Source organism: Acinetobacter sp. WCHAc060006 (assembly GCF_004209135.1).
GTDB classification, from domain to species: Bacteria; Pseudomonadota; Gammaproteobacteria; order Pseudomonadales; family Moraxellaceae; genus Acinetobacter; species Acinetobacter cumulans.
In genome coordinates this window covers 288,358-346,028 of the sequence record NZ_SGSS01000001.1, presented here as the reverse complement: position 1 = coordinate 346,028, position 57,671 = coordinate 288,358, and the positions used below count along the sequence as shown (strand labels likewise).

At 40.3% G+C, this 57,671-nt stretch carries 49 protein-coding genes and 1 pseudogene (2 of these 50 only partly in view); 16 read left to right on the top strand and 34 right to left on the bottom strand.

Going from position 1 to position 57,671, the window contains the following annotated elements; translation table 11 throughout:
• The 3 genes from mhpA to EXE29_RS01560 all read right to left on the bottom strand — a co-directional run.
• Nucleotides 1-680, bottom strand: the 5' portion of a protein-coding gene (gene mhpA, locus EXE29_RS01570) for a bifunctional 3-(3-hydroxy-phenyl)propionate/3-hydroxycinnamic acid hydroxylase MhpA (protein ID WP_120363748.1). The gene continues 1,066 nt to the left of window position 1, outside the view; the window shows 680 of its 1,746 coding nt (coding positions 1-680); it begins with the start codon at nucleotides 678-680; the stop codon falls past the left edge of the window.
• Between the two features lie 86 nt (nucleotides 681-766).
• Nucleotides 767-1,747, bottom strand: a complete 981-nt coding sequence (locus EXE29_RS01565) for a VOC family protein (protein ID WP_120363747.1) — start codon at nucleotides 1,745-1,747, stop codon at nucleotides 767-769.
• Between the two features lies 1 nt (nucleotide 1,748).
• Nucleotides 1,749-2,630 (bottom strand): alpha/beta fold hydrolase, encoded by an 882-nt coding sequence (locus tag EXE29_RS01560; protein WP_120363746.1) that lies wholly within the window; start codon nucleotides 2,628-2,630, stop codon nucleotides 1,749-1,751.
• 156 nt (nucleotides 2,631-2,786) lie between these two features.
• On the opposite strand from EXE29_RS01560, the gene EXE29_RS01555 reads away from it, so the two are divergent.
• The 4 genes from EXE29_RS01555 (at nucleotide 2,787) to EXE29_RS01540 (ending at nucleotide 6,847) form a co-directional block, all read left to right on the top strand.
• A complete protein-coding gene (locus EXE29_RS01555; protein WP_120363745.1) occupies nucleotides 2,787-3,743 on the top strand; it encodes a fumarylacetoacetate hydrolase family protein in 957 nt (318 codons plus the stop codon).
• 98 nt (nucleotides 3,744-3,841) lie between these two features.
• Nucleotides 3,842-4,327, top strand: a complete 486-nt coding sequence (locus EXE29_RS01550) for an SRPBCC family protein (protein ID WP_106984328.1) — start codon at nucleotides 3,842-3,844, stop codon at nucleotides 4,325-4,327.
• 102 nt (nucleotides 4,328-4,429) lie between these two features.
• Complete coding sequence (locus EXE29_RS01545; protein WP_410159303.1) at nucleotides 4,430-5,641, top strand: OmpP1/FadL family transporter; 1,212 nt, start codon at nucleotides 4,430-4,432, stop codon at nucleotides 5,639-5,641.
• 123 nt (nucleotides 5,642-5,764) lie between these two features.
• Nucleotides 5,765-6,847 (top strand): amidohydrolase family protein, encoded by a 1,083-nt coding sequence (locus EXE29_RS01540; RefSeq protein ID WP_120363743.1) that lies wholly within the window; start codon nucleotides 5,765-5,767, stop codon nucleotides 6,845-6,847.
• 144 nt (nucleotides 6,848-6,991) lie between these two features.
• Here the strand turns inward: EXE29_RS01540 and EXE29_RS01535 are convergent, their stop codons facing one another.
• The gene (locus tag EXE29_RS01535; protein ID WP_106984430.1) at nucleotides 6,992-7,978 is read right to left on the bottom strand and encodes a GlxA family transcriptional regulator; all 987 of its coding nucleotides are present in this window, start codon (nucleotides 7,976-7,978) and stop codon (nucleotides 6,992-6,994) included.
• 101 nt (nucleotides 7,979-8,079) lie between these two features.
• On the opposite strand from EXE29_RS01535, the pseudogene EXE29_RS01530 reads away from it, so the two are divergent.
• A pseudogene (locus EXE29_RS01530) lies at nucleotides 8,080-9,866 on the top strand (acyl-CoA dehydrogenase).
• 105 nt (nucleotides 9,867-9,971) lie between these two features.
• Here EXE29_RS01530 and EXE29_RS01525 read toward each other — a convergent pair.
• From EXE29_RS01525 to EXE29_RS01450, 16 genes are all read right to left on the bottom strand, one after another.
• Nucleotides 9,972-11,420, bottom strand: coding sequence for an NAD-dependent succinate-semialdehyde dehydrogenase (locus tag EXE29_RS01525; protein WP_120363742.1), 1,449 nt, complete (start codon nucleotides 11,418-11,420; stop codon nucleotides 9,972-9,974).
• A 196-nt stretch (nucleotides 11,421-11,616) separates the two neighbouring features.
• Complete coding sequence (locus EXE29_RS01520; protein ID WP_120363772.1) at nucleotides 11,617-13,785, bottom strand: TonB-dependent receptor; 2,169 nt, start codon at nucleotides 13,783-13,785, stop codon at nucleotides 11,617-11,619.
• Between the two features lie 322 nt (nucleotides 13,786-14,107).
• Nucleotides 14,108-15,499, bottom strand: coding sequence for a siroheme synthase CysG (cysG, locus tag EXE29_RS01515; protein ID WP_106984334.1), 1,392 nt, complete (start codon nucleotides 15,497-15,499; stop codon nucleotides 14,108-14,110).
• Nucleotides 15,500-15,533: 34 nt separating this feature from the next.
• Nucleotides 15,534-16,169, bottom strand: a complete 636-nt coding sequence (locus EXE29_RS01510; RefSeq protein ID WP_106984335.1) for an ATP-binding cassette domain-containing protein — start codon at nucleotides 16,167-16,169, stop codon at nucleotides 15,534-15,536.
• A gap of 1 nt (nucleotide 16,170) precedes the next feature.
• Nucleotides 16,171-16,854: a molybdate ABC transporter permease subunit gene (modB, locus tag EXE29_RS01505; RefSeq protein ID WP_106984336.1), complete on the bottom strand. Its 684-nt coding sequence runs from the start codon at nucleotides 16,852-16,854 to the stop codon at nucleotides 16,171-16,173.
• A gap of 16 nt (nucleotides 16,855-16,870) precedes the next feature.
• Nucleotides 16,871-17,626, bottom strand: coding sequence for a molybdate ABC transporter substrate-binding protein (gene modA / locus EXE29_RS01500; RefSeq protein ID WP_106984337.1), 756 nt, complete (start codon nucleotides 17,624-17,626; stop codon nucleotides 16,871-16,873).
• Between the two features lie 56 nt (nucleotides 17,627-17,682).
• Nucleotides 17,683-18,924 carry a molybdopterin molybdotransferase MoeA gene (locus EXE29_RS01495; RefSeq protein ID WP_120363741.1) on the bottom strand — a complete coding sequence of 414 codons (1,242 nt, stop codon included), beginning with the start codon at nucleotides 18,922-18,924 and terminating at the stop codon, nucleotides 17,683-17,685.
• Nucleotides 18,921-19,844 (bottom strand): bifunctional molybdenum cofactor biosynthesis protein MoaC/MoaB, encoded by a 924-nt coding sequence (moaCB, locus tag EXE29_RS01490; protein ID WP_106984339.1) that lies wholly within the window; start codon nucleotides 19,842-19,844, stop codon nucleotides 18,921-18,923. The genes EXE29_RS01495 and moaCB overlap by 4 nt, the downstream gene beginning before the upstream one ends.
• A gap of 49 nt (nucleotides 19,845-19,893) precedes the next feature.
• A complete protein-coding gene (locus EXE29_RS01485) occupies nucleotides 19,894-20,466 on the bottom strand; it encodes a molybdenum cofactor biosynthesis protein MoaE (protein ID WP_117007338.1) in 573 nt (190 codons plus the stop codon).
• A gap of 5 nt (nucleotides 20,467-20,471) precedes the next feature.
• The gene (locus EXE29_RS01480; RefSeq protein WP_117007339.1) at nucleotides 20,472-20,723 is read right to left on the bottom strand and encodes a MoaD/ThiS family protein; all 252 of its coding nucleotides are present in this window, start codon (nucleotides 20,721-20,723) and stop codon (nucleotides 20,472-20,474) included.
• 4 nt (nucleotides 20,724-20,727) lie between these two features.
• On the bottom strand, nucleotides 20,728-21,753 hold the full coding sequence (gene moaA, locus EXE29_RS01475; RefSeq protein WP_120363740.1) for a GTP 3',8-cyclase MoaA: 1,026 nt from the start codon (nucleotides 21,751-21,753) through the stop codon (nucleotides 20,728-20,730).
• A gap of 333 nt (nucleotides 21,754-22,086) precedes the next feature.
• Complete coding sequence (mobA, locus tag EXE29_RS01470) at nucleotides 22,087-22,713, bottom strand: molybdenum cofactor guanylyltransferase (protein WP_106984343.1); 627 nt, start codon at nucleotides 22,711-22,713, stop codon at nucleotides 22,087-22,089.
• Entirely contained in the window at nucleotides 22,710-25,490 is a 2,781-nt protein-coding gene (locus tag EXE29_RS01465; RefSeq protein ID WP_120363739.1) for a nitrate reductase, read from the bottom strand. The genes mobA and EXE29_RS01465 overlap by 4 nt, the downstream gene beginning before the upstream one ends.
• Nucleotides 25,491-25,677: 187 nt before the next feature.
• Nucleotides 25,678-27,288, bottom strand: coding sequence for a nitrite reductase small subunit NirD (nirD, locus tag EXE29_RS01460; RefSeq protein WP_120363738.1), 1,611 nt, complete (start codon nucleotides 27,286-27,288; stop codon nucleotides 25,678-25,680).
• 80 nt (nucleotides 27,289-27,368) lie between these two features.
• Nucleotides 27,369-29,915: a nitrite reductase large subunit NirB gene (gene nirB / locus EXE29_RS01455; protein ID WP_117007343.1), complete on the bottom strand. Its 2,547-nt coding sequence runs from the start codon at nucleotides 29,913-29,915 to the stop codon at nucleotides 27,369-27,371.
• A 66-nt stretch (nucleotides 29,916-29,981) separates the two neighbouring features.
• The gene (locus tag EXE29_RS01450) at nucleotides 29,982-31,331 is read right to left on the bottom strand and encodes an MFS transporter (RefSeq protein ID WP_120363737.1); all 1,350 of its coding nucleotides are present in this window, start codon (nucleotides 31,329-31,331) and stop codon (nucleotides 29,982-29,984) included.
• Between the two features lie 443 nt (nucleotides 31,332-31,774).
• On the opposite strand from EXE29_RS01450, the gene EXE29_RS01445 reads away from it, so the two are divergent.
• From EXE29_RS01445 to EXE29_RS01435, 3 genes are all read left to right on the top strand, one after another.
• On the top strand, nucleotides 31,775-32,362 hold the full coding sequence (locus EXE29_RS01445; RefSeq protein ID WP_106984347.1) for an ANTAR domain-containing response regulator: 588 nt from the start codon (nucleotides 31,775-31,777) through the stop codon (nucleotides 32,360-32,362).
• Nucleotides 32,363-32,371: 9 nt separating this feature from the next.
• Nucleotides 32,372-33,364 (top strand): ABC transporter substrate-binding protein, encoded by a 993-nt coding sequence (locus tag EXE29_RS01440; RefSeq protein ID WP_120363736.1) that lies wholly within the window; start codon nucleotides 32,372-32,374, stop codon nucleotides 33,362-33,364.
• Between the two features lie 210 nt (nucleotides 33,365-33,574).
• Nucleotides 33,575-34,498 carry a LysR family transcriptional regulator gene (locus EXE29_RS01435; RefSeq protein ID WP_120363735.1) on the top strand — a complete coding sequence of 308 codons (924 nt, stop codon included), beginning with the start codon at nucleotides 33,575-33,577 and terminating at the stop codon, nucleotides 34,496-34,498.
• A 110-nt stretch (nucleotides 34,499-34,608) separates the two neighbouring features.
• Here EXE29_RS01435 and hpxO read toward each other — a convergent pair whose 3' ends face one another.
• Nucleotides 34,609-35,766 (bottom strand): FAD-dependent urate hydroxylase HpxO, encoded by a 1,158-nt coding sequence (gene hpxO, locus EXE29_RS01430; RefSeq protein WP_120363734.1) that lies wholly within the window; start codon nucleotides 35,764-35,766, stop codon nucleotides 34,609-34,611.
• Between the two features lie 207 nt (nucleotides 35,767-35,973).
• Between hpxO and alc the strand changes: the two genes are divergently transcribed.
• Both alc and EXE29_RS01420 read left to right on the top strand, forming a co-directional pair.
• Entirely contained in the window at nucleotides 35,974-36,981 is a 1,008-nt protein-coding gene (alc, locus tag EXE29_RS01425; RefSeq protein WP_106984351.1) for an allantoicase, read from the top strand.
• A 6-nt stretch (nucleotides 36,982-36,987) separates the two neighbouring features.
• Complete coding sequence (locus EXE29_RS01420; RefSeq protein WP_228198696.1) at nucleotides 36,988-37,503, top strand: ureidoglycolate lyase; 516 nt, start codon at nucleotides 36,988-36,990, stop codon at nucleotides 37,501-37,503.
• Between the two features lie 214 nt (nucleotides 37,504-37,717).
• Here the strand turns inward: EXE29_RS01420 and EXE29_RS01415 are convergent, their stop codons facing one another.
• The 5 genes from EXE29_RS01415 to EXE29_RS01395 form a co-directional block, all read right to left on the bottom strand.
• Nucleotides 37,718-39,079: a nucleobase:cation symporter-2 family protein gene (locus EXE29_RS01415; protein ID WP_120363733.1), complete on the bottom strand. Its 1,362-nt coding sequence runs from the start codon at nucleotides 39,077-39,079 to the stop codon at nucleotides 37,718-37,720.
• Between the two features lie 47 nt (nucleotides 39,080-39,126).
• A complete protein-coding gene (gene uraH / locus EXE29_RS01410) occupies nucleotides 39,127-39,447 on the bottom strand; it encodes a hydroxyisourate hydrolase (RefSeq protein WP_106984354.1) in 321 nt (106 codons plus the stop codon).
• Nucleotides 39,444-39,947 (bottom strand): 2-oxo-4-hydroxy-4-carboxy-5-ureidoimidazoline decarboxylase, encoded by a 504-nt coding sequence (uraD, locus tag EXE29_RS01405; RefSeq protein WP_106984355.1) that lies wholly within the window; start codon nucleotides 39,945-39,947, stop codon nucleotides 39,444-39,446. Before uraD ends, uraH begins: the two co-directional genes overlap by 4 nt.
• 139 nt (nucleotides 39,948-40,086) lie before the next feature.
• Nucleotides 40,087-41,052 (bottom strand): allantoinase PuuE, encoded by a 966-nt coding sequence (puuE, locus tag EXE29_RS01400; RefSeq protein WP_120363732.1) that lies wholly within the window; start codon nucleotides 41,050-41,052, stop codon nucleotides 40,087-40,089.
• 231 nt (nucleotides 41,053-41,283) lie between these two features.
• Nucleotides 41,284-42,186, bottom strand: coding sequence for a LysR family transcriptional regulator (locus tag EXE29_RS01395; RefSeq protein WP_106984357.1), 903 nt, complete (start codon nucleotides 42,184-42,186; stop codon nucleotides 41,284-41,286).
• A gap of 104 nt (nucleotides 42,187-42,290) precedes the next feature.
• Between EXE29_RS01395 and EXE29_RS01390 the strand changes: the two genes are divergently transcribed.
• The 3 genes from EXE29_RS01390 (at nucleotide 42,291) to yddG (ending at nucleotide 44,559) form a co-directional block, all read left to right on the top strand.
• Nucleotides 42,291-42,719, top strand: a complete 429-nt coding sequence (locus EXE29_RS01390) for a CidA/LrgA family protein (RefSeq protein WP_120363731.1) — start codon at nucleotides 42,291-42,293, stop codon at nucleotides 42,717-42,719.
• Nucleotides 42,720-42,729: 10 nt separating this feature from the next.
• Nucleotides 42,730-43,422 carry an LrgB family protein gene (locus EXE29_RS01385; protein ID WP_120363730.1) on the top strand — a complete coding sequence of 231 codons (693 nt, stop codon included), beginning with the start codon at nucleotides 42,730-42,732 and terminating at the stop codon, nucleotides 43,420-43,422.
• Between the two features lie 204 nt (nucleotides 43,423-43,626).
• Nucleotides 43,627-44,559, top strand: a complete 933-nt coding sequence (gene yddG, locus EXE29_RS01380; RefSeq protein WP_117007355.1) for an aromatic amino acid DMT transporter YddG — start codon at nucleotides 43,627-43,629, stop codon at nucleotides 44,557-44,559.
• A gap of 83 nt (nucleotides 44,560-44,642) precedes the next feature.
• Here yddG and EXE29_RS01375 read toward each other — a convergent pair whose 3' ends face one another.
• The gene (locus tag EXE29_RS01375) at nucleotides 44,643-46,340 is read right to left on the bottom strand and encodes an NAD-dependent malic enzyme (RefSeq protein ID WP_120363729.1); all 1,698 of its coding nucleotides are present in this window, start codon (nucleotides 46,338-46,340) and stop codon (nucleotides 44,643-44,645) included.
• Between the two features lie 648 nt (nucleotides 46,341-46,988).
• Here EXE29_RS01375 and EXE29_RS01370 point away from each other — a divergent pair.
• The gene (locus EXE29_RS01370) at nucleotides 46,989-47,426 is read left to right on the top strand and encodes a DUF2147 domain-containing protein (protein WP_106984432.1); all 438 of its coding nucleotides are present in this window, start codon (nucleotides 46,989-46,991) and stop codon (nucleotides 47,424-47,426) included.
• 95 nt (nucleotides 47,427-47,521) lie between these two features.
• Here the strand turns inward: EXE29_RS01370 and EXE29_RS01365 are convergent, their stop codons facing one another.
• Genes EXE29_RS01365 through EXE29_RS01355 form a run of 3 tightly spaced genes read right to left on the bottom strand, consistent with a single transcriptional unit; the run spans nucleotide 47,522 to nucleotide 51,200 of the window.
• Entirely contained in the window at nucleotides 47,522-49,015 is a 1,494-nt protein-coding gene (locus tag EXE29_RS01365) for an NADPH cytochrome P450 oxidoreductase family protein (RefSeq protein WP_120363728.1), read from the bottom strand.
• 10 nt (nucleotides 49,016-49,025) lie between these two features.
• Nucleotides 49,026-49,616 carry a PepSY-associated TM helix domain-containing protein gene (locus EXE29_RS01360; protein ID WP_120363727.1) on the bottom strand — a complete coding sequence of 197 codons (591 nt, stop codon included), beginning with the start codon at nucleotides 49,614-49,616 and terminating at the stop codon, nucleotides 49,026-49,028.
• A 27-nt stretch (nucleotides 49,617-49,643) separates the two neighbouring features.
• Nucleotides 49,644-51,200 carry a DUF2271 domain-containing protein gene (locus tag EXE29_RS01355; RefSeq protein WP_120363726.1) on the bottom strand — a complete coding sequence of 519 codons (1,557 nt, stop codon included), beginning with the start codon at nucleotides 51,198-51,200 and terminating at the stop codon, nucleotides 49,644-49,646.
• Between the two features lie 105 nt (nucleotides 51,201-51,305).
• Here EXE29_RS01355 and EXE29_RS01350 point away from each other — a divergent pair, with 105 nt between their 5' ends.
• Nucleotides 51,306-52,199 (top strand): DUF4198 domain-containing protein, encoded by an 894-nt coding sequence (locus EXE29_RS01350; RefSeq protein ID WP_120363725.1) that lies wholly within the window; start codon nucleotides 51,306-51,308, stop codon nucleotides 52,197-52,199.
• Nucleotides 52,200-52,387: 188 nt separating this feature from the next.
• On the opposite strand, the gene EXE29_RS01345 is transcribed toward EXE29_RS01350, so the two are convergent.
• The 4 genes from EXE29_RS01345 to EXE29_RS17440 all read right to left on the bottom strand — a co-directional run bounded on the left by EXE29_RS01345 (nucleotide 52,388) and on the right by EXE29_RS17440 (nucleotide 56,230).
• On the bottom strand, nucleotides 52,388-53,275 hold the full coding sequence (locus tag EXE29_RS01345; protein WP_106984366.1) for a DMT family transporter: 888 nt from the start codon (nucleotides 53,273-53,275) through the stop codon (nucleotides 52,388-52,390).
• Nucleotides 53,276-53,472: 197 nt separating this feature from the next.
• Complete coding sequence (locus EXE29_RS01340; protein ID WP_130125640.1) at nucleotides 53,473-53,844, bottom strand: hypothetical protein; 372 nt, start codon at nucleotides 53,842-53,844, stop codon at nucleotides 53,473-53,475.
• Nucleotides 53,845-54,074: 230 nt separating this feature from the next.
• Nucleotides 54,075-55,703, bottom strand: a complete 1,629-nt coding sequence (locus EXE29_RS01335; protein WP_120363723.1) for a long-chain-fatty-acid--CoA ligase — start codon at nucleotides 55,701-55,703, stop codon at nucleotides 54,075-54,077.
• 368 nt (nucleotides 55,704-56,071) lie between these two features.
• Entirely contained in the window at nucleotides 56,072-56,230 is a 159-nt protein-coding gene (locus tag EXE29_RS17440; protein ID WP_165382470.1) for a hypothetical protein, read from the bottom strand.
• Between the two features lie 182 nt (nucleotides 56,231-56,412).
• Here EXE29_RS17440 and EXE29_RS01330 point away from each other — a divergent pair, with 182 nt between their 5' ends.
• Nucleotides 56,413-57,671, top strand: the 5' portion of a protein-coding gene (locus EXE29_RS01330; protein WP_120363722.1) for an aminotransferase-like domain-containing protein. 157 nt of this gene lie beyond the right edge of the window; the window shows 1,259 of its 1,416 coding nt (coding positions 1-1,259); its start codon is at nucleotides 56,413-56,415; its stop codon lies off the right edge, out of view.

The following is a 57,671-nucleotide window of genomic DNA, read 5'->3' as shown; positions in this document are numbered from 1 at the left end:
AAATGTCTGAGACCTTTATTGCGGTCTTTTTGCTGTAAATCGACCACCAACCACGGTTCAGGGAAATTCTTTCCAGTCATTTCAATGGCAAGTTTAGCGCGTACCGTACTGCGTCCACCATCAGCACCAATCAAATAGCGTGCTGTCAGTTCTTGCAGATCTAAATCACCTTCCGCTTCGGCTTTTCCGCCATGACTGTCACTGAAACGATATTGCTGTGTGGCTTGGTGAGTCACACGCACATGATCTGCAGTTTGGCTAAAATTAATCAGTTCACGACCACGGCAAATTTGCACATTTGGATATTTTTCTAAACCTTTGGTCAGCGTGGTTTCCAAATATGGCTGATAAAAGAAGTTAATGATTGGCCAGCCATTCGGGCGCTGTAGCGGTTTATATTGCGACATCACCGTACCATCAGGGCGGGTTAACTGCACAGGTGTATCGACAAGCATGTCTTTATGTACTTCATTCGCCATGCCAATCGATTGGAAAATACGCATACATTCGTCATCGGTATAAACAGCACGCGCATTTCCATAGAATACTGGCTCACGTTCTAGCACCAGCACTTGGTGACCACGTTGTCCTAAAATATGCGCCAAAACCAAACCTGTTGGGCCGAGTCCTGAAATCACCACATCAATCATTTTATCTGCTGTTTTTTTTGTCGTTTTCATTGTATTTACCTTTTTTCAGGCGGAGTTTTCCTAGGAAAAGCCTTTTTCAAGCTTTTCCGATTTTTTGTGAAGCTCAGTTTTAGGGCTTAAATCGGTGAATATTCGTCACGTTTTAAGGATTTTAAGCCACGTTGCACATTGCCAAATTCATGCAAAATGCCATGTATCGGTGTGGCTTTACGTGGTTTATGCCCCCACACACTAATCGAGGTGTGTTTGGTCGGTTTCCATGTCTGCTCATCAATCTTGATCGGGTTCCAACCCAGTTCAATTTCAAAGTCGGATGGACTTGCCACATAAAAGGAAATTTCACGGTCATTGGTATGTAGTCCAACATCCCAAACCACGTTAAAGCCGTAATCCTTACAGCGTTGGTAAGATGCATTGACATCTTCTAATTCCAATACCTGAAAATTGACATGCTGAACACGGGTGCGGATTGGATCGAGCTGTACATTGCCGCGTGTACGTGCCACCGCCACAGAATGATGACGTTCATTTAAACGCAGGAAACTGACATCTAAAATCACCCCATTGATTTTTTGTTCAACGCTGTCGGTTAAACGTGCATCAAAAAACTCCTGCCAAAAGCGAATCATTTTTTCAGGCTTACGTGTGGTCAGTGCAACATGCCCCATCCCGCTGGCATCGGTATAAAAACCGCTGACTTTGGTCTCTAAAGGCGCATCACTACGAATTTCATCTACAAATATTTCAAGTTGAATGTCTTTAGGGCCACGGATAAACCAAAAAGCTTTGACGCCTCGAAGTTCCGCATCCTCAGCACTGCCTTGCTGATAACTAATGCCTCGAGTATCAAAACGCTGTAATACTTCATTCAGTACGGCGTCATCTGCAAGCTGTACCCCTAGATGCGTCACATCTTCCTGTGCGCCTTTGACAATCATCAAGCGTTTTTGATAATCATCAATACGAAAACTCAAATGCTGTTCAGTACGTTCAGACAATGCTAATCCTAAACATTTTTGAGCAAAATCAATCCACTCATCGAACTTATTCGATTCTGCAATCAAATAGCCGATTTTGACCTGACCAAAGATATTCATATCAAGCTCCTGAGAATGTGCTTGGGGTCTGTATTTGCAAATAACTACAGGTCACCGCATTAAACTGTTCGGCACGTTCCCACTGCACCCAATGTCCTGTTTGTGCAAAATAGTACAGATCACAATTTTTCATGGTTTGACGTAAAGTTTCGCCACCGCTTGGCCGATTCACTTTGTCATCTGAGCCCCACAGCACCAAGGTCGGTGTATTACAGCGTTTTAAACGTGGGTCACGGGTGAAATCCATACGGATTGCGCCTTTTAAACCATTCGGACGCTGTAAAGGCGGTGATGCAATCATTTCAGGGTCAATACTGGCTTGGTAGCGCAGTTCAATTAAGTCTTCCGATACTTGTGAACCGTCATAAACCAAATATTCACGAATAAAGGTTCTTAACTTTTCACGCGATGGTCCTTCACCACCGTAATAATTTAATAAGTGCTGTATACCTTTGGTGGGTAATCCACGTGTGGTATTGATGCCACCTGGTCCCATAAGAACCAAAGCAGTCACTCGCTCAGGCACTTCTAATGCCATACGTAAAGCACATGCACCACCAAGTGAATTACCGACAATATGAATCTGCGGAATTTTCAGTTGATCGAGCAATCCGAGCATCACTTCTGCCAAATCACCAAAAGGATCTGAACGTTTTACGCCTTTGCTGGACTGACCATAACCTTGCATATCCGGCACAATGACACGGAAATGCTGGGCTAAATATTCAATATTTTTTGAATAATTAGATAAGCCTGTAGCACCTGCACCGCCACCATGCAGCATCAAAATGGGGAAGCCTTCACCTGCTTCACTGACAAACACTTTTCGTGTGCCAAATTCCACAAAATAACTTTTAAGTCCTTTTATTGTTTGTAAATCCATCTTTTTTGACCTTGAATTGTTTAATTAACCAACATATTGAACAATAGTGTTCAAATTTGCAATAAGTGTTTTTTAAAATATTTTGTAAATTTTAATTGATCGTTTAATTTATATTTTATACATTGGTGTTCAATAATAGTGTAAAAAGTTTAAAAAATGGCTCTCAATATCGTTCGTTATATGCAAAAAAATGCAAGCTTTTGGGGCGTACAAGTCGACAGCGCTTACTTCACCTTAAAACCTGAACTTCAAAAAATCTCTAACACAGGTGATTTAATCCAATTGGGTTTAGATCATATTTGTAGCAACATCGACATAGATGCACCGATTGACGCATCTGCAGTGCAATGGCTCAGTCCAATCACCTCCAATCAAAAAATCATTTGCCAAGGTGCAAACTACCGCCAGCACATGATTGATTCAGGCATGGACCCCGATGCCAAAAAATTTAATATGTTTTTCACCAAATCCAGTGCCTCGATTCATGCACCTACAGGTGAAATTATAAAGCCCAAACATGTACAGCTTCTGGACTATGAAATCGAGCTGTGCTTGGTGCTGAAACAAGACATCAGTACGGAAATCAACGTGAATGCGTATAACTTGCATGACTATGTGGCAGGTATCTGTATTGGCAATGACATTTCTGCACGCGATGTGCAAATTCCAGAAACCCAATTTTACAAAGGTAAAAGCTATCGCACATTCTGCCCGCTTGGTCCTGTGCTGTGCTTATTAGCACCAGATGAAATGCATTACTTAGACCAGCTTGAACTGAGTTTAAAAGTCAATCAGCAGACTCGTCAGCAAGACTCCACCCGCAATATGGTGTACAAACCTGCCGAAACTTTGTCAGAAATGTCGCAGTTTGTGAACTTTAATGCCGGCGATGTGCTGATGACCGGGACACCTTCAGGCTGTGCGCTGTCAATCCCTTCACCGCTTTTAGTCAAAGTTTCTGCTCTTCTGCCTGAACAAAAGAAATGGCAAATTTTTATTCAAAAACAAAAAAGTAATGGCCGATACCTGTGCATTGGCGATGAAGTTGAATCATCGATTCAAAGCGCAGATGGCAAGATTGATTTGGGACGACAAAAGCATCGTATTGCTTAAAGAAAAGCCTTAACCCTTGAACATAGTTCATTGGAAAGTCGATGTTGAAATTTTAAGGATATTTATTGTTTTAACTGCATCACATCAAGGAAAACATAATGGATTATTTTTTCACAATTGAGTCTGAACTGCGTGATATCAATATCACGCAGGCCAAGCAAAAATTTAAAAGCCCTGCTTTTCACGAAGATATTTGTCAGCGCATTCCCTGTACTGAATTAGATATTCAGCTTTCAGAAATTTCAGGGCAAAACTATCGCTTAGAACGTGCTTACAATTTGGATTTAGACATCCCTGACATCATTCGCAAGCTGTTAAAAGGCGCATTTCGTTTACAGCGCAATGACCTTTGGGATTTGGAAAAACTCAGTTCTGAGTCTTCACTCAAAGCCAATCTTCCAGGGATTGTCACTTTTAAGACCAAACTGCTTGAAGCACAGAACAACATCAAAATTCAGCAAGAATGGAAATTAGATATATCTGTGCCACTGATTCATAAAGTCATTGCAAAGTTTGCCGAAACGGAAATTCGAAAATTTCATGCAATTGAGGTTGGCATTATCCAAAAACAATTAAGCATTTGAAGATGGGCTGAATACGCTCAAAAGCTCCGTGAATAAAAAGATTTAAAAAATTAGTAAAACAATATGTATCACTCAACGGAAAGAGAATAAGGGAATAAAATGATGAAAAACTTGAATAAAACATCGCTCTCGATTGCAATTTTATGTGCGGGTATTTCGACAGTACATGCGGCAGCGCTGGATCGTGCAGGACAATCTATCAGTGCCTTTTTACAAGACGGAAACTATGCTGAAGCATCCCTTGCTGTACTGGATGCAGATGTTTCAGGAAAAATTCGCCCGATGTATGCCATTCCAGGGACAGATACGGATACAGGACAATTTACCAACTCAAGCACCTACTATAATGCGGCACTGAAATTACAACTCACCCCGCAGTTTTCTTTCGGTCTGATTTATGATCAGCCTTTTGGGGCGGATATTGGATATCCGCAACGTGCGAATGGCACATTTAGCGGGCCAAATGGCGGTACTTCAGCAGAAGTTAAAACACAGAATTTATCCTTCTTATTTGGTTATCAGCCCAATCAAAACTGGAATCTTTACGCAGCACCGGTTTACCAAACCATTGAGGGTAATGTTGAATTACATGGCAATGCATTTAGTACATTGCAAGGTTATAAGCAAAGTACCAGCGAAGACCATGCAATCGGTTGGTTAGCTGGTGCAGCTTATCGTATTCCTGAAATACATTTTTTAGCTTCACTGACTTACCGCTCTGAAATAAACCATAAGGCACAATCCGTAGAAGAATTTCCAGCGACTGTTCCTCTGGCACTAATTGCTTTGGTCGGTCAACAGCAAAGTGAAACTTCCACACCGCAATCTGTCAATTTAGATATTCGTACAGCCATTAATCCAAGTACGGTCGTCTATGCCAACACTCGTTGGGTCAATTGGAAAAAATTTGATATTCAGCCCTATCAATTTGGTGCGGTGACTGCGCTTGCAATGGGTCATGACTTGAAGTTGGTGCAATACGATAAAGACCAAATTTCTGTCGATGTCGGCCTTGCACGAAAATTTAATGATCAATGGTCAGGCGTTGTGAATGCTGCATGGGACAGCGGCGCAGGTAATCCAGCATCCCTGCTTGGACCGATTGAAGGCTACACGGCTGTGGGATTAGGACTGCAATTCAATCCAGCACCGAATTACTTTTTACAAGGCGGTGTGAAATATTTCTGGCTTGGTGATGCTAATGGTCATTCATCTTCTTTCGTTATTCCGGGGATGGAAGAAATTGCTAAAGTGGCTGATTACTCCGATAACACCGCAATTGGCTATATGCTGAAAATGGGCTATCGCTTCTAAAGCATTAAAAATAGAGGATGTGCTTGTCATTTCATTGCAACACATCCTCTTTTAAAAACCGCCAAATTAAAAACGAAATTAATAATACCTGCACAGTTGCAATCAAAAAGATAAGGACATCCAATGTCAAAAATACCTGAACATAATTTGAATATTGACGTGCATCATCATTTGATCCCGCCTGCTTTTACCGCAGCTATGCAAAAACATGGCATCGATAAAGTTGCAGGTGCACCATTACCGCCTTGGAATGCAGAACGCTCATTGGAAGCAATGGACTTGATTGGGACACAAACAGCGATCACCTCTTTGTCTGCACCTGGGGTTTATTTAGGCAATCTTGATGAAGCTTGTGATCTTGCCCGTGCTTGTAATGAATTTTCTGCAGAGCTAAAAGTAAAATACCCAAGCCGTTTTGGTTCCTTTGCAACCTTACCGATGCCTTTTACCGAGCAATCCTGCAAAGAAGCTGAATATGCCTTAGATGTACTGAAAGCCGATGGTATTGTGCTTTTGGGCAGTACTGAAGGTATTTTTTTGGGAGATGCACAACTTGAAGAGTTGATGCATGTGCTGAATGAACGCAGTGCGACGGTATTTATTCACCCCAATATTCATGATTCGAGTAATCAAGTCAATTTGAATATTCCCGGTTTTATTTTAGAATTTTTATGCGACACCACACGTGCTTCGGTCAATCTGGTTGCTTCTGGCGTATTAGAACGCTTTCCAAAAATTAATTGGATCTTGGCACACGCTGGAGGTTTCCTACCTTATGTGGCTTGGCGCGTCTCACTTTGCAATATGATGCCGGAAATGGCGGAAAAGACCCCACAAGGCTTTTTACACTATATCCGCCGTTTTTATTTTGATACGGCGCTGTCACCATCACCTTATGCTATGGCAGCACTGAGTGAGTTGGTCGACCCAAGTCATATTCTTTTTGGCAGTGATTTTCCTTTTGCACCTAAGCAATTGTCGATCATTCAAAAACAAAATTTTGATGAGCTGAAAGTATTTGATGCAGATATGAAACATCAAATACTGCGTAATAATGCATTGAGTTTATTTCCGCAATTTAAAATTGGGCAGGAACAAAACATTCCTGAATTAAAACAATTTTCATCAGCAAATTTTGCCACCCGCTTTAAACACAGCATGATGAAACCTGTACTGAAAATGGGTGAAAATATACGAAAAAAATAAAAATATGGATTTATTTCAATCACACATTGCGTTAAATGTTGTGGTCTATGACTCAATGTGTGATTTGCTGTTGTCGCTTAAGCGAGAAGTTTATTTATTTCTATGAACAGGTTGTGTTAATCATCCATAACATGCATCATCATATTAGCGATGTATAATTTGTCGACTAAAATGTCTGCGATATTCAACAGGTGTTAAACCTGTCTTTTTTCTAAATAATCGTCTAAATGAGCTGGCATCGCTGTAGCCGACGTGTTGCATTATTTGCTCTATAGAATGTTGTGTTTCCTCAAGGTATTTACGTGCAGCTTCTATCCGTAAAGCCAATAAGTACTGATGTGGAGAAAGCCCAAGTGCCGTATTAAAGTGACGAATCAAGGTACGGTTGGTCACATTAAACTTCATTGCAACGTCATCAAAGTTGAGTTCTTGCTTTAAGTGATCAGACAAATAAATTTGTACTTTTTTAACCAACTGATCTTGATGCGCTTTGGCAATATTGAGTAAAGAATAAGAAGTTTGCAAAGCGTCTCGATGGTAAACAAAAGCCTTTGCTGTCTGTATCGCTGTTTCTATTCCATAAAAACGCTCAGTTAAATGTAAGGCTAAATCAAACCAAGCTAAGCCCCCGCCTGCACAATAAATTTCACCATCTCGGCTAATAAGTAAGTTCCTATTTAAATGGACTAAAGGATAACGATGGCTAAAAAACTCAGCATAGCCCCAATGGGTGGTCGCAGTTTTCCCATCCAGTAAGCCTGCTTCTGCTAGAAAAAAATTGCCTGTGCAGTTGGCAGCAATACTTTTTTGAGGTGTTGGAATGTTTTTTAAATACGTTATGAGCGCCGTATTGGCTTCTAGGGTTTGGATAATTTCTCGGCCAATGGTTGGTACAATAAATACATCCGCATCCATCACATCGGCATAACTATGTTTAACCGCAATGTGCATACCATTAATGCAATCCAAGGGTTGCCCATTGGGGCTAGAAATTTTCACCTGAAATAAAGAATGTACAGGGATATTTTGTATTCTTTGCCAACTGACACCGACTAAGCTCAGCATATCAACAATGCCTGTAATGGCTGATGCCAAGGCGCCATTAAATCCTAATACGGCTATTTTGATCATATCTTGTCGTTTTTTCATCCATAGATGTCAATATTGACAATCCTCAAATTAAAATTCAACTGCTAATCTTTGTATATACAATACGATTCAGGATGATGCACATGGGGCCTTTAATTCAGCTTAAAGATTTGGACTTTCTTTTATATCAGGTATTTAATGCCGAGCAATTAACAGAATTTCCGCGCTATCAAGACCATGATAGAAGCTCTTTTAACAGTATATTAGATACAGCACATGGCATCGCCTTAGACTTTTTTGCACCACATAACGCAAAAGCAGACCATCATGAACCCACATTTGATGGTAAAAAAGTTACTACCATTGATGAAGTTAAAATTGCATGGAAACAATTTGCCGATGCAGGCTTATTATGCGCACAACATGATTATGCTGATGGTGGTATGCAGTTACCTACGCTTTTAAACATGGCCTGTAATGCTTTTTTATGTCAGCGAACCCTTCGACTGTGGCCTATTGCTTTTTAACTTCGGCGGCGGCCAATGTAATTCATGCCTTTGCAACAGAAGAACAAAAAGCAATGTTTTTACCCTCCATGCTGAATGGTCGTTTTTCAGGCACTATGGCGCTCACTGAGCCAGATGTAGGTTCTTCTTTAGGTGATTTAAGCACCAAAGCAATTCCACAGGAAGATGGTACTTTTAAAATTAAAGGTCAAAAAATGTTTATCTCTGGTGGAGATCAAGACATTACTGAAAATATAGTGCACCTCGTACTTGCCCGTATTCAAGATGCACCTAGTGGGACCAAAAGCATTTCTCTATTTATTGTGCCAAAAATTCGCACACATGCCGATGGCACATTAGCCGAAGCCAATGATGTTAATTTAGCAGGCCTACTGCATAAAATGGGCTACCGTGGCACAACTTCAACCGTATTAAGTTTTGGTGAAAATGATGATTGTGTTGGCTATTTAATTGGTGAGGCTGGCCATGGCCTTAAATACATGTTCAAAATGATGAATGAAGCTCGAGTCGGTGTTGCACTTGGCGCATCCATGATTGGTTATCGTGGTTATTTAGAATCTTTAACCTATGCTAAAAATCGACCGCAAGGACGCTTACCTACAGATAAAACTAGCCACTCAAAACCAGTTAATATTATTGAACATGCGGATGTAAAGCGTATGTTATTGGCCCAAAAGAGCTATGTTGAAGGCTCTCTTGCGATTTGTTTATTTGCTGCACGTTTAATTGATGAACACCAAGTCAATGGCAATGAAGACAGTGCCATTTTATTAGACCTGATTACACCAGTAGTCAAATCGTTTCCTTCTGCATACGGGCCAAAAGCCAATGATTTAGCCATTCAAGTGCTGGGTGGCGCAGGCTACACTCGAGAATACCCTGTAGAACAGTGCTATCGAGATAATCGTCTCAATCCGATTCATGAAGGCACTTTTGGTATACAGTCTTTAGATTTATTGGGCCGAAAACTTTGGCAACATCATCGTCGTGGCCTAGAGTTATTGCTTCAACGTATTCAGCAAACTTTGGAGGCATCTACCTCTGAAGAAGTTGCACCTTTGGCCAAAATATTCAAAGTGCATTTAAATACGCTACAACAAACAATTGCTGTTTTGGGGCAATCTTTACACGAAGGCAAAGTGAATGAAACTTTGGCAAACTCAGCACTATTTTTAGAAATGATGGGCCGAGTGATTGTGGCATGGCTTTGGTTAGAAATGAGTAATAAGGCACTTATGACTTATGGACAATCTGAAAATCATGAAGATATTAGCTTCCTGAAAGGTAAATTGCAGGCTGCACAATATTATATACAGTGGGAATTACCAGAAATTGAGCATTATGCAAAATTACTCATGCAGTTTGATACGACTTGTTCAAATATGCAGATTGATTGGTTCTAATGTAGATATTTGCAGTGGATTTTTGCCACTTCGTATATGTAAATGCATTGAGTTAAATGAAAAATAAGGATCATGAGATCCTTATTTTTATTTGAGATACGGCGTTTAAATACCAATACACATATATTTAATTTCTAAGTAGTCTTCAATGCCGTACTTAGAACCTTCACGGCCAGTCCCTGATTCTTTAATACCACCAAAAGGCGCAACTTCCGTAGAAATGAGGCCTTCATTAATTCCAACCATTCCATACTCTAGCGCTTCTGAAATATTCCACGCTCGGCTTAAGTTATTGGTATAAATATAAGAAGCTAAACCATATTCGGTATCATTTGCCATCTGAATCGCTTCTGCATCTGTACTAAATTTAAATACTGGAGCCAGTGGCGCAAAAGTTTCATCTTTGGCAACCAACATCGCTTGAGTCACACCAGATAAAATTGTAGGTTCAAAGAAGGTATGACCTAAAGCATGGCGCTGACCGCCAGTCACTACCGTTGCACCTTTTGCGACAGCATCGGCAATGTGTTGTTCAATTTTTTCCACTGATTTTTCATTAATCAATGGCCCTTGCTCTGCACCTGCTTCAAATGCTGGAGCAACTTTTAATTGATTTACAGCAGTAGTTAATTTTGCAAGAAAGGCATCATGAATGCTGTCTTGAACCAAAATACGGTTGGTACATACACAGGTTTGGCCTGAGTTACGGAATTTAGACGCCATTGCACCTTGCACCGCTTTATCAAGATCAGCATCATCAAATACGATAAATGGTGCATTCCCCCCGAGTTCCATGCTCACTTTTTTCATGGTGGTTGCACATTGTGCCATTAATAACTTACCAACCGCTGTTGAACCAGTAAATGAAACTTTTTTGATAGCTGGATGTGAACTCAGCACGGCACCAATATCTCGTGAGCTACCTGTAACCACGTTCACTACACCTTTTGGAATTCCAGCACGTTCTGCGAGTGCAACCAAGGCCAATGCAGATAATGGTGTTTCAGAGGCAGGTTTAATGACAACAGTACATCCTGCAGCCAATGCAGGACCGACTTTACGTGTGATCATGGCATTGGGAAAGTTCCAAGGGGTAATGGCTGCAACAACACCAATCGGTTGTTTAATAACAACCAAACGACGACCTTGTTTGTCGTGTGGAATCACATCGCCGTAGGTGCGTTTTGCTTCTTCGGCAAACCATTCTATAAAACTTGCGCCATACGCAATTTCGCCACGACTTTCGCTCAGTGGTTTACCTTGTTCTGTACTTAAAATGACAGCCAAATCTTCTTGATGCGCCATCATTAAATCAAACCACTTGCGCAGTAAAGTGGAGCGTTCTTTGGCAGTCGTTTGTTTCCATGAAACTAAAGCTGTTTCTGCAGCTTCTACCGCTTGTTCTACTTGTTCAGTACTGGCACTTGGCACGCGTGCAATTTCTTCACCAGTGGCTGGATTGATCACAGCAAAATTTTGACCATCAGATGCATTGCACCATTCGCCATTAATATAAATTTGTGTTTTAAGCAGTTCAGAATTTTTAAGCTGCATCCATGTTCTCCTTAATTGACGCTAGGTGTCGCATTCATTGGAGATGAGACCCTATTCAAATTTGTTGTTCTTCAGATGAAATGAAGAAAGCAGATGGTAGTCTACACCCCATCTGCTCAATTCAATGTTTAATAATTTTATTTACATCGCACCAAATTGCTGATGAGACATATTTTAAATACTTAAATTAACGAAGTTAAAAGTTCACAGTCCACGATAACTGCGCTGTACGTGGTGTGCCTAAAAATAAGTAATCATCGCCAAAGTATGCTCCAGCATCACGCCAGTATTTTTTATTTAAAACGTTCTCTACATTTAAGCGTACCGAATGTGCATAGTCATTGGTTTTAAACTGATATATCGCGCCTAAATCAAATAAGGTATAGCTTGGCACAGATACATTGCCCAGCTTATTGGCATTTTTTCGACCGCTGTATTGCATGCCCACCAAAAGCTTTAAACCTTCAACTTGCGCTACGCGATATGTCAAATGGTTAGCAAAGCGTAATTTAGGTACGTTCTGAGCTTGATGGCCTTCATTTTCTAAGGTATTCGTGCCTTTTAAACGTGCGCGGGTAATGGCTACACTGGATGCCAACTCTAAATTAGGTGAAACATTGCCTTGCAAGCCCAGCTCAAGCCCAAGATTATGTTGTTCACCCTGCGTGACAAAATCCAAAGCAGTATTGGTATATTGATGGTCTTGGGTTAAGTCAAACAGTGCAGCAGTGAAAAGTAATGTTTGCCATTGTTGCTTTAGACCTAACTCATATTGCGTGGAATAAATTGGGGCTAATGTTTCAAAATTATTGTTGGCAAACCATGGCGCTTGGCCACCATCACTTAAACCTTTAGCATAAGATGCATAAATATGTGTGCCTTGCCAAGGTTGATACATCAATGCCAGCTGAGGCAAGAATCGATTGATGTCTGTATCACGTAATTGGGTTTGTGTTGCATCAAATGCTTGTTCATTTAAATGAAGCAGTTTTCCGCCAGCAAGTACTGACCATTCTGCATTTAAATCAATGAGATCAGAAATATTTAACGCAGTTTGTTTGCTATCTAAAGATTTATAATGATTGCCTAAGCTAACGGTTGTAGGTGTAACATCCCCCACATTTTGATGAATATTTCCCGTACCAATCCATTCATTAACTGCATCATATTGTGCATGTCTTTTGTAGGTATGTGTCAGCTCTACATTTAACTGATGTTGCCAATCGCCCGTCGCAAATTGACCATTTAAGCCAGTCTTAAATTGATTACTTAAATAGCTATCGTTCGGGCTATGGTAATCATAAAGATCATAGTAACCATTTTGGTCAAAGGTATTGCCAAAGCCTGTACTTTGGCATATTGCATCATAACATCCCCATGGAAAAGCCGAATAATCATCCACTACAGTACGACTTTGTGATGCATTGGCATAAGCATTCCATAAATCATTAATTTGATGACTAAATTTTAAATTACTGTTTAAACTGGTATTGGTTACGGGATTAGTCCAGCTTTGATAACCCAATAAACGATCCCAACTCACATCACTAGGGACAGTCGCATTGTCCAAAAGCTGATATCCCGGTACGGAGCGTTGACGCTGACGTTGTGATTCGATATCGAACTCAAGTTTTGAGCGGTCAGAAACCTTCCAATCAAGAGCCAATGAACCAAACAGGCGTTGACCAATAGCATGTTCTACATTGGGATGCATTTGTTCTTTGGCAAGGTTTAAACGGTAACCAAACTGCTGTTCTGTACCAAAAAAATCTCCCATATCTGCTGCAATGCGGTGACCACCATAGCTATCTGCATCTAAAGTCAGTGCACGTATATGCTCAGGGCGTTTAGTTACATAATTAACCACACCGCCCGGTGTAGACATACCACTTTGTATTGCACTAATCCCTTTGAGTATTTCGACTTGCTGTTTATTTTCAAGTGCAATATTTTGCTCGCCACGCAGTAAATTGCCATTCATTAAATAGCTAGAGCCAAGATTAAGGTAAAAACCACGCATGACAAAATTGGCATAGTAACCAATGGGCGCATAACCCTCACCTACAGCAGCGTCATTTTTTACCACATCTGCCAGTGTTTTAGCTTGTTGATTTGCAATAGTTTCGGCACTAATACGACTTATGGATGCTGGGATGTCAATCAGATTTTCTTGATGAAATCCTGTTAAGTTAATTTTTTCTTTCAGTACTTGATTAGTTGGTGCACTAATATGAATCGTATCTAACTGTTGTGGCTGCTCTTCATTTGCATGTGTCAGCGTAGCGTTCAGTCCTAGACTTGAAAGTGCGCCTACGGCCAATAATGCTTTTTGTAATTGAGATAATGAAAAAGGATACGCTTTCACAACTTGACCCGACCTTAAACTGTAGTGGTTTAATAAAGTTTTAAGACTGAAATTTAGGGCGTGAGTATTGACAATTTTATGGCGCATAACAAGTGCATTTTCGGTCAATTGATCGAGTTTTTTAAATCTTCACTCAATCAATTTTGACATATTGAACATTGGCCTTGGTTATGTGCATCAATATACGCTTTATGAGCAGGAATCTAGCGCCTTGCTAATCGTTTAAACCGCTTTTGAAGTGAAAGGCATGTCTATTGCCTAATAACAGTACCATCGAAAAATCAGTGAAACTATGCTTAGGCAAACAAACAGTTTTAAAGTCTTACAGCTGTTTCAATTGATGCTGCCAATTGAGTTGTTCGCGTAAGTTGACAACTTCACCAATGATCGTAAGTGTGGGTGCTTGAATTTCATGCTCAAGCACTTTAGCGCTAATATCGGCTAATGTTCCGACCACTACCTTTTGCTCAGGTGTGGTGCCTTTTGAAATGAGCGCCACTGGCATATCAGCACGTTGACCATGCGCAATAAGTTTTTGGCAAATGGTTTCTAGCCCCATTAAACCCATATACAGTACCAGTGTTTGATTTTCATACACCAATTCAGACCACGGCAACTCGGGAGAGCCTTCTTTTAAATGTCCTGTTAAGAAGCGAACACTCTGTGCATAATCACGATGCGTTAAGGGAATACCTGCATAAGCAGAACAACCCGAGGCTGCGGTAATACCAGGTACCACTTGAAAGTGAATATTTGCCTCGCAAAGCTCTTGTAATTCTTCTCCACCACGACCAAAAATAAAGGGGTCGCCCCCCTTCAGCCGGCAAACACGTTTGCCTTCTAAAGCATATTTCACCAATAAAGCATTAATTCCTTCTTGCGGTACACTGTGGTTAGAGCGCGCTTTCCCGACATAGATTTTTTCTGCATCGCGTCGGCATAGTTCTAATATGGGTGCAGAAACCAGCCGATCATAAATAATCACATCCGCTTGTTGCATTAAACGTAAGGCTTTGAGTGTTAATAGCTCTGGGTCACCTGGCCCAGCACCTACTAAATAGACTTCCCCTTTCGGTTTTTGCCAATGTTTTAAAGCTTCAGTAATCAGTTGATCTGCTTGAGCAATATTGCCACTAAAAACCTGTTCTCGTAGAGGACTAGCATACAAGTTTTCCCAAAAGATACGGCGTTCATCTGCGGTGTTTATTTTATCTTTTACAGCACTACGCCATTTTCCAGAAAATTCTGCTAAACGCCCAAGCTCATGCGGTATTGTTGATTCAAGTTGAGTGCGTATTTGTCGGGTGAGTACTGGGGAAGTCCCATTACTGGCCACTGCAATCATTAAAGGTGAGCGATCAATAATTGCAGGTAACATAAAGCGACAATGTGGAACGTCATCCACGCTGTTAACCAACACATTTTGGCATTCACTTAAGGCATATATTTCTGCATTTAATGCATGCAAGTTCGTGGCAGCAATCACCAACCGATATTCTGTAAGCGCAATATCGGCTTGAAATTCACGGGCAATATATTGACCTTTAGACGCGACTACTAATGCCAATAAATCATCATGTATCGTTGGTGCAATTACTGTAATAATTGCCCCTGCTTTCACCAAAAGTTGTGCCTTACGGTATGCAATGGCCCCGCCACCGACAATTAAACAAGGTTGATGTTGCAGTTTGAGTGAAATTGGTAAAAAGTCCATGTGTATCTGTCCAATTTTGAAATATTGATGTGTCTTAAGTTATTTTTCCGTGATCCATATACATCACCTGTGCATCCAAATAGCTGAGTTCTTCTAAATGGTGTGTGACATAAATTATTGGCAAGTTCGTTTGCGCTTTAATATTTTTTAAAAACGGTAAAATTTGGTCTTTTAATTTACGGTCTAAACCTGTTAAAGGCTCATCAAGCAAAAGTAAATCTGGTGAAGATAGTAGCGCTCGTCCGATTGAAATTCGCTGTGCTTCTCCGCCAGAGAGCTGATTGACACGACGCTTAAGGAGTGGCTTTATTTCGAGGAGTTCAACCACTTCATCAAAACTAAATTTGCATTCGGCAGTATTTTGAAAACGTAGTGAATATTGTAAATTTTGCATTACGTTAAGGTGCGGAAAGAGACACGCTTTTTGAAAAATTAACGCAATACGGCGTTGGTGCATGGGCACATGTAACTGGGTCTGTGCATCATCTAACAGATGTTCATTCAATTGAATAAAGCCCTCTTTGGGCTGTAATAATCCCACTATATTTTTTAAGAAAGTTGATTTTCCACTTCCCGACGGCCCCGAAATGCCCAGCAGTTGTGTTTGCATGTCTATTTGAGCGTGTAGATCAAAATTTGCATATTGAAAATGGAAGTCACATCGAAGCATGCTAGGCTCCTAACTTTCGTTGAAAGCGTTGTAAAATATAATAATTTGCAATTAAGGCAGACATGGCAATACAAACAGAAAGCACCACTAAACGCATGGCAGCTTGCTCACCATTGGGCTGTTGAATAAGTGAATAAATGGCAATTGGTATGGTGCGTGTTTCATCTGGAATATTGCCCACAAAGGTAATTGTTGCACCAAATTCACCTAAGCTACGGCTAAATCCTAAAATGCTACCCATCAAAATACCTGGTAAGGCCAAAGCCAAGCTAATGCTTTGAAAGACTTGTCTTGGATTTGCCCCTAAAGAACCTGCGACTTGCTCTAATTCTTGGTTGATCATTTGAAAAGACAAACGAATAGGTTGCACAATTAAAGGAAATGCAACAATCATGGAGGCCAAAACAGCACCCTTCCAGTTAAAGACCAACTGAATCCCCCAGTGCTGAAGCAGTTGCCCAACCCAGCCATTTGCACCAAATACAATCAGCAACATATAACCCAGCACCACAGGGGGTAAAACCATTGGTAACTGCAGTAAAGCTTCGACTAAAAATTTGCAATAAAAGTCATGCCGAGCAAGTACCCAAGCCAAGGCTATGGCAAAAGGCAGACAAAAAAGCGTTGCACACATAGCCACTTTGGCCGATAAATATAAGGCGCTCCACTCTTCAGGACTTAGCATTACATCACCCTAGCCTTTAGCGCTTAAAACCGTATTGTTTAAAAATGTGTTTTGCGGTTTCTTGTGTTTTTAAATAGTGATAAAACGCTACAGCATCTTTGTTTTGCATACCTTGTAGGGTTAAAGCGACAGGATACTCAATCGGATGGTGGCTATTCGCTGGAAACACACTGAGTATTTTCACTTTCTTGCTAATCATGGCATCTGTTCGATAGACAATACCCACGGTACATTCCCCACGCTCTACAAATGCCAATGCAGAACGTACATCATCTGTACCCACAATTCGGCCAGCCAAACTATTGAGCCAATTTAATTTAATTAAACTCTGTTTGGTATATTTGCCAACTGGCACAGATTCCATTTGACCTGTACATAGATGTCCCTGAAATGATTGTGCAAAGGCAAACTCTGGTACAGTTTTTATTTTGAGCGTACTTGTGCGGGGGCCAATTAAAACCAAATCATTAGATAAGAGCGTGTGAATGGAGTTTGCCTGTATTTTCTGTTTTTTGAGTAAATAACTCATCCAGTCTTGGTCTGCAGAAAAATAAATATCGCTGGGTGCACCTGCTTCAATTTGCTTGGCTAATGCAGAAGATGCCCCAAACACAGGAACAATTTTCACATCACTGTGCTTGGCTTGATACTGTGTTGCAATATCTGTAATTGCATTACTTAAACTTGCAGCAGCATATATTTTTACAGTTTCAGCGTGTGTGATATTCGACAGTACACACAACCCTATGATGAGAGTAGAAGGTAAACGCATTGGTAATTCCTATAGGATGAGTGAGCCCTTATACATAGCCATGATGTATTTAGAAATTAAATAAAAATGCCATTTAGACATTGCCCAATCTGTATGCTCTGGTTGGCAGGTACACGTACCAAACAATTGGCATACATTAGATTGCTTAACATATGTGATTGTTGCTTTGTTAAATTGCTTAAACGAAGGATGCCTTGTTCAAATTGAACAGACATACGTAAAAAACGTTCACGTGCATCAGGTTTTAGCGCATGGGTCATTTGCCCACTAAACCAGTTCGGTTGTTGTTGTTGATTTTGTAGCGCATTGAGTAAAGTGGATGCATAAATTTGCATGCCTACATAAACTGCAGCAGGGTTTCCAGGTAGACCGAGCAAGTAGCAATGATGCAAATTGCGCTCTGTATATTGCGCAAAAAACATGGGTTTGCCAGGTTTTTGCTTAATTTTCCAAAAGATTTGTTCAAAACCAACCTTTAGGGCCACAGGACGGACAAAGTCATAATCACCTACTGATACACCACCAGTCGTAATGATCAGGTCATATTGGTTTTTAAGTTGGTCGAATAAAGCTGAAACCGCGCCTTCATCGTCTGCTACATGAAATATGCTGACCTTTTGATTACGTGCTTTAAACCATGCTTGAATGAGCGGTGCATTGGCATCAAAGATTTTACCCGTAGCTAAATCGCTGGCCTCCATTGCAATTTCATCACCTGTAATCACCATTGCAACTTTCGGATAACGATAAACCTGTACATGCCTAACTCCCGCGATGCTTAAGGCTGCGATAGCACCGACGCTCAGCTGTTGACCGTGCTCTGCCAATCGCTGACCTTGTGCAATTTCTTCACCTATATCTCGAATATCGGTATGTGTGGCTAAATCATGGCTTAGCACAATTTTATCTGCATAGGCTTGTACAATTTCTTGCCGTGCAACAGTCGTTGTGTGCTGTGGAATTGCTGCACCCGTAAATATTCTTACAGCTTGACCTTCACGCAGGGAAATATTTGCCAATTGACCTGCGCGTAGTTCACCGACTAGTTCAAATTCTGTGTGTGCATGTACATCGCCTGTCGCACAAATTGCATAGCCATCGACAGCACTTTGTGAAAACATGGGTAAATTAAGACTTGAATATACAGCTTCCGCGAGAAAATGGTTTAAGGCATCAGAAAGAGCGACCGTTTCTGTACCTAGGCTTTGTACATTCTTAAAAATAAGTGCCAAGGCTTGATCAATTGAAATTAATCCAGCTTCCGCACCACAGGCTAAATGTCCGACCGATTGATTCATTGATATCCTCCTGCATGAGGGATATTTTTTTGCACATCAAATAAGTGAACCAAGGCGGGTAAAATGGCAATTAAAGATTCTTTAGCACCTTGACGGCTCCCTGGTAAGGTAATGACAAGGCTTTGATCAATATAGCCTGCAATACCTCGACTTAAAGCCGCATAAGGCGTCCGCTTTTGTCCAAAACTTCGCGAAGCCTCCATTAAGCCGGGAATTTCACGCTGTAACAGAGGCTGAAGTGTTTCTACAGTTAAATCTTTCGGACCTAAGCCTGTACCACCCACAGTTAAAATTAGCGGATATTGCGCTTTATGCTGTTCAACCAAAGCCAAAAGTTGTTCAGGACTATCTGATATAACTTGATAGCTGATGTTGCTAAAATTTGCTTCTTCTAAAATTTCTAAAACATTCTGCCCCGCTGTATCTGGTTTTTTACCTGCAGCAACAGTATCTGAAAGCACAATAATAGATGCGGACAAAGCTTCTTTAAGCACACGACTAAAGTGAGATTTTCCACCTTTTTTCTTCTGCAGCTTTACCTGATCCAAACATAAGTCTTCTGGTTCACAGTGCGGTTTGAGCATGTCATATAAAGTCAAACCTGCAAGGCTTACCGCAGTCAAGGCTTCCATTTCAACCCCAGTTGGGCCAATGGTTTCGACCACTGCACTAATTTCGACATGCGCCTCAAATAGTTGATATTCGACATCTGCACGGTAAATGGGCAATGGATGACACAACGGAATTAGTTCATCAGTACGTTTTGCCCCTAAAATACCTGCAATCCGTGCAGTTTTTAGCGCATCGCCTTTTTCAGTATTGCCATTTCTTAATAATTCAATGCAATGTGCCGGTGCATGAAGTATCCCTGTGGCAATTGCAGTACGATAGCTTTCAGCTTTCATCCCGACATTTTTCATTGCATTTCCTCAATCTAGTTTTTTAAATATATTTAAAATTTTTATAAATTTATAAAGGCCATTGATAGAAAACAGGCACTTTGGCTGATTCATCAATATCTTGGCTTAAATGGTGTTCATCATGCTGATGTGAGCAGTGTGTATGTGTCGCTGTGATTAAAGATCCTGTATGCGCGTTGGGGTCATGGTCTTTACGAATACAGCAACCTTCTACATATTGGCTACTGCCATCCATATAGAATTCTTCTTTCCACACGGGCACTTCATGCTTTACACGTTCTACTGCTTCTTCACAGGCTTGAAAAGCTTCACGACGATGCGCTGAATAGGCCATGGCAATAATTGCTGTATCGCCTATATCTAAAGCCCCAACTCGATGAACCACTCTTACATAAGACACGCCGTATTTTGTTTGAATGTCATGCTCAATTTGGCGAATCATTTTTTCGGCAACAGGTGCATAAGCGGTATATTTCAATGCTTTTACCGCTTTGCCATCATGATGATTACGTACAGTTCCAATAAATACTCCCACACCACCACATTCTGGAAAAGCATGGATTGTGTCAAATAGCGCTTGGTTAAATAATTCACTTTGAATACGCGAAAAATCTTTGAGCATGAGTTTTAACCTCCTGCGACAGGTGACAACAACACAACAGTGCTATTTTGCGTTAAATGTTGCTGTCTAGAGATAATGTCTTCGCCGATTGCACAGGCACAGCGCTCTAGCATTGCTTCAACTTGCGGATAGGTCTGCACGATCATATTTAAGACCTCTGCAACTGTGGCATTAAACTCACACTCAAAAGTCAGTTCTTGAGGAAGTTGTTTTTCGATTGCACCAAAAGCTTCTATACAGATGTTTATGCTATGCATCGGCTTAGCCTCCAATCATGTGCATGCTAATTTTACGAAGACCGCTTGACTGATTTTGTGCCATTAAGCTATGAAAGCCTTGTTCTTTTTGCCAAATATAAGAGGCCAATTTACTATTTAAAAGTGTGCCATTTTGCTGAGGATAAAAACTTAATGCCTCAATATCCTGCTTGATATTCAACCCTTGCAGTGAAAATAAACAATTATAAAATTCGCCTTGCGCATTTAGTCTCAAACGGTCACAGCGACCACAAAAGGAGTTTGTAATGGTGGAAATAATCCCCAAAGCTTGACCATTCACTAAGTATTGACGCGCAGGCTGTGCGCCTTGTCCTTCTAAAATCTGTACGTTAAATTGGCTGCTTAAGATTTCTAATATGTATTGTTCGGACACGACCTCTTGTTGAGTCCATTTTTTATCGCCATCTAAGGGCATAAACTCAATAAAACGTAATTCAACGTGTTGTTGCAAGGCCCATTGCACTAAGGGAATAATTTGATTGCTATTAAAACTCTGCATCAGCACAGTATTAATTTTGAGCTTCAATCCTACTTTTTTTGCTTCAGCAATGCCTTCTAGCACTGGAGCAAGTTTTCTTTGAGTGAGTTGCTGAAATTGTGTTGCATCTAAGCTATCTAAACTAATATTTAAGTCATCTAAGCCTGCTTGTTTTAAGGCCTGTGCATATTGCTTTAAATAATGACCATTAGTGGTCATAGAGATTCGTTTTAAACCCAAAGTTCTTAGTGCTTGTAGTTGTTGTACAAAATGAACAACTCCCTGACGCATGAGTGGTTCACCACCAGTAATACGAATTTGCTCAATACCGCGTTGTACCATAAATTTGCAAAATGCGTATAAAGCTTCAAAGCTGAGTAAATTATGTTTATGCATCCATTCAGGGTGCTCAGGCATGCAATACACACATTTAAAATTACACCGATCTGTCACCGATATACGCAATTTACGCTTGTACCGCCCAAATTGATCTTGGAACGGAGTCGCTTGTAATTTTGTGATGCTATGCATACGTCTAATCCATTGCATTCAAATGCGCTGTAGATGAACAGCTCATTTGAGATGCCCTATTTTCTTGCAAGTTATTTAGCAAAAAGTGTTCCAACTTTGAGTGTTGTTTCTAAATTTTAAAAAATAAATTTTTATTGTTTAAAAACAGGGATATATTTTTGTAATTTTTGAAATGAGTACACTTCAAAACACTTTTGAAACAATGTCCCTTTTATTTTTAGCTACACACTATTCACATTAGTCATTACATGAGGGTGAGTGCTTAAATATCGTAATTACAATCAAGTGAATTGCACAGAAAATGTGCGTAATTTAATCACTTGTATTTAATGTTTATAAAAAATTGAGCTGCTGATGTTGTTGTAACTCATCAAATGAATTAATGCTGTGAAAAAATAGTGCATGATTTTTAAAACGTGCCAATTGCATGTGCATTTCTGCAAAACAATGCTTTAAACTGCGCTGATTTTGTTCTAAATGCATGCATATTTTAGGCAAACTGCTACGTTTTAATAAGCAAAATGGAAATAATGCCTTGCCGTTAATTTCAACAACCGCAACTTCGCATAAAGGATGGCGTTGCATAGCCTGATGTAAGCGTGAAATGACTTTTTTAGGAATATAAGTCACATCACAGGGTACAAATAATACATAGTCAGCTTGTACGTATTGCCATGCACTTTTCATCCCCATCAAAGGCCCATGAAATCCAGCTTCATCATCTTTAAAAAACTGAATGGATGGAATTAAGCGTTCATAAATCGAATGATCGCGATGACTATTGACCCAAACTTGACCAACACGACTTTTTAAATGTTGATGAATTTTGATTAATTGAATTTCATCGTCAAATTTATGTAAGAGTTTATTAATCCCGTTCATGCGTCGGGCTTGACCTCCAGCCAAAATAACTAAGTCCGTTTGCGGGTATGTAACCTGTTTAAATATTTTCTTTTTCATTCTGCATACTCCATCTGACAGGCTTTAATGAGCCCTCGAATTTCTGCTAAACATGAACCACAGTTACCGCCTGCTTTTAAACAAGCTGTGACTTGTTTTTCATGACTAATATTTTTTTCTTTGATGGTTTCGATAATGATATTTTTGCCGACTTTGAAACAGCTGCACACCAAAGGTCCTGCACTGTTACTCATACTCATTGGCTGTCCTGCAAGCAGCGCCTTACGGTGCATGGCGCTTAAACGCTCACGTTTAAACAACCCCGCAATCCAATCGCGATCAGGCAATAAAGCTTGAGGTGCTATATAAAGACTAGCAATAAGCTGGCCATCTTTAAGTACTATGCTATGACTCAAGTGAGCTGTTTGATCTTGTAAATTAAGCCACTCAAAACTTTCATCGGTAAAAGGCAGAAGTTCCTTCAAGTGTTCAACCGTGGCGCTAAATTTTTGACGGTCTGCAAGTTCATAGCGTGTTGCTTTTGCTGTAGTGACTTTAGTCCACCAAATCGTGTTTTGAATGGTAGATTGCACAATGTGTTCAAAGCCCTGACGCACGTACAGCACGCCTTGCCACTGTGTATAGAATGGCTGCACAAAAACAGGTGTATGTTTAAACTCAGGTTCGCCTGAAAGCGCATCAACCACAGGGTTAACCACTTTACCAATTCTCGCATCGGACGCTACCTGATCATTCCAATGAATAGGCGCAAAAACTTGTCCACGGCGTATATTGCTGCTGACTTGCGCACGTAAGATGCACAGTCCCCAATTGGATTTAACTTCAACCAATTCGCCATCTTTAACACCAAACTTCAAGGCATCTTGCGGATGAATTTCACAATACGGCTCTGCACGATGCGTACTTAAGTTTGCCGATAAACCCGTACGGCTCATGCTATGCCATTGGTCGCGAATACGGCCAGTATTTAAAATTAATGGATATTCGCCACAGACCTGATGTACAGGGTTAATTGCGGCTGTCGCCACAAATTTAGCTTTGGCATCTGCATGGCTGAATTGGCCTTGGGCAAACAAACGACTAACAGCATCAACGGCTTGATCAGCTTGCCATACAGGCCACTGAGTCGGTGCAAATTGGTTATAGTCTTCTAAGCTTAATTCAGTTAAACCGTGCAAGTTAAAATAACGGAAATGTTCTGCTGCAGCTCTTTGCCACAAAGGCGCATTTTTATACACAGATAATTTCGCATGTTCAATGAATATTTCATGAGCATTATTAAAGTTAAAACCTGAAAAGCCCATTTTTTTCGCCACTTGCGCGACTGCCCACCAGTCTGCTTTTGCTTCCACTGGTGCATCTAAAAAAGCAGATTGGCGTGAGATACGGCGTTCAGAATTGGTTACTGTGCCGTCTTTTTCACCCCAGCCCAATGCAGGCAGCAACACATCTGCATATTGTGTGGTATCTGTGTCTTTACAAATATCAGAGACAACTACAAATTCACATTGCTCAAGCGCACGTTTGACTTGATCTGCATCTGGCAAACTCACGACAGGATTTGTCGCCATAATCCAAATAGCTTTGATTTTCCCGCTTTCGACAGCTTGAAATAAATCTACTGCTTTTAACCCAGCCTTGTTGGCAATATATGGACTTTGCCAGAACTCTTGCACCAAAGACTGATGCGCTGCGTTATCTAGGTCTAAATGCGCTGCCAGCATATTGGCTAAGCCACCAACTTCACGGCCACCCATGGCATTCGGCTGTCCTGTCATTGAAAACGGCGCTGCGCCTAATTTGCCAATTTTTCCAGTCAGCAAATGACAATTGATAATGCTATTGGCTTTGTCCACACCACGTGAAGACTGATTGACGCCCATAGAAAATAGGCTCATGACCTTTTCTGTTTTGGCAAATTTTTCAAAGAAAATATTTAATTTTTCTAATGAAATACCTGTGCGTTCTGCAACAGCTTCGATAGATGCTTCTGATTCACTTTGCTGCAAAGCCTGAGCTAAACCTTGTGTATGATTCGCTATAAACTCAAGATCGCTATAATTATTTTTAACTAAGTACTGAAGTAAGCCGTTAAACAATGCAACGTCTTGACCAGGTAAAATTGGCAAATGCAAATCTGCAGCTTCACATGTACTGGTAAAACGCGGATCTATCACGACAACAAATAAATCACGTTCTTCTTTGGCCTTCATTATGCGCTGATACAGCACAGGATGGCACCAAGCAGTATTTGAACCCACCAAAACAACCATGTCAGTGTGTTCAAAGTCTTCATAGCTTGCTGGCACAAGATCTTCACCAAAAGCACGTTTATGTGCAGCAACTGCAGATGACATGCAAAGACGTGAATTGGTATCAATATTTGCTGTACCTAAATAGCCTTTTACAAACTTATTGACCGCATAATAATCTTCAGTCAGCAGCTGACCAGACACATAAAATGCGATGCTATCGCGTCCGTATTGATCAATGCATTGTTGAAATTTATTTGCAATTGCATCAATAGACTCATCCCATGTACTCACTTTACGCTCAGTTTTACGCCCCATCATTGGGTAAAGCACACGAGTTTCTAAGCCGAGCGTATCTGCTAAGTTGCTGCCCTTAATACAGAGCTTGCCGTAATTTGACGGATGATTCGCATCACCTTTAGTAATTACCGTTTTACCTTGTGCTGTTTCATTTACTTCAGCAGTTACACCGCAGCCTACGCCACAGTATGGGCAAGTGGTTTGCGTTGTTTTAATTTTGTTTTCTGTGGAGCTTGGCAGTTCCACCATCGGGATACTATTCACTTCTGCTCGCTCCTTTTTCCAAACTTTCTTAAACACTTAACACGCTCAAATCGGTGTCTTTTCATTCACGTTTATATTTAAAGATTAACTTTCGGTTCGACCTACTTTTCTTTCGGGAAAAGTAGGCAAAACCATTGCCCGCCGATGACGATTTAAATTTTGTCTCTTTTTTATCAGAGCGGTTCCATTACCCTGCTTTCTTTAATGCAAAATTCTTACCAAACAATAGTTTGTTCCGGATTGAACTAATTGGTGTTTCATCGGCAATCAATTCTGCATACCACGCACCGTCTTCTGTATCACCAAAAAGAACTGCACCAATGACTTTATCTTTTTGAATAATAATGCGTTTATATATTTGACGCTTTTCATCATTCAAAATGATGTCTTCAAAATCATCCTGCGGTTCAAAGTTGCCAGCTGAAAATACGTCACATCCGCTTACTTTTAATTGTGTAGGCACTGTTGGCGCTTTAAAAGTTAAACTGCCATGTTCAGCCAAATGTGATGCACAAATGAAAGCCTGTCCCCAAAGCGGTTCAACTAGTCCAAATGTTTGACTGCGGTGTTCAATACATTCCCCAACGGCATAAATACTTGGGTCAAAAGTTTGCATGGTGTCATTCACCATCACACCGCGTCCGCAGCGAAGCCCTGTACTTTGTGCCAAGGCAATATTTGGGCGAATACCAACTGCAAACACGACAAGATCTGCATCTAATACCGTGCCATCCTGCAAACGTAATTGTGTCACATGACCATCTTGCCCAATTAACTCTTGGGTATTCGCTGCGGTCAAAATACGAATACCTTTTTGCTCAATCGCTGACTTCAGCATCAGGCTGGCTTTTTCATCCAGCTGACGGTCCATAATACGATCCATCAAATGCAGTACCGTAACATTCATGCCACGCTGTTTCAGACCATAAGCTGCTTCTAGCCCTAATAGACCGCCGCCAATCACCACTGCATTTTTCTTGGTTTTGCAGTAGTCGAGCATTTTGTTGACATCATAAATATCACGGAAGCTTAAAACGCCTTTTAAATCAGTTCCCAGTATTGGCGGAATAAAAGGTTTAGAACCTGTCGCTAAAATCAGGCGGTCATAATCGATGACTAAACCTTTTTCTGTATAAACCTGCTTACGCGGACGGTCTATGCGTACTGCAGCATCACCTGCAACAAAACGGATGTTTTTACCTTCATACCATGCATGCGGATGCAGCATAATATCTTCAATCGTCTTATCACCGGATAGTACTGGCGAAAGCATAATACGGTTGTAGTTCCCCCATGGCTCTTCACCAATGACCGTAATTTCATAACGCTCTGGCGCCATGTCTAGCAAATCTTCTAAGCAGCGCATACCAGCTAAACCATTACCAACCAAAACCAATTTCATCAGCTGGGACGATGGCGCATTATTGGTAATATAGGTTTTTTGAGCAGTTGGGCTGATCAGCACACGGCCATTTTCAATTTTGCTTGGAAAAACCAGTAATTTTTGGTCTTTGTCTTCTAAGCAGCGGCCCGTTGCAAGGCTAAAATGCTGTTTATAAATAGGTGATGCAACTACACGTTCACCTTGCAAGTCGCCAATGATACCGCGCGACATGACATAAGCTTGACTAAACGGGTCTTGATTGCTCAGCGCATAAACTCGCTTTTCAGCACCTACTCGGAAAATCGCAATTTGCTGATCGCCAATTAAAGCACCTACACCTGTATTTGGCGTAATGTCATCTAAGGCACAAACATCAAACCACTCTAGATCATTCATTTCTTTTAAAATTGTCATATTCTTTATCCTTCCTGAACTTTTATTCCAAACCTTAGAAATGGCTGTAAATGAAATAAAAGTTCCAATACCTAAATTTGTTATGCTTCTACAACTGGGATACGGTTTACATCGCGCTCAGATTCTGTTTTTGGGCGAATTTGACCGCGTACAGAAGCAAACTGAATATGCGGGTCTTGCTGTGCCTCAGCCTTAGCATTAATGAAGGTTTTAAAGCGTTTACGTACTTCTGGGTCTTCCACTGCAGTACGCCATTCATCTTGGTAAGTACCAACCACATGGTTCATACGGCGCTCAAGTTCAGAAGCTAAGCCAAGTGAGTCATTCACAACGACATCTTTCAGATAATCCAAGCCACCTTCCATATTGTCACGCCATACCGAAGTACGCTGTAAACGGTCTGCTGTCTGAATGTAGAACATAAAGAAACGGTCGATATACTTAATCAATGTTTGCGTGTCTAAGTCAGAAGCCAGCAATTCTGCATGACGCGGTTTCATACCGCCGTTACCGCAGACATATAAATTCCAGCCTTTTTCTGTCGCAATGACTCCGACATCTTTACTTTGCGCTTCAGCACATTCACGGGTGCAGCCTGATACTGCCATTTTCAATTTATGCGGTGAACGCAGGCCTTTGTAGCGGTTTTCTAGGAAGATCGCCAAACCAACAGAGTCGTCTACGCCATAGCGGCACCAAGTACTGCCGACACAAGATTTCACTGTACGCAATGATTTACCGTATGCATGACCAGACTCAAAACCAGCAGCAATCAATTTTTCCCAAATTTCAGGCAGCTGATGCACTTGTGCACCAAACATATCAACACGCTGACCGCCTGTCAGTTTGGTATATAGACCATATTCTTTCGCAATTTGACCAACAGCAATTAAACCATCAGGAGTAACTTCACCGCCCGCCATACGCGGCACGACTGAATAAGAGCCGTCTTTTTGTATGTTGCCTAGGTAGTAGTCATTACTGTCTTGCAAGCCTGCATGGCTTGGTTTAAGTACAAAGTCATTCCAGCAAGACGCTAAAATATTGGCAGCTGTCGGTTTGCAGATATCACAGCCCAAACCATGACCATGCTGCTGAATTAAATCATCAAAGGTTTTAATTTCATTCACACGTACCAAGTGATACAGCTCTTGGCGAGAGTAAGCAAAATGTTCACAAATATGATTATTTACAGTCACACCTTGACGCTGCAGCTCAGACTTAAGCACTTGCGTCACCAATGGTGCACAGCCGCCACATGCAGTTGCAGCTTTCGTACATTTTTTAAGTGCGCCTAAAGAAGTCGAACCATCCGCAATTGCAGAACAGATATCCGCTTTAGATACGTTGTTGCATGAGCAAATCGTTGCGCTGTCTGGCAGCAGATCTACACCGCTGCCGCCCGCTTTACCTGAAGCTTCTGCAAAGCCCGGCATAATCAGGCTTTCTGGGCTTTCTGGTACATCCAGATCATTCAGCATCATTTGCAAAAGATCGTTATATTCTTTTGCACAGCCCACTAGAACCGCACCTAGCAGTTTAGTTTTTTCAGCATTCACCACAATCTTTTTATAGACTTGCGCCGCTTCGTCTGCATAAAAATAGCTTAAAGCATTTGGTGTCATTGCATGCGCATCACCAACTGATGCAACATCCACACCCATCAGTTTCAACTTGGTGCTCATGTCTGCACCAGCAAATGCGTTACAGCTTTCATCCATAACGTGCTTTGCAGCTATACGCGCCATGTCATAGCCCGGTGCAACTAAGCCATAAATTTTATTCTGCCAAAGCGCACATTCACCAATGGCATAAATGTCTGGGTTTGAGGTTTGGCAATGATCATTAATCACAATACCGCCACGCTCGCCTATGGCTAAACCGCTTTGACGCGCTAATTCATCACGTGGACGAATACCAGCAGAAAATAAAATGATGTCGGTTTCAAGTTCAGAACCATCACCAAACTTCATGACGTGTTTAGCTTCCGCGCCATCTTCAATACAAGACGTTGCTTTTTGGGTGTGTACTTTTACACCTAAATTTTCAATTTTAGTACGCAGTACCTTGCCACCTAAGTCATCAATTTGCACTGCCATTAAACGTGGTGCAAATTCCACAACATGCGTTTCTAAGTTTAAATCACGCAGCGCTTTCGCTGCTTCCAACCCCAACAAACCACCACCAATCACCACACCTGATTTTGCATTCAAGCTTGCAGCACGGATAGCATCTAGGTCGTCAATGGTACGGTACACAAAACAGTTTTCACGTTCATTGCCTGGAATTGGCGGTACAAAAGCGTATGAACCTGTAGCCAGTACTAATTTGTCATAAGAAAGAATATCGCCATGATTCGTCGTCACCGTTTTATTGCGCTGATCAATTTCAACTGCTTTGGTGCTTAGGCGTAAATCAATACCGTATGCATCAGCAAAGTCACTACGGCAAAGGGTTAAGTCTTTTACAGATTTTCCGCTGAAATATTCAGTTAAGTGCACACGGTCGTAAGCTAGACGCGGCTCTTCAGCTAAAATGGTTAATTCAACATCATCACCTGCGTGTTCCAGTACAGATTCAATAAACTTGTGGCCTACCATGCCATGACCAATCATGATGATTTTCATATTCTTTCTCCGCAATATTTTCTTTTGCGCAGCCTAAGCCTCTATACGCTTAGGCTGCTATTTGTATTAGTTTTGAGCTTCAGCTAGATTTCTTTCATTCACAGCTTGTTCAAACAGACGCTGTTCTTTTTCTTTATGCTCTACAGAGAAGCGGATCATCAGCACACAGCTTGCAGCAATAACCACTAGACCGCCCAACACCATAAGCGTGGTTTGAATATCCAGCATCCCTTTAAGCAAGAAACCTGCAGCCACAGCACCAACGTTGCCGCCTGCGCCGATAATGCCTGCAACGCCGCCTAAAGCATCACGGTCAATGAATGGCACCAAGGCATAGGTTGCGCCACACGCCATGTGGGTGAAGAGTGCGAATACTGTCATTGCAAGAATGGCGAATATTGGTGTGCTCATTTGCGAGAACAGAATTAAAAACAGGCCTTCAAGTAGAATCATCGCAAACAGAACTTTGGTACGGCCATCTAAGCCTTTGGTGGTCGCGACTTTGTCTGAAACAATGCCGCCGAGCGCGCGGGCAAACAGTGCCAACAAACCAAAGATCCCTGCTGCCATGCCGGCTTCTTTTAATCCGAATTGGAAGTTGTCGACGTAATACAGCGCAATAATGTTGTGAATAAAGATTTCAATGCCAAAGCATGCTGCGTAAGCGCCAAATAAAATCCATACGCGATAATTGCGCGCAGCGTGCATAAGAATGGCCACACCGCCTTTTTTATCTGAACCAACAGCAACGCCTTGTTCACGTAGTTCTTTAAAGTCACCTTGTGGGCAGTCTTGGGTAAATTTCCAGTACATTGCACCCACGATCAGCATCATCACACCAGGTACAATCAGTGCAATACGCCAGCCCATCGCTTGCTCTACACCAAACATAACGAGTGCACCAAGCAGTAATGGCATTAAAGCTTGTGTTGCACCACCGCCTGCATTACCCCAGCCTGCGGTTGCCGCATTGGCTGTACCCACCACATTAGGCGCAAACATAATGCTGGTATGGTATTGCGTGATGACAAAGCTTGCGCCGATCGCACCGATCAGCAAGCGGAAAAATAGAAAGGATTCATAACTATTTGCAGAGGCCACGCCAAAGACAGGGATACTGCCGATGATTAATAATGCTGTATAAGTTTTACGTGGACCGTATTTATCACATAAAGGCCCAACGATCAGACGGACTAAAATCGTGATTGCAACTGCGGCAATATTGATATTGGCAATTTGATCTTTAGTCAGGTGAAATTCGCCAGCAATGACAGGCATCAAAGGTGCACAAGCAAACCAAGCAAAGAAACAAACAAAGAATGCGAGCCAACTCATGTGGAAGGCCCGCATCGCTGCTGAAGAGAAATTAAAAAGACTTATTTTTGTTGCTTTTTTAGCATTTAAATTTGAAGACATAGCTTCCAACTCCTGAACTGAACGTATACAAGTTGCTGATATGTAGTGACATAGCAGAAACGATCAGAACGGACATCGTTGGCCGTCTTACAAATTTTATTTAAGTCGTCTTTGACTTTCTTGAGTATATGCACTCATCATGCCAAGTTTGGCTTTGTAATTTTAAGTTACTGTTAAATATTAATTTATTTTTAACTATGTGTATAAGTGTTTTGATAAAACTTAATTACAATATGTAATTTTGCATTTTCCCCCAAATTAACATTTGCTCAAATAGCTTAATCTTGATGCATCATTGCATTATAAAGGTGCAGGCATGTATAAGCTGTGGCATAAAAGCTTTGAAAATTCATATAATTTTCAGTTTGTTCTGACTTTTATCACTTGGCATTTAAATTGCTTGTCTTATTAAATTTCATTTCAGGACGGCCCTGAGTTTTTGCATGCCAAAACTAAAAATAGCACTCATCGATGATGATGTAGAACGTGCATCTTTTATTAAGTCCTCTTTAATCGAACATAGTTTCGAAGTTGTGGCTTGCCTGATGATTGATCATTTGAATACTACAGATCTACAGACCTTACATGCCGATGTCATTCTTTTAGATATGGATCACCCACAGCGTGACATTATTGAAAGTTGCGTAAGTCAGTTTGATTTACCCACTGTGCTTTTTACCAAAAATTCGCATAAGGACACCATTAAAAATGCCATTGAAGCTGGCGTAACTGCTTATATTGTAGATGGCATTGATCCAGTAAAATTAGACAGTATTTTAGAAATTTCAATTGAGCAATTTAAAAAGCATAAAAAACTACTCAAAGATTTAAATGAAACAAAATGCAAATTGGCTGACCGTAAAGACATTGAAAAAGCCAAAGTGATGCTGATGCAAATCCATCACATTGAAGAAGATAAAGCATTTGCTTTGCTCAGAAAAAATGCCATGAGCCAACGTATGACCATGGGTGAAATGGCACGTCGATTAATCGATGCACAGGCCTTACTTCAAACTCAATTTAAGGACTAAAGATCGATCATGAATGATTTAGAAAAAACAGATATTCAGCTCGGCTATATACCTTTACTGGATTGCACTGCAATACTTTGGGCACAGCATCAGGGCTATTTTAGCGAGCAAGGTCTCGAAGTAACTTTGGTTAAAGAAGCATCATGGGCCAGTCTACGTGATCGTATGGCATTTGGTATATTAGATGCGACACATTGTTTGTCGGCGATGCTTCCTGCAGCTGCAACAGGAGACGATCATTTAGGTATTCCGCTACAAACTTCACTAGTGTTAAGTACAACACGTGCTTTTATTAGTTTAAGTCAGCAGTTGTGTTATGAGTTGAATATCGCATCTACAGATACACCTGCAGATTCTGCCAACAAAATTAGCCAAGCCATTCAGGACGGTAAAAAAATACAATTGGCACATGTATTTAAGCAGTCTATTCATCATTATTGCTTACGTGAATGGCTAGCTCTGGCCAATACTGAATTGGCCCAAAACTATCGCTTAGCGACTTTACCACCGCCGTATATGGTTGAAGCCATTGCCGCACAGTTAGTTGATGGTTTTTGCGTTGGCGAACCGTGGAATATTCAGGCACAGATTCAGGGCTATAGCCAAATTATTGCGGAAAGTCGCCAGATTATTCCCAAAGTTGCCGATAAGGTTCTTGCCACAACACAAGAATGGGCGTTGCAACATCCCAACACACTTATAGCTGTGAAGAAAGCAATACAGAAAGCACAGCACGATTTAACGCATTTAGATCGACTGGACGAGGTATGGAAAATGCTCGAAGCCAGTGAAATTATTCGTTTTAGTTGCTCTGATCATTTGCATGTTGAAAGTTTTTATAAGATTCAAAATATTATTCGTAGCTTTGGTGTGCAAAAAGCACCTCAAGTTGATAATTTTAAATGGATTGTGCAACAAATGTGCAAATGGGAACAATTAGAATTAAGTCTGTCAGACATAGAGCAGATTGCTCAGCAGTGCGTGGGTCTAACTAATGCGTAGAACTGTCAAATTCTCAATTTGCCTATGGTTTTTGTCATTATAGAATGCAAATTTCCAAAATTGCTTTCTCATTTTTAGAATTAAATTTGAATAAACCATTCAAAAAACTCAACATGGCACAAAAATCGCTTATGCATCATTAGCCCTGTACAGAGCGTATAGATGATCCTAAGCGATATGCCAAGTGCATGAATTTTGAGACTGATTTTTATGTCGATTACTTTTTCACGATTTTCCGAATATTTTATAGCAGTTGCGAAGTCTGGAAGCTTACGAAAAGCAGCAGAACAACTTTTTATCTCCGTTTCCGCAGTACATCGACAAATTGTATTGGCTGAAGAAGAACTAGGCGTCGAATTGTTTGAAAGACTGCCACAGGGTTTAAAGCTTACGCTTGCAGGTGAACTACTCTATGCAGACCTACTTAAATGGCAAAAGGAATTTCAATTAACACGGATACGTTTTGATGAAATTCAAGGTTTGAATCGGGGTAATATTCATATTGGTTTTATTTCTGCGCTCAACGACAGTTTTGTATTGGACAGTATCCAAGATTTAACTCAAATGTATCCATGGATTAACATGAACATTTGTATTCACAATAGTGAGGTTATTTCTAAAAAAATTATTGATGCTGAGCTCGATTTTGGCATTATTTTAAACCCACAAAGTCACCATCAATTAGAAATTCTCTCTTTTATTGAAATTCCACTGGGCTATACCCTTTCACCCTCACACCCATTGGCCACAGCAGAAAAAATTTATTTATCTGATACGCTGAGCGAACGTCATATTATGCCCAGCGAGCCTTTAGTGATTAGTGAATATGTGCATACTTTGTATAAACATCATAAATTTACACCCATACAAAAAATTGAATGTAATGATATTCGTATGATGAGTGCTTTAATTAAGCAGAATTTAGGCATTGGCTTAATGTCTTATATGGATGCCTTACCTTTAATTAAAACAGGCGAATTAATCTTTAAACCCCTGCATGAAAAAGGGATTCACCGTTTAACGATTGCACTATGTGTAGCATCAAAGCGTCAAACCACTAAAATATCTAAAATTATGATTAATCAAATGATCGAACAAATCGAAATCATTAAAAATCAGCTCAAGGTTATATAAAATAACGTTTTATTTAACTGGTGAACGAATTAAATCCACTTCATAAAAATTTAAAAAAATCATAAAACCAGTATCAAGTACTAGTTTTATGATTCATTTCGGTCAGAGCATCAATCTAAAGGATTACCGACAATATTACCAATAATCCCTTTCATAATGTGCTCACCTTGCTCTTGTTTTAAGTCTTCATACCATTGACGGGTAATGGCTTCGTCTTTCATGTGGGTCACATCACAACGCTTACGTGCACGTAGTACCAATTCATTGGCACGTTCATTTCGTTTATTTTGATAGCGTCTTAAGGCATCTTGTAACCCCAAAGTATTAATTTGCAAGGCACGCGCCAAGTAAATCGCATCTTCCATGGCTTGGCAGCCACCTTGGCCAATGTCTGGCGTCGTACTATGTGCGGCATCCCCCACAATGACCACACGGCCTTTATAAAAATCTGCAAAAGGTTCAATATCGTGAATTTCAACGCGGTTGGTTTTTTGCTCATCTACTGCCTCAATCAGCTTTTGTACGGGCTCACACCAACCTTTAAAATATTCTTTAAACAAGGTTTTATATTGGCTACGGTTATTTTCTAAACCCACTGGCAGTGGCACATCAAAAAAGAAATAGAAACGATTTTCTGCAACGGGCATCAGTGAAACACGTTTACCTTCACCGACAAAAGTTGTCCACTGATCTGCAGCTGCAAATTCTTCTGAAATATTGACCAAACCATTCCAATTAACATAACCGGCATAGCGACGATCAACCTGTGCACCTAATACATAAGCACGAGTAATGGAGTGTGTCCCGTCTGCCCCGACCAATAAATCGCAACTGGTTGTGCTTCCATCTGCAAACTGAATTTTGACGGTGTCGTTGTGCTCGGTAAAAGCCGTCATTTTTTTGGCCAAATGAATATCTTCGCGACCAAATTCATCCATCAGCATATTTTGTAAATCTGCGCGAGACACAGGATATGGACGCTGACCGACTTCTTCAATCAGTGGATACAAGCTGAACTGCGTCATGGTATCGCCACTGAGGCCATCTATATAAGCCAAGTAGTCCATTTTACCGCCAAGCTTTTCTACTTGTTCCGTTAAGCCAAGGTAATTTAAACACTTTACACCATTTGACCATAGGGAAATTGCGGCACCAATTGGTAAGATCTGTTCAGCTTGTTCATAAATACTGACTTGATGCCCAAATTTTTTCAGTGCAATGCCTGTGGTTAATCCTGCCATGCCTGCACCAATAATTGCAATTTCCATCTATAACTCCGGTATTTATTTCATCATCTGAGTCATAAAAAGCGAAAAGCGTGCCATTTTGCTCAAGTCGGATTGAAAAAAACAAAAGTTGGCACAGGCTGTGCTTCTAAACACCTTGTAAGGCTTGTTTTTATCGAATGTTCAAAATTCATCAAGATGATGCAAGTGTGATGTTTAAAACGATCAAACCTGAATGGATTTTTATAAATGGCAACATTATTCGCCCCTATTTTTGATATTCCTGCACAATTACAAACACTAACGAACTTAGCAGATGCCCGTATTGGTGCAAAAATTGTGGAATGTTCCGATGATTTTTTTGCAGAAGCTAAGCGTATGCTTCAATTTGAAGCACCCATATTTGTCGAAGATAAATTTGACGACAATGGCAAATGGATGGATGGTTGGGAAACACGCCGTAAACGCCACAGTGGTTATGATTGGGCGATTGTGCAATTAGGCGTTGCCGGTCGTATTCAAGCCTTTGATATCGACACAACCTTTTTTACCGGTAATTATCCAGCTTCAGCTTCGGTCGAAGCCTGCTATGCACCAGATGGCGACCTGAGTCAGGCAGAATGGGTGAGCCTTTTAGATAACTCTGTTTTAGGCCCAAGTCAGCATCATATTTTACATGCTAAGTCACAGCAGTTATTTAGCCATGTACGTTTAAATATATTTCCAGATGGTGGCGTGGCACGTTTTAAAGCCTATGGCACAGTTGAAGTGCAGCTACAAGATGTAGAACAAACGATAGATTTGCTGGCGCTTGAAAATGGCGGTCGCGTCATTGCATATAGTGATGCACATTTTGGGCACCCACGTAACTTAATTAACCCAGGCCGTGGCATAAATATGGGCGATGGCTGGGAAACCAAACGCCGCCGCGCTCCTGGTTTTGACTGGTGTATATTGGCTTTAGGCCAAAGTGGTGCAATTCATAAAATTGAAATTGATACTGCACATTTTAAAGGAAATTACCCTGCGCAAGTTTCAATTCAAGCAGTGTATATCGAAGATGCAACAGATCCACAGCTGATTCCGCAAAGTATGTTCTGGCCTTTCTTGCTGGAAGCGCAAGATATGCAGATGGATCATATCCACACTTTCCTTGCAGAAATTTTAGAGCATGAAAAAATCTCCCATATCCGTGTGAATATGATTCCAGATGGCGGCATTAGTCGTATACGTCTTTGGGGCAAAATTGCGGGATAAAAAGTGATGAGTATGCCTTTTGATCTTCAAACAATTCACATCGAACCACTCACAAAGGCCAACTTTGCCGCTTTTGGTGAAGTCATCCAATGTGCAGAGCAAGATTTCTTCCATATCAATAATGCACATACAGAGCGCTATCATGCGATTGCTGTGACCCAAACAGACCAAGCTCAATCGGGCATTAGTATTTTTCGTAATATCAAATCTACGGTATTACCTTGTACAATCTGCATGTTAGAGCGCCATCCCTTAGGGTCTCAGGCTTTTATTCCTATGCATGGACAGATTTTTTTAATTGTTGTGGCCCCTGCTTTAGATGCCAACCAACCAGATCTAAGTCAGTTGCGTGCGTTTATCAGTAATGGTGAGCAAGGGGTCAATTATCATGCAGGTACATGGCATCATCCTCTTCTGACGCTTGAAGCACCCAGTCAGTTTGTGGTGATTGACCGTATTGGTACAGGGCAGAATTGTGATGTGATTCAATTTGCTACTCCAATTCAGCTCTGTACTACTTAAAGCATGCTGTTTTAAAATTTATTCGTCATCTAAAACAAGCACTTTAGTGCTTGTTTTTTTATCTCAACTATTTGTGTTGTTTAAAATATCAGTCTGTCGTTCCACGGCATCAACAGTGCATATTCTAAAGTACCTACCCAATTTTAGACCTCATAAAAAGCCCACAAAATGTGGGCTGTATTAAAGTGTTCGTTATGAATCTAGCGCATGTACTTTAATGTGGTGTTTTCACCAATGTTTTAGACACATTCACAGTCGCTTTGGGTTTAAACAGACTGAGGTGGTTAAACACAATGTTCAGTAAAATTGCCATTACGCAAGTAGAGCTGATCCCTGAATGAAATAATGTTTGCACCCATTTTGGAAAATTTGCATAGAAAGAATGATCAATAATTGGAATCATCCCTGCTGCAATTGCGGTCGCGACAATAATTAAGTTCTTTTGTTCATTGTAGTCAATTTTGGCTAAAGTACGGATACCGCTGGCAGCCACTGTACCGAACAGCACTAAGCCTGCACCGCCTAATACAGGCACAGGAATGGCAGCAATGAGGCGACCCATGATGGGTAGAATACCTAATACCACTAAAATCATACCGCCGGCAGCCACGACAAAACGGCTTTTTACCCCAGTAATGGCCACCAAGCCGACATTTTGCGCAAATGCGCTTTGCATAAATGAACCAAAGATTGGCGCAGCTGCACTCGAGAGCATATCTGCACGCAAACCATTGGTAATACGCTCTGCATCCACTTTTGTATCTACAATTTCCCCAACAGCAATAATGTCTGCAGTGGTTTCCGTCATAATCACCAAAGTGACAATCAGCATGGCAATAATTGCGCTGAGTTCAAAGGTCGGCATGCCAAAAGCAAAGAAACTTGGGAACTGAATCCAGCTGCCGCTTGCAACTTTAGAAAAATCACCAAAGCCGAAGGCATAAGCCAATACAGTACCTAAGATAATTGCCAGTAAAATAGACAAGCGGCGGATCGTTGCATTGCGGGTTAAATTTAGCGCAATCACAATCGCCAAAGTTAAAAACGCTAAGCTGATGTTTTCTGCACTGCCCCAATCAGGCGCTTTACTGTTTCCGCCCATCATCCAACGTACGGCAACGGGTAATAAAGACAGGCCAATGACGGTAATTACACAACCAGTCACAATAGGCGGGAAAAAACGGATAATTTTTGAAAAATACGGCGCTAAAAAGAAACCGATAAGTGAAGCGACAATCACTGCGCCATAAACTGCAGAAAGTCCACCACCTGTTGTGACAATCGCAATCATGGTGGCAACGCCCGCAAATGATACGCCTTGTACCAAAGGAAGCTGTGCGCCAATGTATTTCACGCCTATGGTTTGCAGTATGGTCGCCAAGCCGCCGACAAACAGCGCAGCTGCAATCAATAAGCCGATTTGCGCCGCTTCTAAGCCCGCTGCAGTACCAATAATCAATGGTGGCGCAATAATACCTCCATACATGGTCAGCACATGCTGTAAACCGTATGCCAGGCTTTTGCCTGCACCTAAATATTCATGTTCTGGTGAAATGCTTTTTTCGTGTTCTGTCATTGTTATATTCCCCTATATTTTTCAACATTTATTTTCAATTGAAGCGCTTAACTGCCACGGTAAGTTGAATACGCAAATGGGCTGATCAGCAAAGGAATATGAAAATGCTGTGAGGCATCTTGTACATCAAAATGAATGACCACTTTTGGAAAAAAGGTCTGCAGTCCTAAAGCTTGAAAATAGGTTGCTGTAGAAAACTCTAAGCTGTAAGTGCCGGCGCTGAATTCAGTCAGGCCAAAGTCGGTAACTCGTCCATCTGCATTGGTGAATGCAGCGCCTAAGAGCTGCCCATCAGCATTAAAAAGTTCAATTTTTACATTGGCTGCCGGCTTGCCCAAACAGGTATCTAAAATGTGGGAACTGATCATGCGTTAAGCTCCTGCGTTAATCTTAATAAGGCAATTTCAGTCAGCTGCTGATGCACAATGCGTTTCTCTGTATCTGGATCATTCAGCAGCCGATAACGCAGTGCCTGTAGCACATCTTCACTGTTTAGGCCCGAAGCTTTAATTAAAAAAATGTAGCCGTATTTTTTTTCGTAGGCGGTGTTGCCTGCCAAAAGTGCTTCCTGTGTTGCGTCATCACTGGTAATGCTAGCCTGCTCACGCTTAGAAAAATCCTGTTCTTGATCGCTTAAAGTGGACTGTGCCTGTTTTTCACCTATACGCGGATGATTGTCTAAAGCGCTCTTAATTTCAGACCACTGCCAAGTTTTTGTCTGTTGTTTTGCCTGTATCAACAGGTCTTCAACAGATGCATAAGGTCGCTGCGCTGTTAGTTCACTGACCCAGCTTTTAATTTGCACACAGTGCTTTAAAAAAGATTTTGCATCCGATTCAGATGCTTGATTAAATTCAGCAAGTTGCACTGTTAAATCGCCTAAAAATTGAATATTTGTTCAAATTTTTATTTTGCAATATCAATGCCAAATCAGTTAAAAAATGAAATTTTGCTTTTTTAAAGCAAAAAAATAGGAGCTAAACTCCTATTTTTTTAAATACTTATGATTAATTTTGGCGATGCGTTTTCTGCCAATGCAAAGCAATATCCCCACGTTTGCAAATCCACACTTTTTCGTGAGACTGTACATAATCTAAGAACCGTTGCAGTGCCTTAAAGCGCCCAGGCCGCCCTAAAAGACGGCAATGCATTCCAATCGACATCATTTTTGGCGCAGTTTCACCTTCGGCATACAACACATCAAAACTGTCTTTTAAATATTGATAGAAATGCTCACCCGTATTGAAACCGCCCGCTGAGCTGAACTTCATATCATTGCATTCTAATGTATACGGTATGATCAAATGGGGGCGGCTTTGCCCTGCACTGTCCGTTAAGGTGCTCCAAAATGGCAAGTCATCGCCATAGTGGTCGCAATCATATTGAATTTGCGGAAACTCAGCCAGTAGCTGACGGGTATTTGGGCTGTCACGTCCGGTGTACCAGCCAATGGGCGCTTGACCAAACAGCGCTTCCAGCACACTTATCGCCTGATCCATGTGCTGACGCTCAATCTCAATCGGCAGGTTTTGATAGTGTAGCCAGCGCTGCCCATGCGACACCACATCATAATTGGCTTCCTTAATCGCTTGTACCACATGAGGATTACGCGCTAGCGCCATGCCAACACCAAAGATGGTCATGGGTAGCTGACGCTTTTGAAATTCTTCGTGAATACGCCAAAATCCAACTCTTGAACCATACTCATACATTGAATCCATCGACATGTGCTTCGCTGGAAAGCTTGCTGCACCAACAATTTCAGATAAAAACTGTTCTGAACCAGCATCTCCATGTTCGACGTGATTTTCGCCACCTTCTTCATAATTTAAAACAAACTGCACAGCAATGCGGGCTTGATCTGGCCACTGTGCAAGGGGTGGTTTTCCATGATAGCCAATTAAATCTCTGGAATAGTCCTGCTGCTGAATTTCATCAATGAGCGCTTGTCCGCGCAAATAAGGTACTGACACTGGTATTTCCTAATTATCTATATCAAACAGTAAAAAATATTTAACTGAGTGCTAGCAATTAGTGCGCCAAGAATTCAATTTGCGTGATATGAATGCATCTTCTTAATCAGCAGGCTCGAAATAAGTGCTTTCTATGCATCAGAAAATTTCATGCTTCAAAATAAATCAAAGCATCTGAATTACTAATGCATTTCAGCATCAAAGGTAGTGCTATAAAACTGTATTCAGCCTTTAGAAAAAACTGATCTGTTCTAAATTTTCTTCGACTATTTCCAGCCATGCCCGAACAGCTGGGGTCATCGGAACAGTTCTGTTCCATGCCATGCTTAAAGTCCAGTTAATATGTGGCTCTTGTAAAATACTATAATTAAACTTTTCAGCACTGAGCTGTTCGCAATACTTTTCTGGCAGTAATGCAATTCCGACATCGGAATCCACCAGTTTGCTGATAAAGTCCCATTGACTGCTTTTACACACGACTTTGGGTTCAAAGCCCACATCATTGGCCGCCTGCAAAATAATTTGATTCAGCCTAAACGTATCATTAAACAGTAAAAAAGATTCTTCTTTCAGTTCAATTAATGACACGGTTTTCCGTTTGCCCCAGCCGGACTGCTTACGCGAGAGCAGACACATCGGGGAATCTACAATTGGAATACCGCTTAATGCAGGTTTGAGATGGCCTAAAATAATCCCAACATCTACTTTTCTAGCCAAAATAGCCGTTTCAATACTGGTTGCGCCGACTTCAAAAAAACTCAGTTCGATATTGGGATACAGCTTATGAAATTTTGCAATTAATCTGCTAAACATAGATGAGCCTATCGGTGGCAAACCGATGCTTAATGAACCTTGTTTGAGTTGCTGGATGCTGGCGACAGATGCATACATTTGTCGCTGTTGCTCTAGCATCGACAACGCATGTTTATAGATTTGTTCACCAATGGCCGTTAAAGCGACATCACGTTTACGCCCAGCCTGCCCCTTGTGAAATAAAGATCCGCCGATTTCTTCTTCTAAGGCATCAATGATTTTACTGACCGTCGGCTGACTGACAAAAGATTCATCGGCTGCTTTTGAGAAACTTTGCAACTGCACAATATTCACAAAAACATTCAGGCTTTTCATGTCCATAATTAATTATTCAAAATATGCATAATTATTTTTCAATTATTCATAATTTGCCTATCTGGTCAATTTTAAAATAGTCCTCAGTTGTTTAGTACAGTCTGATCTCTATGTTTAATTTAGCTAAAATTCAGCATGCTTCTATTATTGCACTGCAATTAGGGCTGCTGACTGCGATTTGGTGGCTTGGCGCATGTATTCAGCAGTGGCTGAATTTGCCCATCTCTGGCGGCGTGATTGGATTACTGCTGGTTTTAGTTGCCTTGCTGTCAGGTGTAATGAGGCTAGATTGGATTAAAGCAGGGTCCAGCTTTATTTTGGGCGAACTGGTGCTGCTATTTATTCCTTGCGTTGTCGGCATTATGAAATATAAAGACTTATTTATCAGTCAAGGCTGGCAACTCGTTTTGAGTGTTGTCATTGGTACCATCATTGTAATGACCATTACTGCGCTCACTGTTGCATGGGGCTTTAAGATGGAAGCTGCTTGGACGAACAAACGCAGTGCTTTAAAAACACAGCCACAGCAAGGAAAATAAGGTTTATCACATGAATACTGTTTCAATTGTTTGCCTTTTTGCCACCATTGCAGGCTACTTATTGGGTAAAAAGTTTTATAAAAAATACCCACTGATTATTTTTGCACCTGGCATTTTTGTCCCTACGATTATTATCATTGTATTGGTGATGAGTGGCGTGAGTTATGAAACCTATATGCTGGATGCGAAATGGTTGATCTGGATGCTCGGCCCTGCAACGGTGGCCTTTGCACTGCCCATTTATGAATACCGAAAGCTAATTCAAAAGCATGCCTTTGCAATTTGTTTAGGCATTATTGTGGGTATGCTGGCGGGCATTGTGAGTTCTTTTTATTTGGCCAAATTATTCCAGTTTGATGCTGCCACATCTTATAGTTTAATGGCGCGCTCAATTTCAACGCCATTTGCGATGGAGTTGACCTCAAATATTGGTGGGTCTGTTGAATTAGTTATCGTATTCACCATGATTACCGGCACTGCTGGTGTGATGCTGGGTGATATGATTTTGGCAGCGCTAAAACTAAAATCACACTTTGCGCAAGGCGCATCTTTAGGAAATTCTGCGCATGGCTTTGGCACCAGTCACGCCTTTTCCCGTCATGCTGAAGAAGGTGTAGCAGCTTGTTTAACTATGGTGCTCGCTGGGGTATTTATGGTGCTGGCAGGGCCATTTTTAATCCGCTGGACAGTAACTTTGCTCTAAGCAAAGATAATCAATTTTCACTTAAAAACTGTAGCATTTTATTTATATGTTGCAGTTTTTTTTAGTGATTATTTTTTTCAATATGTCTGTCCTTAAGTTAATCCACATCTTCTAAGCGCTTATTAGCCCAGCCCTCTGCAATTCAGCGTATACTGTTTGATTAAATTTCATATTTTTTGCGCATAGCGCAGCCTTGAGCAAGCAATTTCTAAAAATCTAGCTACCCTCATCGGTTTTAGTGCCATTTTGCAATGGTCTTCGATTGTCGGTCTGTTAAAAACAGTTAGTTTCAGTATTGGCCCAGACCTTGCCGTCACGTTTATGTACACGTTCAGTACTGTCATTTTGCTTTTGCTATTTCGTATTCCAAAACTGAAAGACATTCCGCGTGGCTATTTAATTTCTGCAACGTTGCTCTTTCTGATCTATGAACTGTGTTTTTCTTATGCGATTGCCTTAGCGCAAACAGCGCAACAAGCCATAGAAGTCAGTCTGGTCAATTATTTGTGGCCAAGTTTAACCATTGCCGCATTAATTGCCTTTAAGGAATTGAAATTCAATATTTTTGTAATGCTTGGCTTAGCAATCAGTCTCGGCGGTATTGTCGTTATGCAGGCGGGTGCGGGTGATTTTTCATGGGTTGCGGTTATTCAAAACGTGCAGACTAATCCTGCGAGTTATATTTTAGCGTTTATCGGCGCCAGCTTATGGTCTATTTATTGTGTTATTACCAAAAAATACAGCCAAGGCCACAATCCAATTGCGTTATTTTTCTTGGCTATTTCTATTGTGCTATGGCTAAAAATGTTCTTATTTCATGATTTTCAAGGGATTCCAGAGATTCATTTATCTACGGGTATTTGCATGCTACTGGTTTCAATTGTCACGGCATTGGGCTATGCCGCGTGGAATATCGGCATTATTAAAGGCAATATCACTTTATTGGTAACCCTTTCATATTTTAGTCCGCTGTTTTCTTCCCTGCTGTCTATGCTGATTTTAGATACCGTACTGTCCAATGAATTTTGGCATGGCGCCATATTGGTCACAGCTGGGTCATTTGTCTGCTGGATTTCAACAAATTGGGCAGATCTAAAACGAAAACTTAACTTTAAATCTAAAGCATTTAAAATTTAAGATATAAAAAAACAGCCATGATTTCATGGCTGTTTTTTTATGATTGTGCATAGCAAGATATGCATCGCACTTCAAAATTTTACTTAATAAGTCACGCGTTTGTATTCTCGATATTCTGGTGTCCAGAAATTTGCTTCAATTTTTTCACGAATCGTTTCTTCACTAACCCGTGGCGCAACACCATCATCCATAGCGGCAAGTGCAACACGCAACGCGATTATTTTAGAAATTTCTTGCAACTGATCTAAGCTTGGCAGTAAGTCTGCTGTTGGGTCTTGTAACTTTGGTGAGCATTCAGCCAAAGCATTACTGGTTGCCATGAGCATATTATCTGTAACCCGCTTAGCACGTGAGGCAATCACGCCAAGACCAATACCAGGGAAAATATAGGAATTATTACACTGAGAAATATTAAATATTTGATCATGATAATTCACTGGTGCAAATGGACTGCCTGTAGCAATCAGTGCGCGCCCTTCAGACCATTGAATTACATCAGACGGAACTGCTTCTACCTGAGAAGTTGGGTTTGAAAGCGGAAATACAATTGGATTTTCACAATTGGCTGCCATTGTTTCAATAATTTCTTTAGTAAATAAGCCAGCTTGCCCAGACACCCCAATGAGCACGGTAGGTTTTGCATGTCGCACAACATCGAGCAAAGAAATCACATCGTCAGCTTGCGCCCAATGAGCAATGTGTACAGGTTGCTGCGCCAATTTACGCTGGAAATTCAATAAATTTGGCTGATTTTCTGTAATAAGACCAAAACGGTCTACCATAAATACGTGCTGGCGAGCTTCAGCATCACTCAAGCCCTCTGCACGCATTTGTGCAACAATTTGTTCTGCAATACCACAGCCTGCCGAACCTGCACCTAAAAATGCGATGGTTTGATCTTTCAATTTTTTATTTGATGCATGTGATGCTGCGATTAAACTTCCGACAGATACTGCTGCAGTGCCTTGAATATCATCATTAAAACAACAGATTTTATTTCGATATTTTTCCAATAAAGGCATCGCATTTTTTTGTGCAAAGTCTTCAAACTGAATTAATGCTTCAGGCCAACGCTGTTGAATCGCATGAATGACCTTATCTACAAATTCGTAATATTCATCACCACTAATGCGCGGATGACGTAGGCCCATATACAATGGATCATTCAGCAATTGTTCATTATTGGTGCCCACATCGAGCGTGATTGGTAAGGTATAAGCTGGGCTAATGCCACCACAAGCTGTATATAAAGACAACTTTCCAATAGGAATACCCATCCCACCAATGCCTTGATCGCCTAAGCCTAAAATGCGTTCACCATCTGTAATTACAATGACTTTTACATTTTTTCGATTTACGTTATGCAAAATTTGATCAACATGTTCACTGTCTGGATATGAAATAAAAACCCCGCGATGACGGCGGTAAATATCCGAGAAATGTTGGCAGGCATCGCCTACTGTTGGTGTATAAATGATCGGCATCATTTCTGTTAAATGATTTTCAATCAGATGATAAAACAGCGTTTCATTGGTATCTTGAATGTTACGCAAGTAAATGTGTTTATTGATTGGGTCGCTAAAAGAACTGTATTGTTGATATGAGCGTTGGCTTTGTTCTTCAATATTTTCAATTACATGTGGCATAAGGCCATGTAAGTTAAATGCTTCACGTTCTTGCTCTGAAAAAGCTGAACCTTTATTAAGAAGAGGTAACTCAAGCAAAGTATTTCCAGCGTATGGAATATATAAAGGACGTTTGTTTCGATCTACACTAGACATTAAAAAAGCTCTTTTGAATCAACTTTAACAACTGGGTCAAAGTATCGCGGTTTTATCGTTTATTTGTATAGGATAGCTTAAAATAAGCGAACTTAGTCATTCATTAAATAAATACCTATTTGTCATTAATTTAACCGTCGAATAACGGTAATATTTTATTCTTCTATACCATTTATATTGGCCAAAGGTCTTTCATATCCTTAAAATAATGGGTTTTATGCTTTTTTATGCATACGATTTATAGTTATGAAAAAAATAACAATATATACCTTATTGTTATGTTTTGAATATAAACAATACAGCAAAATTTTTGTCATAAATGTAGAACTATCTGTTTTAGCTATTATTATTTCTTGATAACAAGTTGTTAACTCACTCAAATACCACTCCAAGCTCAATAGTATAAGTTAGTGTTTAAGCTCAATATTTTAAAATATGAATGCCTACATTCCGCTACAATGTGTATAAATTTTGCAGAAGCCTTACACATATATATGTGTAATATTCATATTTAATCCCACTTTATTTTAGAAAATTAGGACTGTACTAATTGCCCTAGCATATATTTACACTCTTCGATTGAAGGCTTTAAATTCTCTAGCTTGGGCAAATAGCCATCTTCAAGGAATGTATGAGGTTTTAATGATGATAAAAAAAATAGCCACTCTTCTTGGTTTATCTGCAATTTCAGCAATGACTTTGGCAGCCGATCCGCTCCATGGTACTAAATGGAAAACCATTGATGATCAAACCAAAAAGCCACTCTCTATTGTAGAGTTCCGCGAAGCACCAAATGGGGCACTTACAGCTAAAATTGTAGATGTGTTCACCCCAGGTGAGGCTGAAAGTTGTGCAAAATGTGTAGGGAAATTTCACAACAAACCCTTGAAAGGGGTTCAAATCGTTTCTGATTTAAAAAATACCGGTAAGAATAGCTATGATGGCGGTAAAATTACTGACCCTAAAAATGGTAAAACATATAGCTTTAATGCCAAACTTTCAAATGATGGCCAAACATTAAATGGCCGTGGTTATATTGGTGTTTCTGCGCTAGGGCGTAGCCAAACTTGGGTTCGTGCGAATTAATCCTTCAGCACATAAAAAAATGGCTCTGATGAGCCATTTTTTTATTTTTAAGCCTTATATTTGCTTAAGTACTACTCGTCTGAATTAGGCATTAGTTAATAAACATCACGTTTATAGCGTTGCTGTTGTTTTAACTGTGCTAAACCTTCTACACCTAGTACCTCAATTAATGCTTGTTCTACACCTTGCGCCATCCCATGTAAACTGCCACAAATATATAGCGTTGCACCCTGCTCGACCCAATTTTTGAGTTGTGTCGACTTTGCAATAATTACATCTTGTACATAAGATTGCGCTTCCCCGTCCCGAGAATAAACCCGATCAAGTTTTGGTAAATAACCTGCATCTTCTAAAGTACTCAATTCTGCATTGCAAATTGCATCATACTGTTGTTGTCGTTCACCAAAAATCAACCAATTTTGCTGATAACCCCACGCTTGACGCTGTTGTAAATGTGCCATTAAACCTGCTAAGCCAGAACCATTCCCAATAAAAATGCATGGTGTATCTTGCATCTTCAAATGGAAACTTGGGTTGTGACGTATAGATGCTCTAAGCGTTTCATCAACTTGTAAATCTTGCGTTAATAAACCTGATCCCAGACCTAAACCTTGATTTCCTATTTCTTGGCGGACAATTAAATCTAATGTCCCATGTGTTGGAATACTGGCAATTGAGTATTCGCGAATGGGTAAATCTATAAGATGATTAATCCATGACTCGATACTTTGTTTTGTACTTTGCTCTGTCGTTTGCAAAACATAGTTAGGAGCATTTTTAAGATTTTTAAATCGTAAAGCTTCAAGATGTGTAGCATTTAAATGCGACTGTTCATTTACAAAGGATTTTAAGGCTTGATTGCTATTTGCACATTGAATTTCAATAATATCACCTGCATGCCATTCAACCTGCTGAGCGACTTGGAAGCTTAAAAAATATAATCCAGTGCCTTGACTGCCTGCATTGAGTAAAGATCGGGATTTAAGATGTATATCAATCCAGACTTTTCCCGTTGCCGTATGTTTTAGCTCGGTTTGTGTAAATTGACTTAACTGTGTATGCCATGCAGTTAAATCTGCATTTGCCAATTGATCCACACAAACTAAATCAAAAGCAGGCTGAGCTTGTTGCTGATTCAACCACGTTTGCACGCGTTGGCCAAAAGCACAAAAATTACGATAACGACGGTCACCAAAAGCCAGAATTGCAAAAGTTTGATGTGATAAATCTAAAGTCAGTTGGCTTAATTGATGCTGAAAGCTTTGAGCACTATCAGGAGCATCACCTTCGCCATAGGTGCTGACAAACCATAAAGTTTGCTGTGCTTGTTTCAGTTGATCAGCTGTTAAATCTTGAATATTAATACAAACACAATGTTCACCCGCTTGTTGTAGCTGTTCAGCAGTATGTTTTGCATAATTCTCAGCATGACCAGACTGGCTAGCATAGATGATTAAATAAGTCTGATCATGAATCTGATCGGCTTTTGGCTGTGTAAGTCGGCTATAAATCAACACACAAATATAGACCAAACATAACAATAACAAGCAAGTCAAAATTGTTAGAAGCAGTGCTACTGCAGAAGTCATCACACTGTCCTTAAATTGCAGTCCATATTAATAAGATAAACAACGCCAAGCTACTCGCAGTTAATAGCAAGTGTGTGAGCAAACGCGTTTTAATACTTAAAAATAAAATAAAGCCGGCAATGGACAATAATAAAATAACAACCGAAGCAACATCGATAAACCAATGCCATGCTGTGCCTGCATTTTTACCGCGGTGTAAATCATTAATGAGAGATACAGTTGATGCAGGCTTTGAAGTGACTTCTACTTCGCCAGTGTCTAAGATTGCCCAAACATCCGTTTCGCCAGCAGGACTTTCGAGACGGATCATCACTTCACCATCCATCACTTCGCTACTTTTATAACGTCCGACGACAGTACTGTGTGCACGAACATAGTCCAATAGTGCGGTACTTGGGTTTTCTTGATCAAGCAATTGTTGGCTTACAGTATTAGGTAACTGTAATTTGACTGGTGCTTCTTCTGGTGCGGGTTTAAACCAATCTGGATTATTTAAAAATAAGCCAGTGAGAGCAAAAAAGAAAAGTGCAATAAATGCAAATGCAGAAAGCCAGCCATGCACATAGCGTGCATGGCGGTAAAAATCACGTTGTTGGTACACTGTTTAAAACCTTAAACTCAATCCGCGTTAATGCGCTTTTTGGAAACTCATTTTGACTGCGCCAATTTCGGTTTGAGCAGGCAAAGATTGTGTAGATGCTTTAGATTTTACATTCAAATCGAGTGTTTGATAACTATGGTCACCATGCTCACGTGAGGTTTCAATATGAACAATATAACTACCAGCAGCTACAGATTTTCCGTGGTCATCTTTACCATCCCAAGCCAGTTTGTAGTTACCTGGTTGACGTGAAGGTTTAGCAACCGCATCCAAATTTGTCATTTGACGACCATAACGGCGCCACCAAACGTAGTTTGAATTAATCCACTTCTCATCTTTGCCCCATACTGCAAGGGTACGGACTAATTTTTTATTTTCATCCGTCACCCATACAGATACGTAAGGCATACGATATTTTTCAACATTAATTTTTGGAATTGTTAAGTCAATTAAGGCTTGATAACCTGCTGGCCATTTTGCTGATGCGCCTGCAGCAACTGTCAGCATTTCAGGGCTAGTATCGGTTTGTAGTAAGTGATTCCAGCCTGCACTTTGATAAAACTGACCATTGCTCATGGTGAGTTTAGCTTCATAGCCAACAAGGCTTTCCACCAAAGCCATACCATCTTCAGGTGACATCGCAGTCAATGCTGTTGCCAACGCATCAGCGTCTGCAGCACATGTACCAACAACCACACATTGTTCAACGTGTTGCAGTGCTAAACCAGTATTTGGGTCTAATAAATGGCTTTGACCAGCGACATCACGATAGCCCTTACCACTGAAGGCAACAGCATGATCACGTAGTTTTAAAACTTCTGATGGAACGGCTAAATCATGATGATTAAACGCATCTTGTACACCAATGCTCCAACCATCTTTTTGTGGCGCATTACCCCACACACGCATGTCACCACCAATATCAATCAAAAGACCTTCAATATTGGGCACTTTGCTACGTGCTGCCAGCATTGCACGGTCAATGATATAACCTTTTGCATAGGCATCTGGTGCAAATTTTACAGCGCGTTGAATAGCAACAGTCTGTTGTTCTTTATCTAATGTTACGCTGTCTGGTTTCATTAATTCGCTAGTAATGGCTACGCGAGTTGATTCGTCAACTTTATGAATGCCTTGGGCTTTTTCCCACATTGCAATCAGTTCACCTAGTCGTGCATCAAATGCACCACAGCTTTTGGCACGCCATGCTTCACAAGCTACAATCACTTCAAATAATTCAGGTGAAACTTGCGCCGATTTTTTTGCATTTAATGCAGATATTTCGCTGTCAGCACGCCATACAGAAAGTTTTTTATCTAACTGTGCAATTTCTGCTTCAATGGCATCTAAAGCTAATTTTGCATCTTGTTTATTCGTTCCTGTGACAACAACATCAAGTGATGTGCCCAGTACATAGTCACGATGAAAACGATGTGTTTGTGATACATCTGGCTGGTTCAGTTGGGGGCTTTGCACCAGATCTGTTGCGTTGGTCTGCAGTGGAGAAATCAGGGCCAGTGCCATAACCAGTGGGGTTAGATTAAACACTTTTTTATGCAGTTTTTTGTTCTCAGCGAATGGCATGCTGAATCTCCAAAATATTTTTATAGCATCTTATTGATATTGATAACGGTTATCAAGTAGATTAGCGCACATTGAAGATAAATAATTTTTAAACTGGAGAATTCGATGAATAATTGGTTAAAAATCGCTTTAGTTGCGTCTTTACCTGTACTTGCGAACGCACATACAGCAAGCCCGTTTTTACTTCCTGACACATTTGATACAACATCATCGAATGTAACTTTTCAAAGTGCAATTACCATCGAAAAATTCTTTGCACCATCTATGAATTTTAAAACGACTTACGTTGTGACCAATCCAGATGGCAAAACAGTTGCGATTAATCCAGCAACAAGCTTAAAACGCTTCAGTATTGCGGAATTTGATTTACCATCTGAAGGTACATACCGTATTCGTACACAAGACGCGACTGGCAATAGCACAAAATATGCATTGATTGATGGTCGTTGGTTACGTGTCCGTCCAGTGCGTAATCCACAAAATGCACCTGCTCGCCCTGCGCCAGAAAAAGCGCCTGAACAAGCAAAAGCACCTGCAACTACACCAGCTCAACCACCTCGTATGATTGCCGCAGATCAAGTGCCAGAAAATGCACAAATTTTAGAAGCAACGAACACATTTATTGCTGAAAGCTTTGTGACTAAAGGTAAACCAACAGCAATTCCAGCCGTGACCAACAAAGGCTTTGAAGTTAAACTTATTACTCATCCAAATGAATTATTTTCAGGTGAATCCCTAAAAGCACAAGTGCTCTATAACGGCAAAGCTGTACCAGATTTAGAAGTTGATGTGTACAAAGGTGCAAGCACTTACGAGCCTAATGCAAAACGTGAATTACCTCATGTGCTCACCAATAAAAAAGGCGAATTTGAAATTAAATTTGATAAAGCAGGTATTTATTTAATTTCAGCATCTCATCCTGAAGCAAATACAGATAACACCAAAAAACCAAATACTGAAAATTTCACTTATGGTTTAACTGTTGAAGTTGCTGAATAATTTGTACATAGCACCTTAATTTCAAAATATAAAAAGCACATCTTTCGAGATGTGCTTTTTCTTTGCTTTCATAAAATAAGATTATTTACTTAGCACTTTTAATTTCAAAATGTATGGCCTTTCTTAGCTCAAATAGCTTTTGACTAAGGACTTATCCACCATAACTATATGGAGCCAAATAAATAGACTTAGGCCCATATCACCATGATGGCAGCAATCACGACCAATAAAAGCCCCCAGTGATCTGTACGAGCAAGCTTTTCTTTAAAGAAAAAGGCGGAAATAAGTAAGCTAAATAGCACTTCTATTTGCCCAAGTGTTTTAACAATCGCCACTGACTGCATACTCATGGCTGTAAACCAACCTAGCGATGCCAAAAAGCTACACACACTAACTTTAAATGTCAGTCCAATTCGCTCATACATGGCCACTAGCGTTTTTCGACTAAACAAAACCAAATACAGCAACATAATTAAACACTGAAAACCGATCACACATAGCAAAACCCAAGAAGCGCGATGTAAAAATGGTAAGGCTGTCAGTTCTAAACTGGCTTCGCGGACTAACAACGATGTAATGGCAAAACATAAACCACTGCCAACACCAATGAGCAAAGTAGGTACAGATAAGCTTTTTAGCCCCTGACCTTTACTGAGTAAAAATACGGCAATACCGCCTATGAGTACGCCAATCCATGCAAAAAAACTCAGATATTCCTGTAAAAATATCACGCTAATCAGTGCTGCTAATATAGCTTCGCTTTTAGCCAGACCAACACCAATCGCATAATTTTTTTGCTTAAATAGCATGACCATTAAAATGGTGGCTAAAATTTGGCTGCAACCTGCAAAAAAGATATAGAGCCAAAATTTAGAGGTAAATTCCGCATGTACAGTGATGGGATGGGCTTGGTACAACCAAAAGATATACGCGCCAGCAAAAGGAAAACCAAATAAGAAACGTGCCAGTGTCACGCCATAAACATCTACAGTACTGCTGAGTTGTTTTTGAAATGCGTTACGCCAAGACTGCATAAATGCAGCCATTAAAGTAAAAAGGATCCAGCTGGAGAACATGAATATTCCAATGGCGGGAGTGTTTAAAGAGAGTCTTTAATCTACGCCTATTTACACCAATTTTCGAGTTGCAACGGCTATTTAACCTATTGAAGTTTTTTATTGATTGCTCAAAATATCGTTATTATTCATGCTTCATTTGAATAACTTAAAACTTAAACCTGAGGTTTCTATCGCCAGTTCATTATCGAAATGTATTATTTGGGGAAACGAATAACACTGTTATCTACATAGACTTCAATTGCAGTAATATTTCGCGTGTAGCACCCACCCATCATATATTTTGAAATTTGGCCATAAGCATAAAGTTCAACGGGTTTGTTGTCAGGCAGTACCAGACATGCCCCCTTATTGATGACAACTTTATGAATCAATATAGGTTTTTCTGAAATAGATTGTACTTCTATCATAGAATTTGGGCTAAACGAATACTGTTTTTGAAGGTCATAGGCATGAACAATAATGGGGTCCTGTTTGGTTTTTGCTTTTGTTTTAGCAAAACTTGATGTACTGATACAGACAAAACAGCACATCATGATGAGTTGCGAAATAGTATTGAAGTAATTCATATTTTTATTCTTAATTTTAGTTATCTGAATATACATTGAATTGGAAAATCAATTCTTTATGCTTTTAACAGTAGGTTTAGATCTTACAATAAAATTTAAACTTTAAAAAAACTGCAAACTTCACCAAGCCCAATTCAATAATTTTCATGGTGAAATATTAATAAACCACAATGCCATACCAAGGGGTATAGCATTGTGGGCTTAGATTAAATGCGTAATTTTGGCACTACTTAAGTACTTAATAGCACTTTACCAAACTGCTCACGCAAATCTTTTTTCAGCATTTTTCCAGTACCACTTAGTGGAATGCTCTCTACAAAAATTACTTTATCTGGAATTTGCCATTTTGCTACCTTATCGGTATAAAAATCAAGAATCTCTGATTCATTTAAATCTACATCAGGCTTTTTAATTGCAATTAAAATAGGTCGTTCATCCCATTTTTCATGCTCTGCCGCAATCACAGCCGCCATCGCAATTTTAGGATGCCCCATGGCTAGATTTTCTAAATCAACAGATGAAATCCATTCACCACCAGATTTAATTAAATCTTTAGAGCGGTCACTAATTTTAAGGTAGCCATCTTCATTTAAGGTTGCAATATCACCCGTATCAAACCAACCATCACTAGTTAAGACACTGTTTTCTTTAGCAAAGTAGTTTTTGATAATCCAATGACCTTTGATTTGTAAATTGCCTGTGGTTTCACCATCACGGCTGACTTCATGGGTCCCATTTTCTTCATCGGTAATTCTTAAATCGACACCAAATGGTGGACGACCTTGAGAAAGACGAACCTGCAATTTTTCTTCGTCAGATAAGCCCATATGCTTGGCTTTAAATTGGTTGGCAGAACCTAAAGGACTGGTTTCCGTCATTCCCCAAGCATGGATGGTTTCACAGTTAAACTGATCTTTAAATGCTTTTAGCATCGCAGGTGGGCAAGCCGATCCCCCCACCACATTACGGCTTAAGCTTGTAAGCTGGCTACCTGATTGTTGCGCTGCATTAATGAGACCTTGCCAAATGGTTGGTACGCCTAAGGCAACACTCACTTTATAGCGATCAATTAAACCCACTAAGCTTGCACCGTCTAAGCCTGGCCCTGGCAGTACCAAGGTACAGCCTGCCATCGCGGCTGCATAAGGCGTTCCCCAAGCATTGACATGAAACATTGGCACAACTGGCATCATGACATCACGTGCAGAGATATTTAAGGAATCTGGCATGCTAATCGCGTAGCTATGTAATACAGTTGAGCGGTGGCTATACAGTACGCCTTTTGGATTACCTGTAGTGCCTGATGTGTAGCACAATGAGCTGGCGCTAAGTTCATCAATCACGGGCCATGTAAATTGTGCAGAATGACCTGCAATTAACTCATCATAAAATAAAACATCTGGAATGGCTTCACGTACAGCATCATCAGGTGCATCTAAGCAAATATAATGTTCTACACTTTTTAGTAAGGGCTTAACGGCTTTAATCAGTGGTAAAAATGTTTTATCAAATAAAAGCGCTTTATCAGCTGCATCATTAATAATAAATACCAATTGCTCTGGGAAAAGTCGTGGATTAATGGTGTGACAGACCAACCCACTCCCCGAAATGGCATACCACGATTCTAAATGTCGATGGTTATTCCATGCGATCGTAGCGACACGATCACCTAAAACAAAACCAAAGGATTGTAATACTTGGGCAAAACGTTTGGAGTTATCGTGTATTTTTCCCCACGTCGTTTCAGTAATACTTAAATCGGTATTTTTTGAAATGACTAAACTGTCCGCATGATAACGTCCAGCATGTTCAATCATGCTACTAATCAGTAGTGGCTGAAACATCATATTTCCAAGCATGCCGTGCTCCTTATGCTATGTTGTTATTTCCATTTGCCCATCATTGGGTTTTATATTTCAGTGATTTTTATAAAAGTTCGTCAGTCAAAATACGTCGCTATGCATTTTGCTCAGTTTTATATTTAACTTAGTTTATTCATTTTGACTAGCTTTTTTGCAAAAGTGTGCAAGTGCTTATTTGCGTAACTATTTTTAAATTAGAATAGAGCGTTTGAAAATGATCTTTTACACCAATTTAATGTCTGAAAATCTCATTGAGTAAAAAATTTAGCTAAAAATAGGCAACTAAAAAAAAGCTCAACACTATTGAGCTTTTTTAGCAGAATGAGAGCACGTTAAAAATGATTATGCAGGCTTAATGGTTTTGTTTAGCCCATATTAATTTTGTCTGCATTCACTGCAATCGCAACACCAAGGCAAAATAAACCTGCATAAATCGCAAACCAAATAATCATATTTTTAAAAGCTTTGTCTGAAAGACTGCTATCCGCATACTGTGGTGCTTTATCTTGGGGCTTTTGATTCATAGACTCACCTGTAAACTCAATGAAGTGATAACTCATTATGAAAGCCAACAATCCCTTGGGCTAGATACAGAAATACATTAAAAAAATATAACAGTTAAGTTTAATTGGCATTAAATCCCTTTAAATATATTAAAAATAAGTTATTTTAGTTAAATTATAGATACAGATATTTAGGCTGTAGCATGTTTAAGTCTGAAAAATTAGCCCATAGCATTGAGCAATTTATTGAAAATGGTCAGTGGAAAACCCACGAGAAACTGCCTTCTTTACGTGAGCAAGCCCAACTTTCGGGTTATAGCCTTATTACTGTTTTAAATGCTTATCAAATACTTGAAGCTAAAGGCTTAATTTATGCCAAAGATAAGTCGGGATACTATGTTTCTCAGCCTAAATCTGTCATACACCCACCGCTTACTCAGATGCAACACAGCAAACAAATTCAGATTAACTCTACGGTTTTTCGTTATTTAAAAAGTATACAGCACAGCGATATATTGCCTTTTGGTTCAGCCTTTCCAAACCCTGAGCTTTTGTATAACCCTAAATTTATGCAACTTTTAGCACAGCATGCAAAACGTAAGCATAGCTATTTAAACAGTGACAATATGCCACCAGGCAATCATGCATTACGTCAAATCATTGCAAATCGCTATATTTTACAAGGTGTGCAATGCGAAACAGATGACCTTGTCATTACATCAGGAGCTTTAAACGCTCTTAATTTGGCCTTAGAGGCTCTCACACAGCCTGGGGATTTTATTTTATTACAAGACACCGTGTTTTATGGTGCATGGCAAGCAGCTGAACGCTTAGGTCTAGAAGTGGTCACCATTCCTACAGATGCCGAACATGGTTTTGATCTTGTTGCCTTTGAACAAGCGCTAAAACAGTACCCGATTAAAGTCTGCTGGCTCATGTTGAATGTGCAAAACCCAGTGGGCTATACAGTGCCAAATTCGATTAAGCAAAAAATTGCAGATCTTTTACATCACTATCAAGTGTATTTGATTGAAGATGATGTCTATGCAGAATTAAGCTACGGCAAACATAAACCTTTACCCATGACTTATTTTGATCGACATCAACGTGTATTACATTGCTCTACTTTTTCCAAAACACTCGGTATGGGCACACGTGTAGGCTGGGTTCATGCTCGTCAATTTTCAGATGCGATTCAACATTTGCAACTTATGAGTACAGTTTCAGTGAGTCCCTTGGTGCAAAATGCCTTAGTCGACTTTTTGTCACACCATCATTATGAAAAACATTTACGTCATTTGCGTAGTCGTTTAGCTCAGTACAAACAAGTATTTTATGATTATTTAGCGCAGCATTTACCTGTAGATTGCCAAATTCATTTTTTTGCCAGCGGTTATTTCCTCTGGATTGAACTAGCCCAACACTGTGACAGCTTTAAAATTTATGAAAATCTTTTAAAACA

What these genes read in the sequence shown, in the direction of transcription:
- EXE29_RS01450 (WP_120363737.1), bottom strand. Translation starts at nt 31,331, where the DNA reads ATGTCTTCAAATTTAAATGCTAAAAAAGCAACAAAAATAAGTCTTTTT.
- moaCB (WP_106984339.1), bottom strand. Translation starts at nt 19,844, where the DNA reads ATGAAAAATGTCGGGATGAAAGCTGAAAGCTATCGTACTGCAATTGCC.
- moaA (WP_120363740.1), bottom strand. Translation starts at nt 21,753, where the DNA reads ATGCATAGCATCACAAAATTACAAGCGACTCCGTTCCAAGATCAATTT.
- EXE29_RS01415 (WP_120363733.1), bottom strand. Translation starts at nt 39,079, where the DNA reads ATGACAGAACACGAAAAAAGCATTTCACCAGAACATGAATATTTAGGT.
- EXE29_RS01340 (WP_130125640.1), bottom strand. Translation starts at nt 53,844, where the DNA reads ATGAATTACTTCAATACTATTTCGCAACTCATCATGATGTGCTGTTTT.
- EXE29_RS01535 (WP_106984430.1), bottom strand. Translation starts at nt 7,978, where the DNA reads ATGATCAAAATAGCCGTATTAGGATTTAATGGCGCCTTGGCATCAGCC.
- EXE29_RS01510 (WP_106984335.1), bottom strand. Translation starts at nt 16,169, where the DNA reads ATGCTTCGATGTGACTTCCATTTTCAATATGCAAATTTTGATCTACAC.
- EXE29_RS01435 (WP_120363735.1), top strand. Translation starts at nt 33,575, where the DNA reads ATGTCGATTACTTTTTCACGATTTTCCGAATATTTTATAGCAGTTGCG.
- EXE29_RS01525 (WP_120363742.1), bottom strand. Translation starts at nt 11,420, where the DNA reads ATGCAGCTTAAAAATTCTGAACTGCTTAAAACACAAATTTATATTAAT.
- EXE29_RS01345 (WP_106984366.1), bottom strand. Translation starts at nt 53,275, where the DNA reads ATGTTCTCCAGCTGGATCCTTTTTACTTTAATGGCTGCATTTATGCAG.
- alc (WP_106984351.1), top strand. Translation starts at nt 35,974, where the DNA reads ATGGCAACATTATTCGCCCCTATTTTTGATATTCCTGCACAATTACAA.
- EXE29_RS01365 (WP_120363728.1), bottom strand. Translation starts at nt 49,015, where the DNA reads ATGACTTCTGCAGTAGCACTGCTTCTAACAATTTTGACTTGCTTGTTA.
- EXE29_RS01565 (WP_120363747.1), bottom strand. Translation starts at nt 1,747, where the DNA reads ATGAATATCTTTGGTCAGGTCAAAATCGGCTATTTGATTGCAGAATCG.
- cysG (WP_106984334.1), bottom strand. Translation starts at nt 15,499, where the DNA reads ATGGACTTTTTACCAATTTCACTCAAACTGCAACATCAACCTTGTTTA.
- modB (WP_106984336.1), bottom strand. Translation starts at nt 16,854, where the DNA reads ATGCTAAGTCCTGAAGAGTGGAGCGCCTTATATTTATCGGCCAAAGTG.
- EXE29_RS01560 (WP_120363746.1), bottom strand. Translation starts at nt 2,630, where the DNA reads ATGGATTTACAAACAATAAAAGGACTTAAAAGTTATTTTGTGGAATTT.
- EXE29_RS01375 (WP_120363729.1), bottom strand. Translation starts at nt 46,340, where the DNA reads ATGTCTAGTGTAGATCGAAACAAACGTCCTTTATATATTCCATACGCT.
- EXE29_RS01335 (WP_120363723.1), bottom strand. Translation starts at nt 55,703, where the DNA reads ATGCTTGGAAATATGATGTTTCAGCCACTACTGATTAGTAGCATGATT.
- EXE29_RS01440 (WP_120363736.1), top strand. Translation starts at nt 32,372, where the DNA reads ATGAATGATTTAGAAAAAACAGATATTCAGCTCGGCTATATACCTTTA.
- EXE29_RS01385 (WP_120363730.1), top strand. Translation starts at nt 42,730, where the DNA reads ATGAATACTGTTTCAATTGTTTGCCTTTTTGCCACCATTGCAGGCTAC.
- EXE29_RS01420 (WP_228198696.1), top strand. Translation starts at nt 36,988, where the DNA reads ATGAGTATGCCTTTTGATCTTCAAACAATTCACATCGAACCACTCACA.
- EXE29_RS17440 (WP_165382470.1), bottom strand. Translation starts at nt 56,230, where the DNA reads ATGAATCAAAAGCCCCAAGATAAAGCACCACAGTATGCGGATAGCAGT.
- EXE29_RS01445 (WP_106984347.1), top strand. Translation starts at nt 31,775, where the DNA reads ATGCCAAAACTAAAAATAGCACTCATCGATGATGATGTAGAACGTGCA.
- EXE29_RS01540 (WP_120363743.1), top strand. Translation starts at nt 5,765, where the DNA reads ATGTCAAAAATACCTGAACATAATTTGAATATTGACGTGCATCATCAT.
- uraH (WP_106984354.1), bottom strand. Translation starts at nt 39,447, where the DNA reads ATGATCAGTTCCCACATTTTAGATACCTGTTTGGGCAAGCCGGCAGCC.
- EXE29_RS01480 (WP_117007339.1), bottom strand. Translation starts at nt 20,723, where the DNA reads ATGCATAGCATAAACATCTGTATAGAAGCTTTTGGTGCAATCGAAAAA.
- EXE29_RS01485 (WP_117007338.1), bottom strand. Translation starts at nt 20,466, where the DNA reads ATGCTCAAAGATTTTTCGCGTATTCAAAGTGAATTATTTAACCAAGCG.
- EXE29_RS01545 (WP_410159303.1), top strand. Translation starts at nt 4,430, where the DNA reads ATGAAAAACTTGAATAAAACATCGCTCTCGATTGCAATTTTATGTGCG.
- EXE29_RS01390 (WP_120363731.1), top strand. Translation starts at nt 42,291, where the DNA reads ATGTTTAATTTAGCTAAAATTCAGCATGCTTCTATTATTGCACTGCAA.
- EXE29_RS01350 (WP_120363725.1), top strand. Translation starts at nt 51,306, where the DNA reads ATGAATAATTGGTTAAAAATCGCTTTAGTTGCGTCTTTACCTGTACTT.
- EXE29_RS01495 (WP_120363741.1), bottom strand. Translation starts at nt 18,924, where the DNA reads ATGAATCAATCGGTCGGACATTTAGCCTGTGGTGCGGAAGCTGGATTA.
- EXE29_RS01555 (WP_120363745.1), top strand. Translation starts at nt 2,787, where the DNA reads ATGGCTCTCAATATCGTTCGTTATATGCAAAAAAATGCAAGCTTTTGG.
- EXE29_RS01395 (WP_106984357.1), bottom strand. Translation starts at nt 42,186, where the DNA reads ATGGACATGAAAAGCCTGAATGTTTTTGTGAATATTGTGCAGTTGCAA.
- mobA (WP_106984343.1), bottom strand. Translation starts at nt 22,713, where the DNA reads ATGAAAAAGAAAATATTTAAACAGGTTACATACCCGCAAACGGACTTA.
- nirD (WP_120363738.1), bottom strand. Translation starts at nt 27,288, where the DNA reads ATGACAATTTTAAAAGAAATGAATGATCTAGAGTGGTTTGATGTTTGT.
- EXE29_RS01355 (WP_120363726.1), bottom strand. Translation starts at nt 51,200, where the DNA reads ATGCCATTCGCTGAGAACAAAAAACTGCATAAAAAAGTGTTTAATCTA.
- modA (WP_106984337.1), bottom strand. Translation starts at nt 17,626, where the DNA reads ATGCGTTTACCTTCTACTCTCATCATAGGGTTGTGTGTACTGTCGAAT.
- EXE29_RS01550 (WP_106984328.1), top strand. Translation starts at nt 3,842, where the DNA reads ATGGATTATTTTTTCACAATTGAGTCTGAACTGCGTGATATCAATATC.
- hpxO (WP_120363734.1), bottom strand. Translation starts at nt 35,766, where the DNA reads ATGGAAATTGCAATTATTGGTGCAGGCATGGCAGGATTAACCACAGGC.
- nirB (WP_117007343.1), bottom strand. Translation starts at nt 29,915, where the DNA reads ATGAAAATCATCATGATTGGTCATGGCATGGTAGGCCACAAGTTTATT.